Raw genomic sequence first — 57,671 nt, forward strand, 5'->3', positions numbered from 1 at the left:
ACCAGCCCCTTCACCCCCCAAACCACGCCCCCACGACGCCCCCAACCCGCCCCACCGCCCCAACCCGCCTCCCACGCCCCGCAGTTGCCTCACAAGAAAATCCTGTCCGAATCATTGACGCTCCCCCGGCCCCCTCGTACCTTGTGCCAGCAAGCGCTTTCTTGAAACGATTCATGCAGTAGTGACGATGTTGCGGGGAGGGCCCGTCCATGGGGACCAGCAGGAATGTTGAGAGGCGAACGATCCTGAAGGCGGCCGGGGCGACCGCCGCCACGCTCGGCCTGGCGGCCACCACCGGGTGTGGTGGCAACAGCGGCTCCGGGAACGGGACGGTGACGATCCGTTACGCGTGGTGGGGTGCCGAGGAGCGTGCGAAGAAGATCAACCAGAGCATCGCGCTCTTCGAGAAGAAGTACCCGAAGATCAAGGTGAAGACGGACTTCCAGGACTACGTCGCATTCTGGGAGAAGTTCCAGACGCAGGCGGCCGGCGGAAATCCCCCGGACGTTTTCCAGAACGCCGTCGGATTTCTTCGGAAGTACGACAAGAGAGGCATCCTGCTCGACCTCAAGTCCCAGGTCGACGCGGGCAATCTGAGCCTCGACAACTTCCGCGAGGGCGTCACCAAGGTCGGCGAGGTCGACGGCAAGCAGCTCGGCATCCCGGTCGGCTCCAACACCATGGCGCTGGTCATCGACAAGAAGGCGTTCCGGAAGGCGGGCGTCGAGGCCGCTCCGGGGTGGACGTGGGATGACTACTTCAAGGCGCTCAAGACCATCTACGACAAGACGAAGGTGCCCGGCGACACAGGCTACTTCGGCATCATGTACCTGTACGACGTATACCTACGCCAGAACGGCAAGGCGTTCTTCACGGACGACGGACTCGGTTTCGAGCAGGCCGATCTGACGGAGTGGTGGACGGACGCCTACAACCGCGTCAAGGCCGGCATCATCACCTCCCCGAAGATCGTGGAGCAGGACAAGCCCCAGTCCTCGCTCTCGGCCGGGCACGCCGCCTCGGAATTCACCTGGGACAACTTCGCCGTCCGGTACACGGCCGAGGGCGACAGCGACTACGGCCTCGCCCCGATCCCCACCACGGACGGCAAGGACACCGGCCAGTACCTCGCCTCGCTGATGCTCAGCGGCTCCGCGCGCACCTCGCACCCCAAGGAGGTCGCGCAGTTCATCGACTTCATGGTCCATGACGCCGAGGTCGGCAAGATCATGGGCTACGACCGCGGCATCCTCGCCAGCACCGAGCAGTACGACGCGTTCAAGCCGACCGACACGGTCGCCAAGGAGATCGCCCAGTACGAGGAGGACACCGCCAAGGCGGGCGTCCTCGGCACGATCACCCCGCACCCCTCCGGCGCCGACACGGTCGAGGCGGCCTTCCTGCGTATCAGCGGCGACATGGCCCAGGGCAAGAGCAAGGTCTCCGACGCGGTGAAGCAGTTCTTCGACGAGTCCGAGGCCGCTTTCCAAGCCTGACGCCTGATGGGGAACCAACTGTGACGCTCGTCAAGGAATCTCCGCCCGCCACCCGAAAGGCCCGCTCCACCGCCCCCGCCGCAGGGAAGCGGCGGGGCCGCCGGGAGAACCTGGCCGGCTATCTCTTCATGTCCCCGTGGATCGCGGGCTTCCTCCTGCTGACCGCGGGCCCCATGGCCGCCTCGCTCTACTTCGCCTTCACGGACTACAACCTCTTCACCAGCCCCAAGTGGATCGGCTTCGACAACTTCACCCGGATGTTCGACGATCCGCGTTGGCAGAAGTCGGTCGAGGTGACGGCGAAGTACGTGGTCATCGGCACCCCGCTGAAGCTGCTCCTCGCGCTCGGCGTCGCCCTGCTGCTCGCCCAGAGCCGCCGCGGCCAGGCCTTCTACCGGGCCGCCTTCTACGCCCCCTCGCTGATCGGCGCGAGCGTCTCGGTCGCCTTCGTCTGGCGGTCCATGTTCTCCGACGACGCCGTCGTCGACCGTACGATGTCGGTCTTCGGCGTCCACGCCGGCGGCTGGGTCGGCAACCCGGACTGGATTCTCTACTGTCTGGTCGCGCTCACCGTCTGGCAGTTCGGCGCGCCCATGGTCATCTTCCTGGCCGGCCTCAAGCAGGTGCCCCGGGAGCTGTACGAGGCGGCCGAGATGGACGGCGCCGGACCCTTCCGGCGGTTCTGGAACATCACGCTCCCGATGATCTCCCCGGTGCTCTTCTTCAACGTGCTCCTGGAGACCATCCACTCCTTCCAGATCTTCGGCTCCGCCTACGTCGTCTCGAACACCTCCTGCGGACCGGCCGACGCCACGCTCGTCTACACCTGCTACCTCTACCAGCAGGGCTTCAAGAACGCGCAGATGGGCTTCGCCTCCGCGATGGCCTGGATGCTGCTGCTCGGGGTGGCCCTGGTGACGGCCGTCCTCTTCTGGTCGCAGAAGAAGTGGGTGCACTACGACAACGACGCAGAGGACACCCGATGAGCGCCGCCACCAGCCCGACCGCCACCCGCAAGCCGTCCGCCGGCCTCGGCCGCAAGCGCGCCGGCTCCCTCGGCTGGCACGTCGGTGCCCTGCTGATCCTGGCCTTCATCCTCTACCCCGTCCTGTGGGTCATCGGGGCGTCCTTCAAGCCGAGCAAGAACATCATCAACAGCCTCGACCTGTTCCCCACCAGCCCCATCCTCGACAACTTCAGGGGCCTCGCCGACGGCATAGCGGACATCAGCATCTGGACGTTCTTCCAGAACTCCCTCTTCTACGCCCTCGGCTCGGTCGTCGGCATCCTGATCTCCTGCTCGCTGACCGCGTACGCCTTCGCCAGGATCAGGTTCGCCGGCCGGAACCTCCTGTTCTCCCTGATGATCGGCACTCTGCTGCTGCCCTACCACGTGCTGCTCATCCCGCAGTACGTGATGTTCCAGAAGCTGGAGCTGATCAACACCTACGTTCCGCTGCTCATCGGCAAGTACCTCGCCACCGAGGCCTTCTTCGTCTTCCTCATGGTGCAGTTCATGCGCAATCTGCCCCGCGAACTGGACGAGGCCGCCCGCATCGACGGCTGCGGTCACCTGCGGATCTACTGGTCGATCGTGCTGCCGCTGTGCCGTCCGGCCCTCATCACCAGCGCCATCTTCACCTTCATCAACGCCTGGAACGACTTCATGGGCCCGTTGATCTACCTCAACGAGCCCGGTAAGTACACCGTCTCCCTCGGCCTGACGATGTTCCGTGACTCCGACGGCGTCGCCGCCAACTACGGCGGACTGATCGCCATGTCGCTGGTGGCGCTGCTGCCGGTGCTGCTGTTCTTCCTCGCCTTCCAGCGGTACCTCATCGACGGTATGGCGACCTCCGGACTGAAGGGCTGAGGCGGGTTCCTCCATGGCCTACGCGCGCGCAAAAGCCCGTACCCGCAATACGGTTCGCAAGGAGTCCGTCCTCGCCGAACGCTTCGGGGTGTTCGCCGAGTGTCTGCTCACCGGGGTGTGGATCGCGGTGGCCTCGCTCGGCGTGGTCACCTATCCGGCCGCCTTCGCCGCCGGAGCCCGGCACCTCCGCCGCCGTACCGCCCATGAGAGCGGCGGCTGGCGGGAGTTCGTCGCCGACTTCCGGTCCGCCGTGCGCGGCGGCTGGCTCGCCGGGCTCGCCGGGTGGGCGGCGGTGGCCGCGGTCTGGGTGGACGTCCAGGCCGCGCGCGCCGGGATTCCCGGCGGGCCGCTCGTCGGGGCCGTGGGACTGTTCGCGCTGATCGGTCTCGCCGTCGCCGGGCTGCGCGCGGCGGCCGTCTGGGCGCCGGGCGACTCCTGGCGCGGGCTGCTCGCCCGGGCCGGGCGCCGTACGGTGCTCGACCCCGCCGGATCGTTCCTGCTCACCGCCGGGCTGGCCGTCGTGGTCCTGTCCGGCTGGGTGATCGCTCCGCTGGCGGTCCCGGTCCTCGGTGCCGTCGCGGCGGCGGCCGTCGCCGTGGAGGAGCGCTACCGCAACCACTGAGCCCCCACGGGTCGGCGCCCTCGGCGCCGCACCTACCTCTGTCATGCCCCTGATCAGCCAGGCAGGAAAGGAAAGGCCATGTCTCCCATCCCCCGCAGGTCCCTCCTCAAGGCCGCGGCCGTCGCCGGCGCCGCCGCCCAGTTCAGCTGGGCGCTGGGGGCGAAGGACGCGGAGGCCGCGCCCGGAGCCCGGACGGCGGACGCGGAACCGGTGACCCTGGACTGGCTGGAGGACGGCGGCCTCGGCGCCGCCCCCGGCTCCACGCTCGGCGTGCCCTGGCCCATGGGCGCCTACCAGGAGGACCAGACCTTCGCGCTGACGGACGCCGACGGCAAGGCCGTCCCCGTCCAGTCCTGGCCGATCGCCTACTGGCCGGACGGATCGCTCAAGTGGACCGCCCACGCGGTCGGCGAAGGATCCGGGAAGCTCACCCTCGCCGCCGGCGCACCCGCCGCCCCGGCCAGGAAGGTCACGGTCGACAAGAGAGGCGGCACGGTCGACGTCTCCACCGGTGTGATCACGGTGAAGATCGGCAAGGACGGCGCCTCCCTCATCAAGTCGGTCAGACGCGGCTCCACCGAGATCGCCAAGAACGGCCGGCTCGTCCTGATCCGCCAGCCCGAGATCGAGGACGAGGACCAGGGCACGGTCAGGACCGAGCGCTTCGAGGGCGCCATCGGGGACGTCACCGTCGAGCAGGAGGGCCCGGTCCGCGCGGTCGTCCGTATCGACGGCAAGCACCGCAAGGGCAGCCGCAGCTGGCTCCCCTTCTCCATCCGCCTCTACTTCTACGCGGGCGCCGACTCCTTCCGCATGGTCCACACGATCACCTACGACGGGAAACAGGAGCCGGGCAAGGCGAGCGGCGACTTCGTCCGGGGGCTCGGCGTCCGCTTCACCGTCCCGATGCGCGACGAGTCGTACGACCGCCACATCCGTATCGGCGGCGAGGGCACCGGCCTGCTGAGGGAAGCGGTCAAGGGCATCACCGGACTGCGCCGCGACCCGGGCGCCGCCGTCCAGGCCGCCCAGTACGCGGGCCAGAAGCTCCCCGACCCGGCCACCTGGGACCAGCGGGTCACCACCCGCCTCCAGTACATCCCCGAGTGGGGCGACTACACCCTCGCCCAGCTCTCCGCCGACGGCTTCACCCTCCGCAAGCGCACCAAGAAGGGCTACGGCTGGGTCGGCGCCGGCGGCGGCAAGCGGGCCTCCGGCTTCGGGTACGTCGGCGGCGCGAGCGGCGGGTTCTCGTTCGGCCTCAGGGACTTCTGGGAGAAGCACCCGAGCCAGCTCGACATCCGCGACGCCCACACCGACGCCGCCGAGGTCACCCTCTGGCTCTGGTCGCCCGAGGCCCAGCCCATGGACCTGCGCTTCTACCACGACGGCATGGGCCAGGACACCTTCCCCGAGCAGATCGAGGGCCTCAACATCACCTACGAGGACTACGAGCCCGGCTTCGGCACCCCCTACGGGATCGCCCGGACCTCCGAACTCCTCTTCTGGGCCAACGAGTCGACGCCCTCGGCAGAGGCTCTGGCCCGACAGGTCGAGGCCGTCCGCGTGCTGCCGCAGCTCGCCGCCCCGCCCGAGCAGCTCATCAAGGCGAAGGTCTTCGGCCCCGGCCTGTACTCCGAGCCGGACCGCTCCACCCCCGCCAAGGCGAAGATCGAGGACCACCTCGACTTCCTCTTCACCTACTACAAGGACCAGGTGGAGCAGCGCCGCTGGTACGGCTTCTGGGACTACGGCGACATCATGCACACCTACGACACCGTCCGGCACCAGTGGCGGTACGACATCGGCGGCTACGCCTGGGACAACTCCGAACTCTCCCCGGACCTCTGGCTCTGGTTCGCCTATCTGCGCTCCGGCCGCTCGGACATCTTCCGCTTCGCGGAGGCGATGACCCGGCACACCGGCGAGGTCGACGTCTACCACCTCGGCCAGTGGGCGGGCCTGGGCACCCGGCACGGCGTCCAGCACTACGCCGACAGCGCCAAGCAGCAGCGCATCGCCAACACCACCTACCGCCGCTACTACTACTTCCTCACCGCCGACGAACGCGTCGGCGACCTCATGCACGCCAACGTCGACTCCGACGAGACGTTCCTCGCCCTGGACCCGCTGCGCAAGATCCGCACCGAGCCGTACACCCCCGACCGGCACGCCCTGTCGATCGGCTTCGGCACCGACTGGAGCGGCCTGGTCTCGGCCTGGCTCACGGAGTGGGAGCGCAAGGGCCCCAAGTGGGAGAAGGCCAAGGCGCGCGTCCTGTCGACGATGGAGACCATCGCCGCCCAGCCCAACGGCTTCGTGCAGGGCAGCGGCCTGTACGACCTCGACACCGGCAGGTTCGCCGTCGCCGCCGCACCCGTCGTCAGCGTCTCGCACCTCTCCGCCGTCTTCGGCCTCAACGAACTGTGCGCCGAACTCATCCACCTCGTCGACATACCGGCCTTCAACGAGGCGTACTACGACTACTGCCGCTACTTCAACGCCACCAGGGCCGAACAGGCCGCACGCTACGGCTCCCACTTCGGTTCCCTGCTGCTCTTCCAGGGCCACTCGCGCCTCGACGCCTACGCCGCCGTACAGACCGGCGACGAGGCGCTCGCCAAGCGGGCGTGGACGAAGTTCTACAGCTCCGACGGCTACATGGAGTCCTCGCCGTGGAGGACGGAGCCGCTGAGCGGCCCCGCCACCCTGGTCGCGGGCAGCGAGGCCGCCTGGGTGTCCACCAACGACACCGCCCTCTACGGCCTCGCCGCGATCGAGAACCTGGCGCTGCTGGGCGACAGGATGCCCTCCTGAAAAGGGGCGGGATCAGTCCATCCTCCCCAGGACCTCCCGCACCTTCCGGACATCCCGCAGCCGCTGCTCGTACGTCGCCCCGAGTGCGAGCAGCAGCAGTCCGGCGAGGGCGGGCGGCACCCAGCGGGGGAGCAGGTCGGCCACCTGGACGAGATACGGGGCGAGTTCGTGCAGCGCGTCCAGGACCAGCACCGAACCGCCCAGCACCAGCGGTGCCCGGAGCCGGTGCCGGGCGCCCAGCAGGGTGAGCGCCAGCGCCACCGCGCCCAGCAGCAGGGGGCGGGGGAACTCGGCGTCGGCCCAGGCCGCGGCCAGGCTCGGCAGGAGCGTGGCGGTGAGCCCGGGGCCGTACGCGGTCCAGGACGACGCCCGCGGGTCGCGGTGCCGGCGCAGGGCTCCCACGAGCAGCGCCGGGACCGTGACCGGCAGGGTGTACGCCTCCGGGACACCGACCTGCCAGGACGCCAGCCGCACCCACGCCGCCAGCACGAAGAGGACGACGGCCGCGTAGCCCACACCGCGCCGGTCCTGCCGTACGGCCGTGCCCGCGGCGATCACCGCGCACAGCGACAGCACCAGGGCCAGCAGGGGCAGATCCAGGACGGCGAGTCCGATGGCGACGAGGCCCGCGACGGCACCCGTCGACTCCACCGCGAGCGTGGTGGCGGAGTCGGCGATCCGCGGCGCGAGCAGGGCCGCCGCCACCGGGACCAGCAGCACCAGCAGCGCGGTGTGCTCCGGCCGCCACCCGGCCGAGGCACCCATCGCGCACGCCAGCGCCGTCGCGTATCCGAGCGAGGCGGCGGCGGACACCGGCGCGAGCCGCCCGCGCCGGGCGGCCACCGCGAACCCGGCGGTCAGCGACGCGAGTACGGCGAGGGTCGCGGTCTCGGCGGCCAGGGAGAGCAGAGCGAGACTGAGGGAGGTCGCCAGAGCGAGCCCGACCGCCGGCCGAGTACCGAGCCCGAGGAGCGCCGCCACGCTCACCCCGAGCAGCAACAGACCGAAGCCGTACGGCAGTTCGAGCGCGGTCGGGAACACGATCACGGCCGCCCACGCCAGGGCGAGCGCGTGCGGGCGCCACTGCGTGCCGCGAAGCGCGAGGAGCACGGCGACCGCGGCGAGGACCAGCGGAGCGGTGGCCGAGTGCGGCGGCCAGAGCGCGTCGCCGACCGCCGCCGTACGAGCGTCCCCGGGCGCTCCCGCCCACACCCGGCCCAGCCAGGCCGTCGGCCCCAGCAGCGTGACGCCCACGGCCGGCACCGTCCACAGCACCGCGCCCGCCTGTACGACGTCGGAGGCCAGGGCGAGACCCCGGCGCACCGGCTCGATGCCCCGCGCGGCGGGCAGCAGAGCGATTCCGCAGGCCAGACACGCGGGTACGACCCACTCACCGGGTACCGACACACGCAGGACACCGCCGACACCGGCGATCGCGCACAGGGCGCCCGCGAGCGCCGTACCCGTCGCGAACCCGGGCTGGGGGGTGAACCTCGCGGCGGCCAGCGCCATGGCCGCCGCGAGGAACAGGAGCGCCGCCGCACGGGCGGCGGCGCCCGGACCGGAGGCGTCCAGGGAGAGCAGACCGGCCGCCAGCACGCCGTAGCCGCCCGCCCCGAACGCGCACACCACGGCGACAGGCCGCAGGGACACCGCCCGCAGCGCGGTCGTCGCGTCGAACGCCGCCGTCAGCAGCACCCCGGCCGTGACCGCGTACGGGCCGCCACCGGCCGCCACCACCCAGAGCGGCAGGGGCAGTTGGGCGACCAGCAGGGCGGCCGGGCGGGGCAGTCCCAACGCGTCGAGGGCCGTGCCGTACGCCGTCCAGAGCGCGGCCAGGACCGTCGCGCAGGCCGCCAGATAGGTCGTACCGTCCGCCGTCCGGAACGCGGCCTCGTGCAGGGCGTACGCGTCCAGCACGGTGAGCGCGAGCCCGAGGCCCGCGACCGACTCGGCGGTCGAGCGCAGCCCCCGCCGCAGCAGGGCCACGGGAGCGCCGAGCACCGCCAGCGTGACCGCGCCCAGCACCAGGGACCGTCCCGCGATGCCCAGATGGCCCCAGCTGACCAGCGTGAACACCATCGCCGCGATGGTGAGCAGGATCCCGCCGAGCAGCAGCAGGACGTTCTGCACGCCGGGTGCGGACGTCTCCCGCCGGGGCGGCGCGGGCGGGAGTGCGGGCAGGGGCCGTACCGGCTGGAGAGCGGTGACCAGCCAGGCGCGGCGGGCCAGCAACTGGGAGCGGCGGGTGTCCAGTCGGTACAGCTCGGCGTCGAGGAGCCGCAGTTCCTCGGCCGGGGGAGGAGGGGACGTCATGCCTGGAGTGTGGTCCGCGTCACGTCGCAGGGCATGGGTACCGGTACTCAGTACGTACTCAAATGCCGTCCGGTGGGCCCTCGTAGCGGCACACTCTGCCCATGGACTGGACCCGTTACCGCTTCCTCAGCCAGTGGGCCCTGCCCGCGCCGACCGCGGCCGTGTACGACGCGCTGGAGCGCGTCGAGGACTACCCGCGCTGGTGGCGGCAGGTCCGCGAGGTGAACCGCGTCGACGACACCACCGGAGTGATCCGTGTCCGCTCGCTGCTGCCGTACGACCTGACGTTCACCGTGCACGCCGTGCGGCGCGATCCGGTGGACGGGGTGCTGGAGATCCGGATGTCGGGCGACATCGAGGGCTGGGCGCGCTGGACGGTCACCGCCGGCGGCACCGGCACCCTCGCCCGCTACGAACAGGTGGTGGACGTGCGCAAGCCGCTGCTCAGGCGGTTCGCCGTACCGGGATGCCCGCTGTTCCGCGCCAACCACCGGCTGATGATGCGCGCCGGACGGCGCGGCCTGGCCGCACTCCTGCAAGCGGTTTGAAGGAAGCGCGCGGGGACCTGTATTGTTCAGTCCGTTCCCGGGCGATTAGCTCAGTGGAAGAGCGCTTCGTTCACACCGAAGAGGTCACTGGTTCGAACCCAGTATCGCCCACCCGGAGACAGCCGGTCCGCGTCACGCGGACCGGCTTTTTCATGTCCGTTCACTTCCTTCACGCCGCCGCCGACAGTTCCGGGCGCAGCGGCCATGACGTGTCCACCGTCTCCGGGTTGCCGCTGCGCGCGAACCACGCCTGGAGGCCGCGGGCCTGGGCCGCGTGCCACGCCGTCTGCAAGGCGTGCAGGTCGGCGGGGGACAGCCGCTCCAGGCGGGTCGCGAAGCGCCGGGCCAGTGCCCGGACGACCTCCAGTGCGGCCAGCGCGTCCGCCGCCGCGTCGTGCGCGTCGGACAGGGTCACTCCGTAGTGCGCGCACAGGTCGGTGAGCGTGCGCCGGCCCTTGCGGTAGCGGTCCAGGTGCCTGTCCAGGACCCGGGGGTCCAGCACCCGCAGCGGGGCCGGCTCCAGCCAGTGGCCCAGCGGCGAGGCGCGGTGCCGGCGCAGCTCCCGGTCGAGCAGCGTCAGGTCGAACGGCGCGTTCATCACGACCAACGGCCGTCCCGCCGCCGCCTGTTCGGCGAGCAACTCGGCTATCTCGAACATCACAGGCGACGGCCAGCGGCCGTTGCGCTGCAGATGCTCGTCGGTCAGTCCGTGCACCGCCGTCGCCTCGGCGGGCACCGGCACGCCCGGGTTCACCAGCCAGCGGTTCACCCGCGGCCGTACCCCGGGCGCGTCCTGGACGACGAGGGCGGCCGACACTATCCGGTCGGCCTCCACGTCGACGCCCGTCGTCTCCGTGTCGAAAGCGGCCAGAGGGCCCTCGTACCAGTTCGCCATACCTACACAACCCCTCGTTCACCCGCGGCAGCTGACGCACCGTCTTCTGCCCGTTTGGTGATACCCGGGCTGTTTGCGTCGTACGCCGGAAGGACACAACAGGAGTGCGGGTCTTTGCAGTTCAGCGGGCCCGTGGCGGGATTTACTCGACATCCACTCGCCCGGTTCCGGGCATCCCACTTGCTTGGAAGGCTATTGGTCATGGCGATAGCGCAGCCCGAACGGGGCGGGCTGCTGCCCGAACGAACGGGCCCCCTTCGCGGCACACTCGCCACCACCGCCTGCATGGAGACACTGCAGGTGGGCTACTTGCACGCGGTCGCGGCAGCGGCCGGATGCTCGCTGTCCCAGCCGTTCCCGGACAACGGCATCGACTGGCACGTCAGTCACGGCTCGCCCGGGCACACGGTGGACGACGAGGTCACCATCAAGGTCCAGCTCAAGGCCACGTACCAGATCGCGCCCCATCCACCGGGCCGCTCCTTCTCCTTCACGCTCGACAACGACCACCTGCGCAAGCTCGCCCGCACCCCGGTGTCGGTCCACAAGATCCTGGTCGTGATGATCGTCCCCCGCTCGCAGGAGCAGTGGCTGCGCGCCGGGCACGACCGCCTCGACCTGCGGCACTGCTGCTACTGGGTCAATCTCGCCGGCCACCCGATCACCGGGCGGCACCGGACCACCGTGCGGATCCCGACCTCACGCATCTTCGACGACCGGGCGCTGTGCGAGATCATGACGCGGGTCGGGACGGGAGGCAAACCATGACCCACCGCCCCCTCGACGAGCCCCTGCGGCCCGTACGACCGCACCCCGAGGCCCACTGGAACCGTCCGCCCGAGCCCGGCGAGGTCGACCCCGCCGTGCTCGGCGCCCTGCTGCGCCGGCACGGCTGGACCCGCCGCGGCGGCGCCGTCGGACGCTACGGCCGCTGGACCCCACCGGGGCCCGGCACCGGCACGAGCCTGCTCGTACCGGAGAGCCGGGCCTTCCCCGACAGCGACGACCTGCTCGGCGAGGCGCTCCAGGCCCTCGCCCGCAGTGCCGCACCCTCCGCGCGCGAGGTGCTGGTCGGGCTCGCCGTGCCGAGCGACGAGATCCGCTGGTGGCGCGACACCCCGGAGGGGCCCGCGGGCTCCGCGCCCTGGACGGTCGAGGAGCAGTTGCGCGGCGCCGCCCGCCAGATGCTGCTCGCCGGGGCGCTCGCCACGCGTGCGCGTGCCGGCTACTACGGCGCCCGGCACCGCCGCGCGGCCGGTGCGCTGCTCGACCACGTTCTCGTCGGCTCCGCCGCCGGCGGGCGCCGTCTCACCGCCTTCGTGCCGACCGACCCCGGCCGGCCCCTCGCCGTCCGCCTCCACCAGGCCCTCTACGCCGTCCGCGAGGCCATCGACTACCAGCGGGCCACCGGCGGCATGGACGCCTTCGACACGGCCGTGGAGGCCGGCGCCAGCCGTGAGCTCACCGACGCGCTGATCGCCCTCGTACGGGGCACCGAGGGCGCCCGGATCGCCCTCGAGTGGTCACCCGCCGCCGGGGTCCCCGAGGACTGCGCCGCCACCGCCGAGGCCGTCGAGTTCTCGCCCGGCGACCTGCCCGTGCTGCGCGAGGCCGGCGCCCGCTATCTGCGCGAGGAACCCGCCGTGTCCGTACGGGTCACCGGCGCCGTCACCCGACTGCGCAGGTCGGGGCCGCGCGGCGAGGGGAGCGTACGGCTGCGGGTGCTCGGCGGGGCCGACGTCCCGCATGTCCGGGTCGCCCTCGACGAGGAGGACTACCGCATCGCCGGACAGGCCCATCTGCTCGGGCTGCCGGTGCGGGTGCAGGGCCGGCTGGAGAGCAGGGGCGGCTTCCGCCGGCTCACCGGCGCCTTCGGGGTCGTACCCGTGCAGGTGGAGGACGAGGAGCGGGACCAGCTGATGAAGTCCCTCCAGGAGAACCTGGACTTCTTCGAGGAGGCCTGCGGAAGCGACGAAGGCGGGGACTGACTTCGCGGTCGGTGGGTGCGGGTCGGTACGATCCCCTATTGCGCGCGCTCACGGTATGGCGCCGCACCCACCAGCAGTCAGGAGAGACCGGTGTCAGACGTCCGTGTGATCATCCAACGCGATTCCGAGCGGGAAGAGCGCACGGTGACGACGGGCACTACGGCCGCCGACCTCTTCGCCGGCGAGCGCTCGGTCATCGCCGCGCGCGTCGGCGGCGAGCTTCGGGACCTGTCGTACGTGCTCTCCGACGGCGAGGAGGTCGAGGGCGTCGAGATCTCCTCCGAGGACGGCCTGAACATCCTGCGCCACTCCACCGCGCATGTGATGGCCCAGGCCGTGCAGGAGATCTTCCCCGAGGCCAAGCTGGGCATCGGTCCGCCGGTCAAGGACGGCTTCTACTACGACTTCGATGTCGAGAAGCCGTTCACGCCCGAGGATCTCAAGGCCGTCGAGAAGAAGATGCAGGAGATCCAGAAGCGGGGGCAGAAGTTCGCCCGCCGTGTCGTCACCGACGAGGCCGCCCGCGAGGAGCTCGCTTCCGAGCCGTACAAGCTGGAGCTGATCGGCCTCAAGGGCGCCGCGTCCGGTGACGACGGCGCGGATGTCGAGGTCGGCGCCGGCGAGCTGACGATCTACGACAACCTGGACGCCAAGACCGGCGAGCTGTGCTGGAAGGACCTCTGCCGAGGCCCCCACCTGCCCTCCACCCGCCTGATCCCGGCGTTCAAGCTGATGCGCAACGCCGCCGCCTACTGGCGCGGCAGCGAGAAGAACCCCATGCTCCAGCGGATCTACGGCACGGCCTGGCCGTCCAAGGACGAGCTGAAGGGCCACCTCGACTTCCTCGCCGAGGCCGAGAAGCGCGACCACCGCAAGCTGGGCAGCGAGCTCGACCTGTTCTCGATCCCCGAGCAGATCGGCTCCGGCCTCGCCGTCTTCCACCCCAAGGGCGGCGTCGTCCGCCGGGTGATGGAGGACTACTCGCGCCGCCGCCACGAGGAGGAGGGCTACGAGTTCGTCTACACCCCGCACGCGACGAAGGGGAAGCTCTTCGAGACGTCCGGGCACCTGGACTGGTACGCCGACGGCATGTACCCGCCCATGCAGCTCGACGAGGGCGTGGACTACTACCTCAAGCCCATGAACTGCCCGATGCACAACCTGATCTTCGACGCGCGCGGTCGCTCCTACCGTGAACTGCCGCTGCGCCTCTTCGAGTTCGGGACCGTGTACCGGTACGAGAAGTCGGGCGTCGTGCACGGCCTCACGCGTGCGCGTGGCTTCACGCAGGACGACGCGCACATCTACTGCACCCGTGAGCAGATGTCGGAGGAGCTCGACAAGACGCTCACCTTCGTCCTCGGCCTGCTGCGCGACTACGGCCTGACCGACTTCTACCTGGAGCTGTCCACCAAGGACCCGGAGAAGTTCGTCGGCTCGGACGAGGTCTGGGAGGAGGCGACGGAGACCCTTCGCCAGGTCGCCGAGAAGCAGGGGCTTCCGCTCGTGCCCGACCCGGGTGGCGCCGCCTTCTACGGCCCGAAGATCTCCGTCCAGACCAAGGACGCCATCGGCCGCACCTGGCAGATGTCGACCATCCAGCTCGACTTCAACCTGCCCGAGCGCTTCGACCTGGAGTACACCGGTCCGGACGGCGCCAAGCAGCGGCCGGTCATGATCCACCGCGCGCTGTTCGGCTCCATCGAGCGGTTCTTCGCGGTGCTCCTGGAGCACTACGCGGGCGCCTTCCCGGCCTGGCTGGCCCCGGTCCAGGCGATCGGCATCCCGATCGGCGACGGGCATGTCGAGTACCTGGAGAAGTTCGCCGCCGCCGCGAAGAGGCAGGGCCTGCGGGTCGAGGTGGACTCCTCCTCGGACCGCATGCAGAAGAAGATCCGCAACGCCCAGAAGCAGAAGGTGCCCTTCATGGTCATCGCGGGCGACGAGGACATGTCGAACGGCTCGGTGTCCTTCCGCTACCGCGACGGCTCGCAGGAGAACGGCATCCCGTTCGACGAGGCCATCGCGAAGATCGCGAAGGTGGTCGAGGAGCGTTCGCAGGTCTGACGCCGCGCGCTGAAGGGCCCCCGGGGACTCAGCTCCTCGGGGGCTCTTCGCCGTCCGGGGAGCCGCTCTCCCGGGAGAACACCTGGATCAGCCAGGACGAGAACGACCCGGTGACAGCGCCCAGCAGCGCCAGCCCGCACGCCATCAGGCCGACCGCGATCAGTCGGCCCCCTGTCGTGACCGGGACGACATCGCCGTAGCCGACAGTGGTGAGCGTCGTGCACGCCCACCAGAGCGCGTCCCCGAACGTGTGCATGTCGGTGCCTGGCGCCCCGCGTTCCAGGTCGTACACGGCGAGGGCGCATGCGAAGCCGAGCAGCACCGCCGTCACCCCCGAGTACGTGATCACGCGCGCGTGCAGCGACAGCCGGGGCTGTCCGCGCCGGCGCTGTACGGCCTCGTACACCTTGACGACCCGCAGCGGGCGCAGCAGGGGCAGCAGTACGACCACGCTGTCCAGCTTGTGCGTGCGGACGAAGCGCAGCCCCTGTCCGCCGAGCCGCCAGCGCACGCCGTAGTCGACGGCGAACAGCGCCCACGCGGTGGCCATCACCGCCGCGCACAGGTCGCGCCAGGCGGCCGGCAGATCCTGCGCGAGGACCAGGACGGCGTACATGGCGAGGAACACCAGAGAGGCGAGGGCGAGGGGGAGCTCGGTGCGCTGTTCCCATTGGGTCTGACGGCTGACTTCGTGCATCGGCCCAGCTTGGCCCGCGCGGCTTTACCCACAACCCCGGCGACACGCCGCGAACGGGCGACGCAATATGCTGCTTTGCATGACGAGTGAGCCGGAGCAGCAGATCGGAGTGGGGACGCAGGACGCGTTCCAGCGCCTGTGGACGCCCCACCGGATGGCGTACATCCAGGGCGAGAACAAGCCGACCGGTCCGGGGGCCGAGGACGGCTGCCCGTTCTGCTCGATCCCGGCGAAGTCCGACGAGGACGGTCTGATCGTCCGGCGGGGCGAGCATGTGTACGCGGTCCTGAACCTCTACCCGTACAACGGTGGTCATCTGATGACCGTGCCCTACCGGCATGTCGCCGACTACACCGATCTGACCGGCCCGGAGACCGCGGAGCTCGCCGAGCTGACCAAGCAGGCGATGACCGCCCTGCGCACCGCGTCCGGTGCGCACGGCTTCAACATCGGCATGAACCAGGGCACCGTGGCGGGCGCCGGTATCGCCGCCCACCTCCACCAGCACCTCGTGCCCCGCTGGGGCGGCGACACCAACTTCATGCCGGTCGTCGGCCACACGCGCGTACTGCCCCAGCTGCTGGCGGACACGAGGAAGATGCTGGCGGACGCCTGGCCGGCGGCCTGACCCGTACCGCTACGCGTCGTATGTGTCGGCCTTCTTCGGGGACACCTCCTGGACCGCCCCGCTGAGGGCCGACGCCCGCGAGCTGAACTTGTCCACGTCGACGTCATGCTCCCGCAGCACCCGCAGCGCCGCCCTGTGCACCGCGCGCAGCACCGGGGTGGCCGCGCGCAGCGCGTCGTCGGCCATGAAGCGGTGCTTCCAGGGCTGGTCGGCCCAGGCGTGCCGCAGGCCGAAGGGCTCGGGCAGCCCTATGGAGCCGCCGAGCCACTTCAGCACCGGCGGATACCAGCTGACCGTGGCGCGCGCGGCGAGCCGGACGACCTCGTCGGTGGTGACCAGCGGCAGTTTGATCGTCCGGGTCTCCCAGAAGCGGACGGTCTTGGCGACTTCCTTGGTGGGTGCCGCCGGCTTGCCGCTGAACAGTCCGTTGACCGGGCCCAGGGCGTGCCCGGTGACCTCGATGCGCAGGGTCTCCTTCAGCACCGTCACGGTGATCATCAGGGTCAGGATCAGATTGCCGTTCCACAGGTTCGGCCACTGCACGCCCAGGTAGTGGCGGTCGCCGCTGTCGAACTGCTGGCTGTTGCAGATGTCCTCCACGGCCCTGGGCTTGACCTGGTACGCCTCGACGTCGGTCCCCTCGGGCCTGGACACCTCCTTGGCGCCCTCGCCCACATGCGTGACGATCCAGTGCCGTACCTGGGGCTCCGGGAAGCCTCCGGTCTTCAGGCTCTGCCGGTGCAGCACACTCAGCTCGTCGTGGATCGCGCGGACGACGGTCCAGCTGCGGAACTCGTGGATGCCCTTGACGGGGTCGAGCGGCGCCAGCTCCTCCGCGAGGTGCCAGGAGCCCCAGCGGGTGCCCATGCCGAGGATGCCCTTGGGGCCGGCGTAGAAGACCGAGTTGGACTGCTGCTCGGCGCTGAGCCGGGCCAGGGACTGACGCAGCTGCTCGGCCGCGGCCTGGTCGGGACTGGTCGGCACCGCCTCGGGGACCTTCGCGCCGACGCTGCCGCCGGAGAGCAGGCCGCCCCAGGCCTCGCGCAGGTCCCTCGCGGTGGTCTCGCAGACCCGCTTGGCCAGGAACCAGCCGGCCACGGGAGCCACGATGCAGCCACGCGCGTACCACCCCGCGATGCCGCTGAAGGGCATCCGGACCAGGAAGATCACGGCGAGGGCTGCGACGGCGACCAGCAGGCCGGTGCCGAGTCCGGAGATCCGCTTGTTGTCGGTCCTGCCCATGGTGGCGCGGAGCTGGAAGACGAGCAGCCAGACCAGCAGGCCGGGCAGGAAGAGCACGCCGCACAGCAGCATCAGGCCGGTCAGCTTCGTGTCCCGCTCCCGGCGGATGCGAGTTGCCGCGAGGCAGTGCTCGACGACCACCTGGGGCTCACTGCCGAAGGACTGGATGAGCGGTGCGCGGCCGACGCCCAGCATGCGGTCGATCACCGCCTGGGAGTACGCCTCGCCGAAGTTGGGGCGGAAGATCTTCGCCCACTTCCGGCCGTCCTTGACCGCCGACTGGTGCCACTCGTTGTCGGCCTTCTTGATCTCCTCCATCGGGGTGTCCCGATAGGCCGCCGAAGCCAGCGCGAACGTGGGCGCGCCGCCCGCACCGCCCGTCCGGGGCACCTGTGGCCCGAAGAAGTCCTCAAAGGTCATTCCCGCCCCCACTCGCCGCCGTCCCGCTCCTGCGGCCTTCCCGACTTCCGTACTCCGCACACCTGTTGATCAGGTCATCAGGGTATCGCCAGCCACTGACATCCGTCGGCGGACGGCCGAAGCCGCCCGCCGAAGCGGAGGATCATCTTCCACACGGGCCACTTGAGTGCGGCCCGGCCCCAACCGTCACCCGTCCTGAGCCTGTTGGCGGACCTTTTCGGCGACCTGCGCCGGCATCGGCTCGTGCCGGGCGTACGTCCGGTGGAAACGCGCGGTGCCGTGCGAGAGCGACCGAAGGTCGACCGCGTACCGGCCGATCTCGATCTCGGGCACCTCGGCCCGCACGAGGGTGCGCCCGCCGCTGGTCTGCTCGGTGCCGAGGACCCGGCCGCGCCGCCCCGACAGGTCGCTCATCACGGCGCCCACGTAGTCGTCGCCGACCAGCACACTCACCTCGGCCACCGGCTCGAGGAGATGGATCCGCACATCGGCCGCGGCCTCCCGCAGCGCGAGCGCGCCGGCCGTCTGGAACGCGGCGTCGGAGGAGTCCACCGAGTGCGCCTTGCCGTCGAGCAGCGTGATCCGCACGTCGACCAGCGGATGCCCGCCCACGACGCCCCTGGCCGCCTGCGCCCGCACGCCCTTCTCCACGGACGGGATGAACTGCCGGGGCACCGCCCCGCCGACGACCTTGTCCACGAACTCGATGCCCGAACCGCCCGGCAGCGGCTCCACCTCGATCTCGCATATGGCGTACTGCCCGTGCCCGCCGGACTGCTTCACATGCCGTCCGCGCCCGGCCGCCCGGTCCGCGAACGTCTCCCGCAGCGAGACCTTGTGCGGTACGACGTCCACCTGGACGCCGTAGCGGGCGCGCAGCCGCTCCAGGGCGACGTCCGCGTGTGCCTCGCCCAGGCACCAGAGCACGACCTGGTGGGTGTCCTGGTTCTGTTCCAGGCGCATCGTCGGGTCCTCGGCGACCAGCCGGGCCAGGCCCTGGGAGAGCTTGTCCTCGTCGGGCTTGCTGTGCGCCTGGATGGCCAGCGGCAGCAGCGGGTCGGGCATCTGCCAGGGCTCCATCAGCAGCGGGTCGTCCTTGGCGGAGAGCGTGTCGCCGGTCTCCGCGCGGCCGAGTTTCGCCACGCACGCGAGATCGCCCGCGATGCAGTGCGTCAGGGCCCGCTGCTGCTTGCCGAAGGGCGCGGACAGGGCGCCGATCCGCTCGTCGACGTCGTGATCCTCGTGGCCGCGGTCGGCCAGCCCGTGGCCGGAGACATGGACGGTCTCGTCGGGACGCAGGGTGCCGGAGAAGACGCGGACCAGGGAGACCCGGCCGACGTAGGGGTCGGAGGAGGTCTTCACGACCTCGGCGACCAGCGGGCCGGTCGGGTCGCACAGCTTCAGCTCGCGAGGCGCGCCGCCGACCGTGGTCACGAGCGGCGCCTCGCGCTCCAGCGGCGTCGGGAAGCCCCTGGTGATCAGTTCGAGGAGTTCGACCGTGCCCAGCCCCTGACGGGCGCCGTCGGCGGCGGGGGCGCCCGCCAGGACCGGGAAGAACGTGCCGCGCGCGACGGCCCGCTCCAGGTCCTCGATCAGCGTCTTGACGTCGATGGACTCGCCGCCGAGATAGCGGTCCATGAGGGTCTCGTCCTCGCTCTCGGCGATGATCCCCTCGATCAGCCGGTTGCGGGCCTCGTCGAGACCCGGCAGCTGGTCCTCGCCCGGCTCGGACTCCTCGCGCGCGCCGGAGGAGTAGTCGAACAGCTTCTGCGACAGCAGCCCGGTCAGCCCGGTCACGGGCGCGTGCCCGTCGGGCGCCTGCGGACCGTGCAGCGGCAGGTACAGCGGGAGCACCGCGTCGGGGTCGTCGCCGCCGAAGGCGTCGGCGCAGACCCGGGTCATCTCCTCGAAGTCCGCGCGGGCGGCCTCCAGGTGCGTGACGACGATCGCGCGCGGCATGCCGACGGCCGCGCACTCCTCCCACACCATGCGGGTCGAGCCGTCCACGCCGTCCGAGGCCGAGACGACGAAGAGGGCCGCGTCCGCCGCCCGCAGACCGGCCCTCAGCTCCCCGACGAAGTCGGCGTACCCGGGGGTGTCCAGAAGATTGACCTTGATGCCGTCCCATTCGACCGGCACCAGGGACAGCTGTACGGAGCGCTGTTGCCGGTGCTCGATCTCGTCGTAGTCCGAGACGGTGCCGCCGTCCTCCACGCGGCCCGCCCGGTTCACCGCTCCCGCCGTCAGCGCGAGAGCCTCCACCAATGTGGTCTTGCCCGATCCGGAGTGGCCGACCAGCACCACATTCCGTACGGACGCGGGATGGTCGGCCGCCGTAGCTCTGCCGGCGGCTCCGGGGTGTGTGTTCGCCTTGTCGCCCATTTCCTTGCCTCCCGTGCACGGTGAGGTCATTGGGGGCGCGGGCACGACGGCCCCGCGTGCGATGGCGGCTCCGGCGACGCCCGCGGTCCTTCGAGCTTTCCACTCCTGTTACCGCGCGTCCATACGACGGACGCGAAGCACGCCGCCGGAGGGCCGCGATCGGGCCGTGACCGGGCTGCCGTCGTGCTGTGACACGTGGTCCGGGTGCCCAGCCGTCGCACACACGCGCGCGTGACTACGATGGGCCAGCCGGTGGCCACCAGAGGCCGCGCGGCGAAACCGACCGTCGGGAAGGCCATGCTGAACAAGTACGCGCGTGCATTCTTCACGCGTGTCCTCACGCCGTTCGCCTCATTTCTGATCAGGCGGGGCGTCAGCCCCGACACGGTCACGCTCATCGGAACGGCCGGTGTGGTCGCGGGCGCGCTGGTCTTCTACCCCCGGGGCGAGTTCTTCTGGGGCACCATCGTCATCACGCTGTTCGTGTTCTCCGACCTCGTCGACGGCAACATGGCCCGCCAGCTCGGCCGCTCCAGCCGCTGGGGCGCCTTCCTGGACTCCACCCTGGACCGGGTCGCCGACGGCGCGATCTTCGGCGGCTTCGCCCTCTGGTACGCGGGCAACGGCGACGACAACGTCCTGTGCGCCGTCTCGATCTTCTGCCTGGCGAGCGGCCAGGTGGTGTCGTACACCAAGGCGCGCGGCGAGTCGATCGGCCTGCCGGTCGCGGTCAACGGTCTGGTCGAGCGCGCCGAACGCCTGGTGATCTCGCTGGTCGCGGCCGGGCTCGCCGGACTGCACACCTTCGGTGTGCCGGGCATCCAGTACCTGCTGCCGGTCGCCCTGTGGATCGTCGCCGTCGGCAGCCTCGTCACCCTGATCCAGCGGGTCGTCACGGTCCGCAGGGAGTCCGCCGAGGCGGAGGCCGCGGCGGACCCGCAGCAGGCACAGGGGAGTGAGGCGGCGAAGTGAGCCTCCAGGAGCGCCTGACCGACGCCGCGTACGGTATCGGCTGGAGCACCGTCAAGAAGCTCCCCGAGCCCGCCGCCGTACGCCTCGGGCGGTCCATCGCCGACCTCACCTGGAAACGGCGCGGCAAGGGCCTACTACGGCTGGAGAGCAACTACGCGCGCGTGGTGCCCGGTGCGAGCCCCGAGCGGCTCGCCGAGCTCTCGCGCGCGGGCATGCGCTCCTACCTGCGCTACTGGATGGAGTCCTTCCGGCTGCCCGCCTGGAGCGAGGAGCGGATCCGGACCGGTTTCACGCCCAAGGACCTCCACCACCTCACCGACGGCATCGCCTCCGGCCGGGGCGTGATCCTGGCGCTGCCCCACATGGCCAACTGGGACCTCGCCGGCGCCTGGCTCACCACCGAACTGCGCACCCCCTTCACCACGGTCGCCGAACGCCTCAAGCCCGAGACGCTGTACGACCGTTTCGTCGCCTACCGCGAGGGCCTCGGCATGGAGGTCCTGCCGCACAGCGGCGGCACCGCCTTCGGCACCCTCGCCCGGCGGCTGCGCGACGGCGGCCTGGTCTGCCTGGTCGCCGAGCGTGACCTGTCCGCCTCGGGCGTCGAGGTGACGTTCTTCGGCGACACGGCGACGATGCCCGCGGGCCCGGCCCTGCTCGCCCAGCAGACCGACGCCCTCCTGCTCCCCGTCACGCTCTGGTACGACGACTCGCCCGTCATGCAGGGGCGCGTCCATCCCCCGGTCGAGGTACCCCAGTCAGGTACCCGGGCCGAGAAGACGTCTGTCATGACACAGGCGCTGGCGGACGCCTTCGCCTCGGGCATCGCGGACCATCCGGAGGACTGGCACATGCTTCAGCGCTTGTGGCGCGCGGACCTCGACCCCGCGAAGGGGACACCGTGAGGATCGGCATCGTCTGCCCGTACTCCTGGGACGTCCCGGGCGGCGTCCAGTTCCACATCCGGGACCTCGCCGCCTACTTCATCGGGCTCGGCCACGAGGTGTCCGTGCTCGCCCCCGCCGACGACGACACCCCGCTGCCGCCGTACGTCGTCTCCGCCGGCCGCGCGGTCCCGGTGCCGTACAACGGCTCGGTTGCCCGGCTCAACTTCGGCTTCCTGAGCGCCGCGCGGGTGCGCCGCTGGCTGCACGACGGCGCGTTCGACGTCGTCCACATCCACGAGCCGACCTCGCCCTCCCTCGGCCTGCTGACGTGCTGGGCGGCGCAGGGGCCCATCGTGGCGACCTTCCACACCTCCAACCCCCGCTCGCGCGCGATGATCGCCGCGTACTCGATCCTCCAGGCCGCCCTGGAGAAGATCAGCGCCCGGATCGCGGTCAGCGAGTACGCCCGCCGCACGCTGGTGGAGCACCTCGGCGGCGACGCGGTCGTCATCCCCAACGGCGTCGACGTCGACTTCTTCGCCGGGGCCGAGCCCAAGCCCGAGTGGCAGGGGGAGACCATCGGCTTCGTCGGCCGCATCGACGAGCCCCGCAAGGGCCTGCCGGTGCTGGTGAAGGCCCTGCCGCGGATCTTCGCCGAGCGGCCCGACGCCCGGCTGCTGGTCGCCGGACGCGGCGACGCGAAGGAGGCGGTCGAGGGCCTGCCCCGGGAGCTGCGCTCGCGCGTGGAGTTCCTCGGCATGGTCAGCGACGACGAAAAGGCCCGCTTCCTGCGCAGCGTCGACCTGTACGTCGCCCCCAACACCGGCGGGGAGAGCTTCGGCATCATCCTCGTCGAGGCGATGTCCGCGGGCGCCCCCGTCCTCGCCTCCGACCTCGACGCCTTCGCCCAGGTCCTCGACCAGGGTGCGGCGGGCGAACTGTTCGCCAACGAGGACGCGGACGCGCTGGCCGAGGCGGCGGTACGACTCCTGGGGGACCCCGCCCGCCGGGCCGAACTGCGCGAACGCGGCAGCGCCCATGTGCGCCGCTTCGACTGGTCGACGGTGGGCGCGGACATCCTGTCGGTGTACGAGACGGTCACGGCGGGCGCGGCGGCGGTGGCCGCGGCCGACGACGACCGGGGGCCGTCCTGGCTGCGGACGCGGCTGGGCCTGGCCCGTGACTGACGGCCTGCGTCCGCAGACCGCCGGATAGCCTGCTGCTGTGACCCCAACCCTCATCTGGGCCCTCGTCGTCCTCGTCGCGATCGGCCTGTACCTGAGCTGGACGGCGGGCCGCCTCGACCGGCTGCACGCCCGCATCGACGCCGCGCGCGCCGCACTGGACGCCCAGCTGCTGCGCCGGGCGTCCGTGGCCCAGGAACTCGCCACCTCCGGGGTCCTCGACCCGGCTGCCTCGATCGTTTTGTACGAGGCCGCGCACGCCGCCCGGCAGGCCGAGGAGGAGCAGCGCGAGGTCGCCGAGAGCGAGCTCAGCCAGGCCCTGCGGGCGGTCTTCGCGGACACCGCCCAGGTGGACGCCGTCCGCGAGGCACCCGGGGGAGAGGCGGCGACCGGGGAACTCACGGAGGCCGTCCGCCGCGTCCCCATGGCCCGCCGCTTCCACAACGACGCCGTGGGCGCCGTCCGCCGCCTGCGCGAACACCGCAAGGTCCGCTGGTTCCGGCTGGCCGGCCACGCCCCGTTCCCGATGGCCTTCGAGATGGACGACGAGCCCCCGGCGGCCCTTGCCGACCGGGCGTCCTGAGCCACCCGGAGCCGAAAAGGATCCACCGCCTCCGTATTGGCCCTTGCTGTGGACTGGTTGGCTCGCGTTTCCTCGGTGGTTGCAGAAACCCTCTTCCACTCCAGTGAGGTCACCCGTGTCCAGCACCGAGAACCAGGCCCCCGAGATCGGCACCGCGCGCGTGAAGCGCGGGATGGCCGAGCAGCTCAAGGGTGGCGTGATCATGGACGTCGTCACGCCGGAGCAGGCGAAGATCGCCGAGGACGCGGGCGCCGTCGCCGTCATGGCGCTGGAGCGGGTCCCGGCCGACATCCGCAAGGACGGCGGCGTGGCCCGCATGTCCGACCCGGACATGATCGAGGGCATCATCGAGGCCGTGTCCATCCCGGTGATGGCCAAGTCGCGGATCGGGCACTTCGTCGAGGCGCAGGTGCTCCAGTCCCTGGGCGTCGACTACATCGACGAGTCCGAGGTCCTCACCCCGGCCGACGAGGTCAACCACTCCGACAAGTGGGCCTTCACCACCCCCTTCGTGTGCGGCGCCACCAACCTGGGCGAGGCCCTGCGCCGGATCGCCGAGGGTGCCGCGATGATCCGCTCCAAGGGCGAGGCCGGCACCGGCAACGTCGTCGAGGCCGTCCGTCACCTGCGCCAGATCAAGAACGAGATCGCCCGTCTGCGCGGCTACGACAACAACGAGCTGTACGCCGCCGCCAAGGACCTGCGCGCCCCGTACGAGCTGGTCAAGGAGGTCGCCGAGCTCGGCAAGCTCCCGGTGGTGCTGTTCTCCGCCGGCGGCGTCGCCACCCCGGCCGACGCCGCGCTGATGCGCCAGCTCGGCGCCGAGGGCGTCTTCGTCGGCTCCGGAATCTTCAAGTCCGGCGACCCGGCCAAGCGCGCCGCCGCCATCGTGAAGGCCACCACCTTCTACGACGACCCGAAGATCATCGCGGACGCCTCCCGCAACCTGGGCGAGGCCATGGTCGGCATCAACTGCGACACCCTCCCCGAGACCGAGCGCTACGCCAACCGCGGCTGGTAACCACTGATGAGCAGTCCTGTCATAGGCGTACTGGCCCTCCAGGGCGACGTACGGGAACACCAGATCGCCCTGGCCGCGGCCGACGCCGTGGCCAGGCCGGTGCGGCGCCCCGAGGAACTCGCCGAGGTCGACGGCCTGGTCATCCCCGGCGGCGAGTCCACGACCATCTCCAAACTCGCCGTCCTCTTCGGCATGATGGAACCCCTGCGCGCACGCGTGCGTGACGGCCTGCCCGTCTACGGCACCTGCGCCGGCCTGATCATGCTCGCCGACAAGATCCTCGACCCGCGCTCGGGCCAGGAGACCGTCGGCGGCATCGACATGATCGTGCGCCGTAACGCCTTCGGGCGGCAGAACGAGTCCTTCGAAGCGGCGGTGGACGTCAAGGGCGTCCAGGGCCATCCTGTGGAGGGCGTGTTCATCCGCGCCCCCTGGGTGGAGTCCGTGGGCGCCGCGGCCGAGGTGCTCGCCGAGCACGAGGGACACATCGTCGCGGTCCGCCAGGGCAACGCGCTCGCCACGTCGTTCCATCCGGAGCTGACCGGCGACCACCGCGTGCACTCCCTCTTTGTCGACATGGTGCGCGCGAACCTGGCTCCGGGGTCCTAGTAGGATCTCTGGGGTTCGTAAAGGGTTGGGTTACGCGAAGGAGACAGGCAGATGTCCGGCCACTCTAAATGGGCTACGACGAAGCACAAGAAGGCCGTGATCGACGCCAAGCGCGGCAAGCTCTTCGCGAAGATGATCAAGAACATCGAGGTCGCGGCCCGTACCGGCGGTGCCGACCCGGCCGGTAACCCGACGCTCTTCGACGCCATCCAGAAGGCCAAGAAGAGCTCGGTCCCGAACAAGAACATCGACTCCGCGGTCAAGCGCGGCGCCGGTCTCGAAGCCGGCGGCGCCGACTACGAGACGATCATGTACGAGGGCTACGGCCCGAACGGCGTCGCGGTGCTCATCGAGTGCCTCACGGACAACCGCAACCGCGCCGCCTCCGACGTCCGCGTCGCCATGACCCGCAACGGCGGCAACATGGCCGACCCCGGCTCGGTGTCGTACCTCTTCCACCGCAAGGGCGTCGTCATCGTCCCCAAGGGCGAGCTGGGCGAGGACGACGTGCTCGGTGCCGTCCTGGACGCCGGTGCCGAGGAGGTCAACGACCTGGGCGAGTCCTTCGAGGTGCTCAGCGAGGCCACCGACCTGGTCGCGGTCCGCACCGCCCTCCAGGACGCCGGCATCGACTACGACTCCGCCGAGGCCAACTTCGTCCCGACCATGCAGGTCGAGCTGGACGAGGAGGGCGCCAAGAAGATCTTCAAGCTGATCGACGCGCTCGAGGACAGCGACGACGTGCAGAACGTCTTCGCCAACTTCGACGTCAGCGACGAGGTCATGGAGAAGGTCGACGCGTAACGCTGCCGCGCGCTGAGCCGATTTCGCCGGGCCGGTGGGACACGTCCCACCGGCCCGCCGCCGTTGTCAGTGCCGGCGACTAGCCTGGCGTCATCCGTGGTTCATCATCCACGGACAACAACCATCAATTGAGCAACCACGACGGTGCTCAGCCCCCTCCGCGAGAGCGGCGGCGGCTCAGCCGCAAAGGGGGGTGGGCGCGTGCGGGTACTCGGGGTCGACCCCGGACTGACGCGATGCGGTGTCGGTGTCGTCGAGGGCGTCGCCGGCCGGCCGCTGACCATGGTCGGCGTCGGCGTCGTACGGACGCCCGCGGACGCGGAGTTGGGCCACCGTCTCGTCGCCATCGAGCAGGGCATCGAGGCATGGCTGGACGAGCACCGGCCCGAATACGTCGCCGTGGAGCGCGTGTTCAGCCAGCACAACGTACGGACCGTCATGGGCACCGCCCAGGCCAGCGCCGTCGCCATGCTCTGTGCCGCCCGCCGCGGCATCCCCGTGGCCCTGCACACCCCCAGCGAGGTCAAGGCCGCCGTCACCGGCAGCGGTCGCGCCGACAAGGCCCAGGTCGGCGCGATGGTCACGCGCCTGCTGCGGCTCGACGCGCCCCCCAAACCGGCCGACGCCGCCGACGCCCTCGCCCTCGCCATCTGCCACATCTGGCGCGCCCCCGCGCAGAACCGCCTCCAACAGGCCGTCGCCGCGCACCGCGGCAAGACACCGATCGCATCGAAAGGCCGTACGGCATGATCGCCTTCGTCAGCGGTCCCGTCGCCGCCCTCGCCCCGGACTCCGCCGTGGTGGAGGTGGGCGGGATCGGCATCGCCGTCCAGTGCACGCCCAACACCCTCTCCGGGCTGCGCATGGGCCGGCCGGCCAGACTCGCCACCTCCCTGGTCGTCCGCGAGGACTCCCTCACCCTGTACGGCTTCGTGGACGACGACGAGCGCCAGGTCTTCGAGCTGCTCCAGACCGCGAGCGGCGTCGGCCCGCGCCTCGCCCAGGCCATGCTCGCCGTGCACTCGCCGGACGCACTGCGCCGCGCGGTGGCGACCGGTGACGAAAAGGCCCTGATCGCCGTCCCCGGCATCGGCAAGAAGGGCGCCCAGAAGCTCCTCCTTGACCTCAAGGACCGGCTCGGCGAACCGCTCGGCGCCCCCGCGATCGGCGCCCCGGTCACCCAGGGCTGGCGCGACCAGCTGCACGCGGCCCTGATCGGCCTCGGCTACGCGACCCGCGAGGCCGACGAGGCCGTGGCCGCCGTGACCCCGCAGGCGGAGGCCACCGAGGGCACCCCGCAGGTCGGGCAGCTCCTCAAGGCCGCCCTCCAGTCCCTGAACCGCGCCCGCTGACCCCGCCACCCACTTCTGACCACCTCTGAGGCACACCAATGCTGTGTCATCCCGGGGGACAACCCCCGGACCCCCGGCCGACCCACCGGACCGGCGCGCCACCGCGAGGAGAGCTGCAGTGAACTGGGACGACACGACCGACGCCGACGCCGCCACCGAGCGGCTGGTGGGCTCTGTCGCCGACGGTGAGGACCAGGCCGTCGAGGCCGCCCTGCGCCCCAAGGACCTCGGCGAGTTCATCGGCCAGGAGAAGGTCCGCGAACAGCTCGACCTCGTCCTGCGCGCCGCACGCGCGCGTGGCGCCACCGCCGACCACGTACTGCTCTCCGGCGCCCCCGGCCTCGGCAAGACCACCCTCTCGATGATCATCGCCGCCGAGATGGGCGCCCCGATCCGCATCACCTCCGGGCCCGCCATCCAGCACGCCGGCGACCTCGCCGCGATCCTCTCCTCCCTCCAGGAGGGCGAGGTCCTCTTCCTGGACGAGATCCACCGCATGTCCCGGCCCGCCGAGGAGATGCTCTACATGGCCATGGAGGACTTCCGCGTCGACGTCATCGTCGGCAAGGGCCCCGGCGCCACCGCCATCCCGCTGGAACTGCCGCCCTTCACCCTGGTCGGCGCCACCACGCGCGCGGGACTGCTGCCGCCCCCGCTGCGCGACCGCTTCGGCTTCACCGGGCACATGGAGTTCTACGAGCCCACCGAGCTCGAGCGCGTCGTCCACCGCTCCGCCCATCTCCTCGACGTCGAGATCGACACCGCCGGCGCCGCCGAGATCGCCGGCCGCTCCCGCGGCACCCCCCGCATCGCCAACCGTCTGCTGCGCCGCGTGCGCGACTACGCGCAGGTCAAGGCGGACGGCATCGTCACGCGCGACATCGCCGCCGCCGCCCTCGCCGTCTACGAGGTCGACGCCCGCGGCCTCGACCGCCTCGACCGCGCGGTCCTGAAGGCCCTGCTGAAGCTGTTCGGCGGCGGCCCGGTCGGCCTGTCCACGCTCGCCGTCGCGGTGGGGGAGGAGCGCGAGACCGTCGAGGAGGTCGCCGAACCCTTCCTGGTCAGGGAAGGGCTACTGGCCCGTACACCGCGCGGAAGGGTGGCCACCCCGGCCGCCTGGGCGCATCTCGGGCTCACCCCGCCGCGCGCCTCGGCCGGCGGATTCGGCCAGCCGGATCTGTTCGACACCTGAGCCGGAGGGGCACCCGGACGGACGACGGCGAAGGCATTCGCGGGGCCAGGAACCCAGGTGCCGCGCCGAACGTTGTTCCTTGCGCGCGGACTCGCTTAGACTCCGCCGATGCCGCCCTTGTAGGCAGCACACAGCCAATCCCCATCCAATCAGGCCGCTCAACCGTCGCGGTCGCGTGAAGGAAGTACCGACCCGTGAGTATCGTGACCCTCCTCCCGTTCATCGTGCTCATCGGGGCCATGTTCCTGATGACCCGGTCGGCCAAGAAGAAGCAGCAACAGGCCGCCAGCATGCGCAACGACCTGCAGCCCGGCAGTGGTGTCCGCACCATCGGGGGCATGTACGCGACGGTCAAGGAGGTCAATGAGGACACGATCCTCCTCGACGCCGGCCCGGGTGTGGAACTGCTCTTCGCGAAGAACGCGATCGGCGCCGTCCTGACCGACGACGAGTACAACCGCATCGTCCACGGCATCGAGCACGACCTGAAGTCCGACTCCGACATCGTCCCCGACGACGCCTCCTCCCTCACCGACTCCGCCGACGCCGACGAGCCCGCCGACGAAGCTGCCGCCGCCTCCGACGACAAGTCCGTCGACCTCGGCAAGAAGGACGCGCCCGAAAAGGCGCAGGAGAAGGCCGCCGAGCCCGAGGCCGGGCAGGCCGAGGCCGACCAGGAGCCGGAGAAGACCGACGGCGAATCCGACGTGAAGAAGTAGTCACTGCCCCGGGAGGCATGGGCCACAGCCCGTGCGTCCCGGGGTGTGCGCATCTCGCGGGGGATCCCGACTACACGTCATGGCCGCCACCCGCGCCGACCCGGCGCGAGGCGGCCCGAGAGGGAGTACGAGAAGGTGGCAGCACCTAAGAAGGGCCGGAGCGCGAATGCCCAGAGCAAGCCAGGGCGCTCGCTGGCCCTGATCCTGATCGCCATCGTGGGGCTCACCGGAGGCATGTTCGCCGCCGGACACACCACCCCGCGACTCGGCATCGACCTCGCCGGCGGTACCAGCATCACGCTGAAGGCGAAGGCCGACCAGGGGTCCGCGATCAACAAGGCCAACATGGACACCGCGGTCGACATCATGAACCGCCGTGTCAACGGCCTGGGCGTCTCCGAGGCGGAGGTGCAGACCCAGGGCAACGACAACATCATCGTGAACATCCCCAAGGGCACCAACTCCAAGGAAGCCCGGGACCAGGTCGGCACCACCGCCAAGCTGTACTTCCGTCCCGTCCTGGCCCAGGAGGCCAGCGTGCCCGCCGGCACCGCCTCCCCGAGCACGTCCGCCAGCGGCTCCTCCAGCGCCTCGCCGAGCCCCACGGCGACCGCGAGCGGGTCCGGCGAGAAGGCGTCCTCCTCGGCGTCCCCGACGGCCACCGCCACCTCCCAGGGCCGGGCCGTCACCGACGCGCTGAAGGCCGACTCCACGCCGTCGCCGTCCGCGACCGGCAGCGCCGACGCCTCCGCCAGCCCCTCGGCGAGCGCCAGCGGCGGCACCGACGCCGACACCGCCGCGCTCCAGGCCAAGTACACGGCGCTGGACTGCTCCAAGAAGGCCCAGCGCGCCGCGGCCGGCGACGGCGTCAAGCCCACCGACGCGACCGTCGCCTGCGGCGACATCGACGGCGCCTGGTACAAGTACCTGCTCGGCCCGGCCGCCGTCGACGGCACCGAGGTCGACAAGGCCCAGGCGGTCTTCGACACGCAGGGTGCCGCCGGCTGGCAGGTCACCATGGACTTCAGCAAGTCGGGTTCCAAGAAGTTCGCCGACATCACGGCCCAGCTCGCGCAGAACTCCCAGCCGCAGAACGAGTTCGGCATCGTCCTCGACGGCGATGTCGTCTCCAGCCCGTTCGTGAACTCCTCGATCACCGGTGGCAACGCCCAGATCTCCGGCAGCTTCACCCAGGACGAGGCCCAGAACCTCGCCAACATGCTGTCGTACGGCGCGCTCCCGCTCTCCTTCGAGGAGCAGAGCGTGACCACCGTGACCGCCGCCCTGGGCGGTGACCAGCTGCACGCCGGTCTGCTCGCCGGTGCCATCGGCCTCGCGCTGGTCGTGATCTACCTGGTGGCCTACTACCGGGGCCTGGCGCTCATCGCGCTCGCCTCGCTGCTGGTCTCCGCGGCCCTCACCTACGTGCTCATGTCGCTGCTCGGCCCGGCCATCGGCTTCGCGCTGAACCTGCCGGCCGTCTGCGGTGCCATCGTGGCCATCGGTATCACCGCGGACTCGTTCATCGTGTACTTCGAACGCGTCCGGGACGAGATCCGCGAGGGCCGCACGCTGCGCCCCGCCGTCGAGCGGGCCTGGCCGCGCGCCCGGCGCACCATCCTGGTCTCGGACTTCGTGTCCTTCCTCGCCGCCGCGGTGCTGTTCATCGTCACCGTCGGCAAGGTCCAGGGCTTCGCGTTCACGCTGGGTCTGACCACCGTCCTCGACGTCGTCGTGGTCTTCTTCTTCACCAAGCCCCTGATGACCCTCATCGCACGCCGGAAGTTCTTCTCCGACGGCCACAAGTGGTCCGGGCTCGACCCCAAGGGCCTGGGAGCCCAGCCGCCGCTGCGCCGCACCCGCCGTACCTCCGCCCCCGTCGAGACGAAGGAGGCGTGAGATGTCGAAACTCGGCAACATCGGCGCCCGACTGCACCGTGGCGAGATCAGCTACGACTTCATCGGCCACCGCAAGCTCTGGTACAGCATCTCGATCCTGATCACCATCACGGCCATCGTCGGCCTGGCGGTGCGCGGCCTGAACATGGGCATCGACTTCCAGGGCGGTGCCGTCTTCACCACCCCGAAGCACACCAGCGTCTCCGTCTCGCAGGCCGAGGACGCCGCGAAGGCCGCGTCCGGCCATGACGCGGTCGTGCAGAAGCTCGGCGACGGCACACTGCGCATCCAGATCGCCGGTATGGACACCAAGCAGTCCGACCAGATCAAGGACGACCTCGCCAAGGACTTCAAGCTCAACCCGGAGTCCATCGCCGCCGACCTCGTCGGTCCCAGCTGGGGCGAGCAGATCGCCAACAAGGCCTGGCAGGGTCTGGCGATCTTCATGGTGCTGGTCGTGATCTACCTGGCGATCGCCTTCGAGTGGCGCATGGCCATCGCGGCGCTCGTCGCACTGATCCACGACATCACCATCACCGTCGGCATCTACGCCCTCGTCGGCTTCGAGGTCACGCCCGGCACGGTGATCGGTCTGCTGACCATCCTCGGTTACTCGCTGTACGACACGGTCGTGGTCTTCGACTCCCTCAAGGAACAGACGAAGGACCTCACCAAGCAGACCCGCTTCACCTACAGCGAGATCGCCAACCGCTCGATCAACGGCACCCTGGTCCGCTCCATCAACACCACGGTGGTCGCGCTGCTGCCGGTGGCGGGCCTGCTGTTCATCGGCGGCGGCGTCCTCGGCGCGGGCACGCTCAACGACATCTCGCTGTCGCTGTTCGTCGGCCTCGCGGCCGGTGCCTACTCCTCGATCTTCATCGCCACGCCGCTCGTCGCCGACCTCAAGGAGCGCGAGCCGCAGATCAAGGCCCTCAAGAAGCGCATCCTGGCCAAGCGGGCCCAGGTAGCCGCCGAGGAGGAGCTGGCCGAGGCACGGGGCGGCCTCGCGGACGCCCCCGGCGACCACGACGCCACCCCGGCCGTCGTCGGACCGCGCGACCAGTCCGGACCGCGCGGCAACCGGCGCCGGCCGTCGGGGAAGCGCCGATGACCGACATCAAAGAGCTGCTGCTCAGCCGCATCCGCGATGTGGCCGACTACCCGGAGCCGGGCGTGATGTTCAAGGACATCACCCCGCTCCTGGCCGACCCGGCCGCCTTCACCGCGCTCACCGACGCCTTCGCCGAGATCGCCGAGCGCACCGGCGCGACCAAGGTCGTCGGCCTGGAGGCGAGGGGCTTCATCCTGGGCGCCCCGGTCGCCGTCCGCGCCGGCCTCGGCTTCATCCCCGTCCGCAAGGCCGGCAAGCTCCCCGGAGCCACCCTCAGCCAGGCCTACGACCTGGAGTACGGCTCGGCGGAGATCGAGGTGCACGCGGAGGATCTCAGCGCCGAGGACCGGATCCTGATCGTCGACGACGTGCTCGCCACCGGCGGCACCGCGGAGGCGTCGATCCAGCTCATCCACCGTGCGGGCGCCGAGATCGCGGGCGTCGCCGTCCTGATGGAGCTCGCATTCCTGAACGGGCGCCCCCGTCTGGAGGCCGCTCTTGACGGCGCCCCGCTGGAGGCACTGCTGACCGTCTGAGGACCGTACTGAAACCGAGCGGGCGGGCCCGGAGGAATCCGGTGCCCGCCCCTTGTGTTTCCCGGGTGGACGGCTCTCACATCGGCCTGAAGGCGATGCCGGAGCCCAGGATCGCTACGATGGGTCCTCCGGAGCCTGACCGGGGACCCGGATCGCGCACGAGGAGCCCTCTTGCCAGACGAGGCCCAGCACCTGACCGCCGCCGAGCCCGAGTCCGCCTCGGCGCCCGCGGCCAAGCCCGCGCCGCCCGCGTCGCAAGCGCAGAGCGACGGCCGCGGGCCGGTCGAGCATGACCGCGCCACGCCCGTCGAGCAGCCGGCCGAGCAGTCCCGCCCCAAGCCGGCCTCCCCGGCCGAGCGCCCGGTCACGGCCCAGCCCGCCGCGCGCTCCGGCTCCTCCAACCGCGTCCGTGCCCGCCTCGCCCGCCTCGGCGTGCAGCGGGCGAACCCGTACAACCCGGTCCTGGAACCGCTGCTGCGGATAGTGCGCAGCAACGACCCCAAGACCGAAACGGCGACTTTGCGCCAGATCGAGAAGGCCTACCAGGTCGCCGAGCGCTGGCACCGCGGCCAGAAGCGCAAGAGCGGCGATCCGTACATCACCCACCCGCTCGCGGTGACCACGATCCTCGCCGAGCTCGGCATGGACCCGGCCACCCTCATGGCGGGCCTGCTGCACGACACCGTCGAGGACACCGAGTACGGCCTGGACGACCTGCGCCGCGACTTCGGTGACGTGGTCGCCCTGCTCGTCGACGGCGTCACCAAGCTGGACAAGGTCAAGTTCGGCGAGGCCGCGCAGGCCGAGACCGTGCGCAAGATGGTCGTCGCCATGGCCAAGGACCCGCGCGTCCTGGTCATCAAGCTCGCCGACCGCCTGCACAACATGCGCACCATGCGCTACCTCAAGCGCGAGAAGCAGGAGAAGAAGGCGCGCGAGACCCTCGAGATCTACGCGCCGCTCGCCCACCGTCTCGGCATGAACACCATCAAGTGGGAGCTGGAGGACCTCGCCTTCGCGATCCTCTACCCCAAGATGTACGACGAGATCGTACGGCTGGTGGCCGAGAGGGCACCGAAGCGTGACGAGTACCTGGCCATAGTGACCGACGAGGTCCAGTCCGACCTGCGCGCCGCCCGCATCAAGGCGACCGTCACCGGCCGCCCCAAGCACTACTACAGCGTCTACCAGAAGATGATCGTCCGTGGCCGCGACTTCGCGGAGATCTACGACCTGGTGGGCATCCGCGTCCTGGTGGACACCGTCCGCGACTGCTACGCGGCCCTGGGCACCGTCCACGCCCGCTGGAACCCGGTTCCGGGGCGGTTCAAGGACTACATCGCGATGCCCAAGTTCAACATGTACCAGTCGCTGCACACGACGGTCATCGGGCCCAACGGCAAGCCGGTCGAACTCCAGATCCGTACGTTCGACATGCACCGCCGCGCCGAGTACGGCATCGCCGCGCACTGGAAGTACAAGCAGGAGGCCGTCGCCGGCGCCTCCAAGGTCCGCACCGACGTGCCCAAGGCCGGCAAGGGCAAGGACGACCACCTCAACGACATGGCGTGGCTGCGCCAGCTGCTCGACTGGCAGAAGGAGACCGAGGACCCCAGCGAGTTCCTGGAGTCCCTGCGCTTCGACCTGTCCCGCAACGAGGTCTTCGTCTTCACCCCGAAGGGTGATGTCATCGCGCTCCCGGCCGGGGCCACCCCGGTTGACTTCGCGTACGCGGTCCACACCGAGGTCGGCCACCGCACCATAGGAGCGAGGGTCAACGGCAGGCTCGTACCGCTGGAGTCGACGCTGGACAACGGCGACCTGGTGGAGGTCTTCACCTCCAAGGCGACCGGCGCCGGACCCTCCCGCGACTGGCTGGGCTTCGTCAAGTCGCCGCGGGCGCGCAACAAGATCCGGGCCTGGTTCTCCAAGGAGCGCCGCGACGAGGCGATCGAGCAGGGCAAGGACGCCATCGCGCGCGCCATGCGCAAGCAGAACCTGCCGATCCAGCGCATCCTCACGGGAGACTCGCTGGTCACGCTCGCGCACGAGATGCGCTACCCGGACATCTCCTCGCTCTACGCGGCGATCGGCGAGGGCCATGTGGCCGCGCAGAACGTCGTACAGAAGCTGGTGCAGGCCCTCGGCGGCGAGGAGGCGGCCACCGAGGAGATGGACGAGGCGGTCCCGCCGTCGCACGGCCGCAGCCGCAAGCGGCGCAGCAACAACGACCCCGGTGTGGTCGTCAAGGGCGTCGACGACGTGTGGGTCAAGCTGGCCCGCTGCTGTACGCCCGTCCCCGGCGACCCGATCATCGGCTTCGTCACCCGGGGTAGCGGCGTATCGGTTCACCGCAGCGACTGCGTCAACGTGGAGTCACTGTCCCGGGAGCCCGAGCGCATCCTGGAGGTCGAGTGGGCGCCCACCCAGTCCTCGGTCTTCCTCGTCGCCATCCAGGTCGAGGCCCTGGACCGCTCCAGGCTGCTGTCGGACGTCACGCGCGTGCTGTCCGACCAGCACGTCAACATCCTCTCCGCGGCCGTCCAGACCTCCCGCGACCGCGTCGCCACCTCCCGCTTCACCTTCGAGATGGGCGACCCGAAGCACCTCGGCCACGTCCTGAAGGCCGTACGGGGCGTGGAGGGCGTGTACGACGTGTACCGCGTGACGTCGGCGCGTCGCCCGTAGGTAGCCCCCGCATACGACGAGAGGCCCCCGTACGCGATGTACGGGGGCCTCTCGGCACGGGACCTGGGGTCGGGTCAGCCGCCGAACTCCTGGAGACCCTTCAGGGCCTGGTCCAGCAGGGCCTGGCGGCCGTCCAGCTCGCGCTGCAGCTTGTCGGCGCGGGCCGAGTTGCCCTGGGCGCGGGCCTGGTCGATCTGGGTCCGCAGCTTGTCCACCGCGGCCTGGAGCTGGCCGGTCAGACCCTCGGCACGCGCGCGTGCCTCCGGGTTGGTGCGGCGCCACTCGGCCTCCTCGGCCTCCTGGATCGCCCGCTCCACGGCGTGCATCCGGCCCTCGACCTTCGGCCGGGAGTCCCGCGGCACATGGCCGATGGCCTCCCAGCGCTCGTTGACCGAGCGGAACGCGGCACGCGCCGCCTTCAGATCCGTCACCGGGAGGATCTTCTCGGCCTCGCCGGCCAGCTCCTCCTTCAGCTTCAGGTTCTCGGTCTGCTCCGCGTCCCGCTCGGCGAACACCGAGCTGCGCGCGGCGAAGAAGACGTCCTGGGCGCCGCGGAAGCGGTTCCACAGATCGTCCTCGTGCTCACGCTGGGCGCGGCCCGCGGCCTTCCAGTCGGCCATCAGCTCGCGGTAGCGCGCGGCCGTCGGACCCCAGTCCGTCGAACCCGACAGCGACTCGGCCTCGGCGACCAGCCGTTCCTTCACCCGGCGGGCGTCCTCGCGCTGCGAGTCCAGCTGCGCGAAGTGCGCCTTGCGGCGCTTGGAGAACGCCGAGCGCGCGTGCGAGAACCGGTGCCACAGCTCGTCGTCCGACTTGCGGTCCAGGCGCGGCAGACCCTTCCAGATGTCCACCAGGGCCCGCAGCCGCTCACCGGCCGCCCGCCACTGGTCGGACTGCGCCAGCTGCTCCGCCTCGACGACCAGGTCCTCCTTGGCCTTGCGGGCCTCGTCGGACTGCTTGGCACGCTGCTGCTTGCGCTCCTCGCGGCGCGACTCGACGGTCTGCACCAGCTTGTCCAGCCGGACCCGCAGCGCCGCCAGATCACCGACCGCGTGGTGCGCGTCCACCTGGCCACGGATGTGGTCGATGGCGACCTGCGCGTCCTTCGCGGAAAGGTCGGTGGTCTGTACTCGCTTCTCGAGGAGGCCGATCTCGACAACCAGGCCCTCGTACTTGCGCTCGAAGTAGGCCAGGGCTTCCTCGGGGGAACCCGCCTGCCAGGAACCGACCACCTGCTCGCCGTCGGCCGTACGCACGTACACGGTGCCCGTCTCGTCGACGCGGCCCCACGGGTCGCTGCTCACAGCGCCTCCTCCACATGATGCCTCCGAGGGGCTACGGCGCCCCTGGGCATCGTCCACAGTTTCGTCACGGCCAACATAGGCGACCGGCGGTGCGCCTGTCCGCATCCAGCGCGACCGAAATTACGCTGTTGGCCGCCCCTGTGTCGTCAGGACTTCGTGACCGTCGCCTTGTTGATCACGACGGTCGCGTTGGGGGCACCGTCACCGGCGCCCGTGTTCTCGCCCGCCGCGGCGATCTTCTTCAGGACCTTCATGGCCTCGGCCGACAACGTACCGAACGGGGTGTAGCTGGGCGGGAGCTGACTGTCCTGGTAGACGAGGAAGAACTGGCTGCCGCCGGTGTGTGCCTGTCCGGTGTTGGCCATCGCGACCGTGCCCGCCGGGTAGACGTTGTCCTTGAGGCTCTTGTCCTTCAGGTTCTCGTCCGGGATGGTGTAGCCCGGTCCGCCGCTGCCGCTGCCCGTCGGGTCGCCACACTGCAGCACGTAGATGCCGTTCGTGGTCAGCCGGTGGCACTTCGTGTGGTCGAAGAAGCCCTTGTTGGCGAGGAAGTCGAACGAGTTGACCGTGTGCGGGGCCGCAGCCGTCTTGAGAGCTATGTCGATCTCACCGCACGTCGTCGCCAGCTTCAGCGTGTAGTCGGCCGACTTGTCGATGGTGACCGCCGGCTCCTTCTTCCACGACAGCTTCTTGACCGAGCCCGCGGCGGCCTTCTCGCACGGGTCCTTCGCGGCGCTGGGCGACGCGGACGGGGAGGCTTCCGAACTCGCGTTCGCCTTGTCGTCCTTGTCGTCCTTGAGGACGCCCGTCGTGTAGAGCGTGAGGCTGCCCACCAGGATCACGCCGAGGACCGACGCGATCACCGCGTTGCGCGCCCGTGCCTTGCGTCGCGCGGCCGTGCGGCGCTGCTGCTGCCGCAAGAACTTCTCCCGGGCGAGCTGACGCTTGCGCTGTTCCTGGGTGACCACCGGGTTCTCTCCTCATGCGTCTCGTGATGCCGACCGGTACACGCGCGTCCGGTGAGCCGACCGCCTGCGTGTGCCCCGTACCGTATATGGGTTCGCTGAGGAAACGGCAGCGCCGGTAGGCTCTGACAGCGGCTGTTGCCGTTTGTAAGCCGCCCGTATCGACACAACGAGGGACGATCGTGCTCATTGCCGGGTTCCCCGCCGGGGCCTGGGGGACGAACTGTTATCTCGTCGCCCCCGCCGCCGGTGAGGAGTGCGTGATCATCGACCCGGGCCACCAGGCGGCCCCAGGAGTCGAGGAAGCGCTGAAGAAGCATCGGCTCAAGCCCGTCGCCGTCGTCCTCACCCACGGCCACATCGACCATGTGGCCTCGGTCGTCCCGGTGTGCGGCGCGCACGACGTACCGGCCTGGATCCACCCCGAGGACCGGTTCATGATGAGCGACCCCGAGAAGGCCCTCGGCCGCTCCATCGGGATGCCGCTGATGGGCGAGCTGACGGTGGGGGAGCCGGACGAGGTCCGTGAACTGGCCGACGGTGTGAAGCTGGACCTGGCCGGTCTGGAGTTCTCCGTCGCGCACGCGCCCGGCCATACCAAGGGGTCGGTGACCTTCCGGATGCCCGAGACGACCGAGATCCCCTCGGTCTTCTTCTCCGGGGATCTGCTCTTCGCCGGCTCCATCGGACGCACCGACCTGCCCGGCGGTGACATGGCCGAGATGTTCGACTCGCTGGCCCGCGTGTGCCTGCCGCTCGACGACTCGACCGTGGTGCTGTCCGGCCACGGCCCCCAGACGACCATCGGCCAGGAGCGCGCCACCAATCCGTATCTGCGGCAGGTGGCGGACGCCGGCCAGGGAGCGGGCCCGACGGCCCCTCCCCGACGAGGAATGTGACGAGACTTCCGTGAGCACGTTTCAGGCCCCCAAGGGCACGTACGACCTTCTGCCGCCCGACTCCGCGAAGTACCTGGCCGTCCGTGAGGCGATCGCCGCGCCGCTGCGCAACTCCGGTTACGGCTACATCGAGACACCAGGCTTCGAGAGCGTCGAGCTCTTCGCGCGCGGGGTCGGCGAATCCACCGACATCGTGAGCAAGGAGATGTACGCCTTCGAGACGAAGGGCGGCACCAAGCTCGCCCTGCGCCCCGAGGGCACCGCTTCCGTTCTGCGCGCCGCCCTGGAGGCCAACCTCCACAAGGTGGGCAACCTCCCGGTCAAGCTCTGGTACTCCGGCTCGTACTACCGCTACGAGCGCCCCCAGAAGGGCCGCTACCGGCACTTCTCGCAGGTCGGTGCCGAGGCGATCGGCGCGGAGGACCCGGCGCTCGACGCCGAGCTGATCATCCTGGCCGACCAGGCGTACCGCACGCTGGGGCTCAGGAACTTCCGGATCCTGCTCAACAGCCTGGGCGACAAGGAGTGCCGTCCTGTCTACCGGGCCGCCCTCCAGGACTTCCTGCGCGGGCTCGACCTCGACGAGGACACGCTCCGCCGCGCGGAGATCAACCCCCTCCGTGTCCTGGACGACAAGCGCGAGTCGGTCCAGAAGCAGCTCGGGGACGCCCCGTTGCTGCGGGACTACCTCTGCGACGCCTGCAAGGCGTACCACGAGGAGGTCCGTGAGCTGATCACCGCGGCAAGCGTCGCCTTCGAGGACGACCCGAAGCTGGTCCGCGGCCTCGACTACTACACCCGTACGACCTTCGAGTTCGTCCACGACGGTCTGGGCTCCCAGTCCGCGGTGGGCGGCGGCGGCCGTTACGACGGCCTCTCCGAGATGATCGGCGGTCCCGCGCTGCCGTCCGTGGGCTGGGCGCTGGGCGTCGACCGTACGGTGCTCGCGCTGGAGGCGGAGGGCGTGGAGCTGGAGTTGCCCGCCGCCACCTCCGTGTACGCCGTCCCGCTGGGGGACGAGGCCCGGCGGGTGCTGTTCGCCAAGGTCACCGAGTTGCGCAAGCTCGGGGTCGCGGCGGACTTCTCCTACGGCGCCAAGGGGCTCAAGGGCGCGATGAAGAACGCCAACCGGAGTGGGGCGCGGTACGCGGTCGTCGCCGGTGAGCGTGACCTCGCGGAGGGGGTCGTCCAGCTCAAGGACATGGTGTCCGGTGAGCAGACGGCGATCGGGGTGAACGAGATCGTGGCGGAACTGGAGTCGAGGCTGGGCTGAGCCCGGCGGGCGGCGGGGTTCACCGCCCCCGCCGCCCCTGCCCCTTCCCGTCCCCTGGGGGCGGAGCTCCCTGGGGCGGTTACTCCAGGAGGCCGTGGCGCATCGCGCTGGTTACCGCTGCTGTGCGGTCGTCCACTCCCAACTTGCCGAACGCCCGCAGCAGATGCGTCTTCACCGTCGACTCCCCGATGAACAACCGCCGCCCGATCTCCGCGTTCGTGCACCCCTCGGCCACCAGTCGCAGCACCGCCGTCTCCCGTGCCGACAGACGGGGGATCTCCGGTCGCGTCCGGAGCCGGTCGACCAGGCGGGCCGCCACCGACGGCGCCAACACCGTCTCGCCGCTCGCCGCGGCCCGTACGGCGTCCGCGAGTTCGCCCCGGGGGAGGTCCTTGAGCAGGTAGCCCGCCGCGCCCGCCTCCACGGCCCGCAGGATGTCTCGGTCCGTCTCGTACGTCGTCAGGACCAGTACCCGGCAGGGCAGTCCGGCCTCCGTCATCCGGGCGATCGACTCCACGCCCCCGCCGCCGGGCATCCGCAGGTCCATCAGCACGATGTCGGGCCGCAGTTCGGCCGCCAGCGCCTCCGCCCGCGGCCCGCTCTCCGCGTCGGCGACGACCTCCAGATCCGGCTCGGCGCTGAGCATCGCCCGCAGTCCCTCCCGTACGACGGGATGGTCGTCAGCCAGGATGATCCGGATCACGGTCTCGGTCACGGGGCCTCACTCTCACTCCTCACGCCGGCGGACACCGGCAGCCGGACGGTCACCGTCGTGCCCGTGCCGGGGGCGCTGTCCACCCGGGCCTTACCGCCGACCTCCGCGGCGCGCGCCCGCAGGCCCGCCAGACCATAGCCGTCGGCGACGGAGGGGTCGAAGCCGCAGCCGTCGTCCTGGACGGAGACGGTCAGACCCTCCTCGTCGTACCGCACGCGGATCGTCACCTGTGCCGAACTGCCCGCGTGGCGGCGGGCGTTGGTCAGCGCCTCCTGACAGGCGCGCAGGGCCACCACCTCCCGCCCGGCCGGCAGCGCCCGTACCGGGCCGCAGAGGTCCAGCGCCGCCCCGTGCCGGTCGGCCAGCCGGCCCAGCGCGTCCGGCAACGACGTTCCCGCGAGGTCGGCCGGCGCTCCCCCGGCCACCAGCGCACGCGCCTCGGCCAGGTTCTGGCGGGCGGTCTCGTCCATCAGACGCAGATGGCGACGGGCCTCGGCGACGTCCGTGGCCAGCTCCGCCTCCACCGCCTGGGTCAGCATCAGCAGGCTGGTGAAGCCCTGCGCCAGGGTGTCGTGGATCTCGCGGGCCATCCGCTCCCGCTCCGCGAGCGCGCCGTGCGCCGCCGAGAGCCGTGCCACCTCGCTGCGGCTGGCGTCCAGCTCGGCGATCAGGTCCGCCCGCTCCCTGCTCTGCTCGATGATCTGGATGACCCAGCTGCCGACGGCCGCCGAGAAGACCAGGCTGACGACGGCGAACAGGGAGTTGAAGAAGACCTCCCGGCCGCTGGGCCACCACAGCAGGACCCAGCCCACCACCGGCGCGATGTTGATCACCGCGACCGCGATCAGCGCCCGGGGCACTCTCATCGTCATGAAGCACTGCGGGACCAGGGCGAACGTCATCAGCCGGGTCTCGCCGACCAGCACCGCCGACGGCAGGAACAGCGCCATCTCACCGATGAGATAGCGCAGCGCCCTGGGGTCGTCGGGCACCGGTTCGCCCACCAGCAGAGGGCGCCCCACCGCGACGTACCACGGCGCCAGCAGCACCAGCAGTCCGGCCGCGACCGCGCGGACCGGCCATCCGGGGCGGTCCGTGCCGAGCACGGTCACCAGGGTGGCCAGCCAGACCAGCGCGAAGTACACGTCCCAGAGCCGGAAGGAGCCGTCCCAGATGTGCGGGCCTGCCCCGGTCCGTGCGGTCATCCATCGCGCCGGTTCTTCCACCGGAAGGTCAGCAGACACAGCACCAATCCTCCGACGCACCACGCCGCCAGGACCAGGGCCACGCGCCCCGACTCCCAGCTTCCCGCCTGCTCCAGGACCCGTGCCGAGTCCGGCAGGAACACCCCGCGCAGACCCTGGCACATCCATTTCAGCGGGAACAGGGCACCGATGTTCAGCATCCAGTCCGGGATGGTGTCGATCGAGATGTACACCCCGGAGATGAACTGCAGGACCAGGAAGGGGAGTACGACCACCGAGGTCGCGCTGCGCCCGGACTTCGGGACCGAGCTGATCGCGATGCCCAGCAGCGCACAGGCCGTGAGGCCCAGGACGAAGATCCACGCGAAGTCGAACCAGTGGGCCGCCGAGGACGGCAGGTCGACGTCGTACAGGGTGGTGCCCACCAGGAGCAGTACGGCCGTCTCCACCGCGCCGGTGACCAGAACCAGCCAGATCTTGCCGAGGAAATAGGCCGCCGGGGGCATCGGGGTGCCGCGCAGCCGCCGCAGCACCTTCTCGTCGCGTTCGATCGCGATGGAGATGCCCAGGGACTGGAAGCTCGTCGACATGATGCCGGCGGCCATCATCGCCGGGACGTAGAGCTGCGAGGCCGTGATGCCCGCGCCCTCGACGTCGTCGCGGAAGATCGACGCGAACAGGAACAGGAACACCACCGGGAAGGCGAAGGTGAACACCACCTGGTCGCGCTGGCGGAAGAACTGCTTCAGTTCGAGGGCGCCCCGGTGCAGGCCCAGTGTCCAGGCCCCCGGCAGGCGCGCGGACGTGGCCCCCGCGGTGGTCCGTGCCGTCGGAGTCGTCGGGGCAGTCGTCATCGCGCGTCCTCCTGGCCGGTCAGGCGGAGATAGACGTCCTCCAGGGTGGGGCGGGTCACCGTGAGCCCCGGGATCTCACCGTCGAAGCGCTGCGTCAGCTCGGCGACCGTGCGCGTGGGGGTGTCGGTGTGCGTGGTGCGCGCGGTGCCGTCGGGTTCCGTCCAGGCGACCGTCGCGCCGGTGCCGTACCGCTCCCGCAGGGCGGCCGGCTCGCCCTCGGCGACCACCCGGCCGCGGGCGATCACCGCGAGCCGGTCGGCGAGCGCCTCCGCCTCCTCCAGGTAGTGCGTGGTGAGCAGGATGGTCGTGCCCTCCTGGGCGAGCGTGCGGATCAGGTCCCAGAACTGGCGCCGGGCCGCCGGGTCGAAACCGGTCGTCGGCTCGTCGAGGAGCAGCAGGTCCGGGTCGCCGATCACGCCCAGGGCCACGTCCAGCCGGCGGCGCTGGCCGCCGGAGAGCGTCTTCGTACGGCTGTCCGCCTTCGCCTCCAGACCCACCAGCCCGATCACGTCCTCGGGGTCGCGCGGCCTCGGGTAGTAGCGCGCGAAATGCCGCACGGTCTCGCGGACCGTCAACTCGGCGGGCGCGGATTCGTCCTGCCAGACGATTCCGACACGTGAACGCCACGCACGCGTGCCCGTCGCGGGATCCGCGCCCAGCACCCGGACCTCGCCCCCGTCCCGGTCGCGGTGCCCCTGGAGGATCTCCACCGTGGTGCTCTTGCCGGCGCCGTTCGGGCCGAGCAGCCCGAACACCTCGCCCGCGCGGATCCCCAGGTCGACGCCGTCCACCGCGGTCACGTCCCCGTACCGCTTGCGCAGCCCCCGAACGTCCACCGCGAGTTCGTTCGCGTGTGTTGTCATGAGTCAGAGGGTCGGCCGGAACCGAACGCACCGGGACGACCGGGCGTACCTCCTTATGTCCACCGAACGGTGGACAGCCGTCTCGGTGCGGCAGAATGGCCCCTGCCCGAAGACGGTCCAACTCTCAAACGACGGAATTGGCGTGATGAGCAAGACGACAGTCAAAGACGTCTCCACGGAGTCCGAGGAGCCCGAGAGCGTCGCCACAGCCGAGCCCCGGACGGCGGGCGCCAGCCGTGCGTTCGCGATCCTGCTGCTGATCACCGGCGCGGCCGGTCTGCTCGCCGCCTGGGTCATCACGATCGACAAGTTCAAACTGCTCGAGGCCAAGGTCGCGGGCACGACCTTCACCCCCGGCTGCAGCCTGAACCCCGTCGTCTCCTGCGGCAGCGTGATGGAGTCCAAGCAGGCCGCCGCCTTCGGCTTCCCCAACCCGATGCTCGGCCTGGTCTGCTACGGCATCGTCATCTGCGTCGGCATGAGCCTGCTGGCCCGCGCCCGCTTCCCGCGCTGGTACTGGCTCACCTTCAACTTCGGCACGCTCTTCGGCGTCGGATTCTGCACCTGGCTGCAGTTCCAGTCGCTGTACCGGATCAACGCCCTGTGCCTGTGGTGCTCGCTGGCCTGGGTCGCCACGATCATCATGTTCTGGTACGTGACCTCCTTCAACATCCGTAACAACTTCCTGCCCGCCCCGGGCTGGCTGAAGAGCTTCTTCGGCGAGTTCACCTGGGTCCTGCCGGTGCTGCACATCGGGATCATCGGCATGCTGGTGCTGACCCGCTGGTGGGAGTTCTGGACCAGCTGACGCCCTTGAGGGGATTGTCAGCGGTGTGACTTAGGGTTTCGGTGTGGAGCCCGACCTGTTCACCGCCGCGGCGGAAGACCGCCAGGAGAAGGACCCCGCAGGGAGCCCCCTGGCGGTCCGGATGCGCCCGCGCACCCTCGACGAGGTGGCGGGCCAGCAGCACCTGCTGAAACCCGGCTCCCCCCTGCGCCGCCTGGTCGGCGAGGGCGCCAAGGGCCCGGCCGGACCCTCCTCGGTGATCCTCTGGGGCCCGCCCGGCACCGGCAAGACCACCCTGGCGTACGTCGTCTCGAAGGCGACGAACAAGCGGTTCGTGGAGCTCTCCGCGATCACCGCCGGCGTCAAGGAGGTCCGCGCGGTCATCGACGGCGCCCGCCGCGCCACCGGTGGCTACGGCAAGGAGACCGTCCTCTTCCTCGACGAGATCCACCGCTTCAGCAAGGCCCAGCAGGACTCCCTGCTGCCCGCCGTCGAGAACCGCTGGGTGACCCTGATCGCGGCGACCACGGAGAACCCGTACTTCTCCGTCATCTCCCCCCTGCTCTCCCGCTCCCTCCTGCTCACCCTCGAACCCCTCACCGACGACGACCTGCGCGGTCTGCTCCACCGGGCCCTCACCGACGACCGCGGCCTCAAGGGCTCCGTCACCCTCCCCGAGGACACCGAGGCCCACCTCCTGCGCATCTCCGGCGGCGACGCCCGCCGCGCCCTGACCGCCCTGGAGGCCGCCGCCGGGGCCGCCCTCGACCAGGAAGAGGGCGAGATCAGCCTCCAGACCCTGGAGCAGACCGTCGACCGCGCGGCGGTCAAGTACGACCGCGACGGCGACCAGCACTACGACGTCGCCAGCGCCCTCATCAAGTCCATCCGGGGATCGGATGTGGACGCCGCGCTGCACTACCTGGCCCGCATGATCGAGGCCGGCGAGGACCCCCGGTTCATCGCCCGCCGGCTGATGATCTCCGCCAGCGAGGACATCGGCCTGGCCGATCCGCACGCCCTGCCGACAGCCGTCGCCGCCGCCCAGGCCGTCGCCATGATCGGCTTCCCCGAGGCCGCGCTGACCCTCAGTCACGTGACCATCGCCCTCGCCCTGGCCCCCAAGTCCAACGCCGCGACCACCGCGATCGGCGCCGCCCTGGACGACGTACGGAAGGGGCTGGCCGGGCCCGTGCCGCCGCATCTGCGCGACGGGCACTACAAGGGCGCCGCCAAGCTCGGCCACGCGCAGGGGTACACATACCCGCACGACCTGCCGGAGGGCATCGCCGAGCAGCAGTACGCACCCGACGCGATCAAGGACCGTGAGTACTACACCCCCACCCGGCACGGCGCGGAGGCGCGGTACGCGGACGCGGTGGAGTGGACCAGGAAGCACCTCGGTCGAAAGCGGTCCTGACCACCCTGTAGAATCCGTCGGAGTGCTGAGTCCCGCGCAGTCAGAGCGGGACAGCCAGCCGGAGATCCGGTCCCTCGTGGACCGGCTCCAGGAGCGTCGCGCACCGTCGACCGGTGTCGCGGGCAGCCCACCACCACCCGGAGTTCCGGGAGGGGCGGTGGGCCACTCGCGTGCTGCACATATGTGCCCAGACCAGGGGAACGGCTGCCCACCAGGCCCGGCAACGGGACCGGCGGGAATCCCCGGCTGCGGATTGCGACCTCCCTCAACCCTGACAAGCCGGAATCAAGGAAATGAGATAGGACAGTGGCGAACCAGTCCCGCCCCAAGGTCAAGAAGTCGCGTGCCCTCGGCATCGCGCTGACCCCGAAGGCCGTCAAGTACTTCGAGGCCCGCCCCTACCCGCCGGGTGAGCACGGCCGTGGCCGCAAGCAGAACTCGGACTACAAGGTCCGTCTGCTGGAGAAGCAGCGTCTGCGCGCGCAGTACGACCTCTCCGAGCGCCAGCTCGTCCGCGCCTACGAGCGTGCCTCCAAGGTGCAGGGCAAGACCGGTGAGGCCCTGATCGTCGAGCTCGAGCGCCGTCTCGACGCCCTGGTCCTGCGTTCGGGCATCGCCCGCACCATCTACCAGGCCCGTCAGATGGTCGTGCACGGCCACATCGAGGTCAACGGCCAGAAGGTCGACAAGCCGTCGTTCCGCGTCCGTCCCGACGACGTCGTGATGGTCCGCGAGCGCAGCCGCGAGAAGACCCTCTTCACCATCGCCCGTGAGGGCGGCTTCGCCCCCGACGGCGAGACCCCGCGCTACCTGCAGGTGAACCTCCGCGCCCTGGCGTTCCGCCTGGACCGCGAGCCGAACCGCAAGGAAGTCCCGGTCATCTGCGACGAGCAGCTGGTCGTCGAGTACTACGCCCGCTGATCCTTCGGCGGCCGCGGTACTTCCGCGCCTCGGCCCGTCGTCCACTCGCCCTTCGGGGCGGGAGGGCGGCGGGCTTTCGCACACCCGAAATGCGGTACGGAGCGCTGTGTCCGGCGCGATAGGCTCAGCGTCAGAAATAGGTGACATCACTGCAATGAGAGGTGCCAGGTGTCCGGAGGAGAGGTAGCCGGGATCCTGGTGGCCGTCTTCTGGGCGATCCTGGTCTCCTTCCTCGCCGTCGCGCTGGCGAGGCTGGCCCAGACGCTCAGGGCGACCACCAAGCTGGTCGCGGACGTGACCGACCAGGCCGTCCCGCTGCTCGCCGACGCCTCCGCGGCGGTGCGTTCCGCGCAGACCCAGATCGACCGGGTCGACGCGATCGCCTCCGACGTCCAGGAGGTCACGTCGAACGCCTCCGCGCTCTCGACGACCGTCGCCTCCACCTTCGGCGGCCCCCTGGTGAAGGTCGCGGCCTTCGGCTACGGCGTCCGCCGCGCCCTCGGCCGCAAGGACGACGCGCCCGCCAGGGAGCCCCGGCGTACCGTCATCGTGGGCCGCACGGTCTCCCGGCGGGAGAAGCGGAAAGCCCGTGGAAAGAGGGACTGAGAGCCAGCCATGTTCCGCCGTACCTTCTGGTTCACCACAGGCGTCGCCGCCGGAGTGTGGGCCACCACCAAGGTCAACCGCAAGCTGAAGCAGCTGACCCCCGAGAACCTCGCCGCGACCGCGGCCAACAAGGCGCTCGAGACGGGAGCCCGCCTCAAGGACCGCGCGGTCGGCTTCGCCCTCGACGTCCGCGACAACATGGAGCGGCGGGAGGCGGAACTCGAGGACGCGCTCGGCATCCAGGAGGACCCCGAACTCCCCGCGCCCCGGCGGTTCGCCGCCATCGAGAACAGCACGCCCACGAGGTACGAGCGGACCACGACGTACCCGTACGACCGGAATGAGGACCACTGATGGAGTCGGCCGAGATTCGCCGCCGCTGGCTGAGCTTCTACGAGGAGCGCGGGCACACCGTCGTCCCTTCGGCGTCGCTCATCGCGGACGACCCGACTCTGCTCCTTGTCCCGGCCGGAATGGTCCCCTTCAAGCCGTACTTCCTCGGTGAGGTCAAGCCGCCGTGGTCGCGCGCCACCAGCGTGCAGAAGTGCGTCCGCACGCCCGACATCGAAGAGGTCGGCAAGACCACCCGCCACGGCACGTTCTTCCAGATGTGCGGCAACTTCTCCTTCGGCGACTACTTCAAGGAAGGCGCCATCAAGTACGCCTGGGAGCTGCTCACCAGCCCCCAGGACAAGGGTGGTTACGGCCTGGATCCGGAGCGGCTCTGGATCACCGTCTACCTGGACGACGACGAGGCCGAGCGCATCTGGCACGACGTCGTCGGCGTGCCCAAGGAGCGCATCCAGCGCCTCGGCATGAAGGACAACTACTGGTCCATGGGTGTCCCCGGACCCTGCGGCCCCTGTTCCGAGATCAACTACGACCGCGGCCCCGAGTTCGGCGTCGAGGGCGGCCCCGCCGTCAACGACGAGCGGTACGTGGAGATCTGGAACCTCGTCTTCATGCAGTACGAGCGCGGCGAGGGCATCGGCAAGGACAACTTCGAGATCCTCGGCGACCTGCCGAGCAAGAACATCGACACGGGCCTGGGCATGGAGCGCCTCGCCATGATTCTGCAGGGTGTGCAGAACATGTACGAGATCGACACCTCCATGGCCGTCATCGACAAGGCCACCGAGCTGACCGGTGTGGCCTACGGCGACGCCCACGACTCGGACGTCTCCCTGCGCGTGGTCACCGACCACATGCGGACGTCGGTGATGCTCATCGGCGACGGCGTAACCCCCGGCAACGAGGGCCGCGGCTACGTCCTGCGCCGCATCATGCGCCGCGCCATCCGCAACATGCGCCTCCTCGGCGCCACCGGACCGGTCGTCAAGGACCTCATCGACACCGTCATCGCCATGATGGGCCAGCAGTACCCCGAGCTGGTCACCGACCGCGAGCGCATCGAGAAGGTCGCCGTCGCCGAGGAGAACGCCTTCCTCAAGACGCTGCGGGCCGGCACCAACATCCTCGACACCGCCGTCACCGAGACCAAGCAGTCCGGCGGCACGGTCCTCGCCGGCGACAAGGCCTTCCTGCTCCACGACACCTGGGGCTTCCCGATCGACCTCACCCTGGAGATGGCCGCCGAGCAGGGGCTGTCCGTGGACGAGGACGGCTTCCGGCGGCTGATGAAGGAACAGCGGGAGCGCGCCAAGGCCGACGCCCAGGCCAAGAAGACCGGCCACGCCGGCACCGGCGCCTACCGCGAGATCGCCGACAAGGCCGGCGAGACCGAGTTCATCGGCTACGGGGACACCGAGGGCGAGTCCACGGTCGTCGGCATCCTCGTCGACGGTGTCTCCTCGCCGGCCGCCACCGAGGGCGACGAGGTCGAGATCGTCCTCGACCGCACCCCGTTCTACGCCGAGGGCGGCGGCCAGATCGGCGACACCGGCCGGATCAAGGTGGGCTCCGGCGCCGTCGTCGAGATCCGCGACACCCAGAAGCCGGTCCCGGGCGTCTACGTCCACAAGGGCGTCGTCCAGGTCGGCGAGGTGACCGTCGGCGACCTGGTCCACGCCACGATCGACTCCCGTCGCCGCACGGCCATCGCCCGCGCCCACTCCGCCACCCACCTCACCCACCAGGCCCTGCGCGACGCCCTCGGCCCGACGGCCGCCCAGGCCGGTTCCGAGAACCAGCCCGGCCGCTTCCGCTTCGACTTCGGCTCCCCGTCCGCCGTTCCGACGGCCGTGATGACCGACGTCGAGCAGAAGATCAACGAGGTGCTCGCCCGCGACCTCGACGTGCGCGCCGATGTCATGGGTATCGACGAGGCCAAGAAGCAGGGCGCCATCGCCGAGTTCGGCGAGAAGTACGGCGAGCGGGTCCGCGTGGTGACCATCGGCGACTTCTCCAAGGAGCTGTGCGGCGGCACGCACGTGCACAACACCTCCCAGCTGGGCCTGGTGAAGCTGCTCGGCGAGTCGTCGATCGGCTCCGGTGTGCGCCGTATCGAGGCCCTGGTCGGCGTCGACGCCTACAACTTCCTCGCCCGTGAGCACACGGTCGTCGCCCAGCTCCAGGAGCTGATCAAGGGCCGTCCGGAGGAGCTCCCGGAGAAGGTTTCCACCATGCTCGGCAAGCTGAAGGACGCCGAGAAGGAGATCGAGAAGTTCCGCGCCGAGAAGGTCCTTCAGGCCGCCGCCGGGCTCGCCGCGTCCGCCCAGGACGTCCGGGGCATCGCCCTGGTCACCGGGCAGGTTCCGGACGGCACCACCGCCGACGACCTGCGCAAGCTGGTCCTCGACGTGCGTGGCCGTATCCAGGGCGGCCGGGCCGTCGTCGTCGCTCTCTTCACGACGGTGAACGGCAAGCCGCTGACGGTGATCGCCACCAACGAGGCCGCCCGCGAGCGCGGTCTCAAGGCCGGTGACCTGGTCCGCACGGCCGCCAAGACCCTCGGCGGCGGCGGTGGCGGCAAGCCGGACGTCGCCCAGGGCGGCGGCCAGGACCCGGCCGCCATCGGCGAGGCCGTCGGCGCCGTCGAACGGCTCGTGGCGGAAACGGCCAAGTGAGCGCCGGCATGAGGCGCGGCAGGCGGCTCGCGATCGACGTCGGGGACGCCCGGATCGGGGTCGCCTCGTGCGACCCCGACGGGATCCTCGCCACCCCGGTCGAGACGGTCCCCGGCCGGGACATCCCGGCCGCTCACCGCAGGCTGCGGCAACTGGTCGAGGAGTACGAGCCGATCGAGGTCGTCGTCGGTCTCCCTCGCTCCCTCAAGGGGGGCGAGGGCCCGGCCGCGGTCAAGGTCCGCGCCTTCGCCCAGGAGCTGGCCAAGGGCATCGCGCCCGTTTCCGTACGGCTGATCGACGAGCGGATGACGACCGTGACGGCCAGTCAGGGCCTGCGTGCGGCGGGGGTGAACGCGAAGAAGGGCCGGTCGGTGGTCGACCAGGCAGCCGCTGTGATCATCCTTCAGCAGGCCCTCGAATCCGAACGGGTGTCAGGTACAGCACCGGGCGAGGGCGTCGAAGTGGTCATCTGATCGCGATACGGTAACGTTCCGCGCGATGCGGCGGTGTTCGAACAGCCGCCGCACAGAGAGAGGCGGAACGGTGACGGACCTGGGAAGGCCGCGTGATCGCCGCCTCGCGGCTCTAGGGGATCGATGACTGAGTATGGCCGGGGCCCAGGCTCCGAACCGTGGCATCCGGAGGACCCGTTGTACGGGGAGCCCGGATGGGACGGGCAGCAGGCCCACCAGGGCCAGCCTGCCTACGGCGGCCAGCCGCAGCACCACCACTACCCGCAGCAGTCGCAGCAGCAGGAGTACGGCGACTGGACCGACGGACAGGCGCAGCAGTACGACCCGCAGCAGTATGACCAGCAGCAGTACCACCAGCAGCAGTACGGTCACCAGTACGAGCAACAGCAGTACGAGCAACAGCAGTACGACCCGCAGCAGTACGACCAGCGGTACGCCCAACAGGGGCAGCAGGGCTACCACGAGGGCGGCTGGGACGGGACCGGAACGGCCGCGCACGTTCCGTACGCCGCCGACCCTGGTGACCCCTACGGGCAGCAGGCCGCCGCGTACGGCGCGCAGCAGCCGGACTTCTACGGCACCCCGGACGCCTATCCGCCGCCTGAGCCGCCCGCCCGGCGGCGCGCCGAACCGGAGTCGGAGACGCTGCCGGAGCCGGAGTCGGAGTCCGAGCAGAAGCCCGACGAGAGGATCGACTGGGATCCCGGCCCCGAACAACAGGACGAGCACCCCTTTTTCGCGGACGGCGGAGGCGGGAGCCCGGACGACGGGTCGGACGAGGACGACGACGATCCCGAGGGGCGCGGCGGCCGACGGGGCCGGGGCGGCAGGGGCGGTGTCGAAGGCGGCAAGACCGCCAAGGGCAAGAAGAAGAGCCGCAACGGCTGCGCCTGCCTGATAGTCGCACTGGTGTTCGTCAGCGGTATCGGTGGAGTCGGGTATGTCGGCTACCACTTCTACCAGAATCGTTACAGCACGGCTCCGGACTACTCGGGCGGCGGCACCAGCACCGTGAGCGTCGAGATCCCCAAGGGCGCGGGTGGCGCCGCCATCGGGCGAGAGCTGAAGAAGGCCGGGGTGGTCAAGAGCGTCGACGCGTTCGTGTCCGCGTTCACGAGCAACTCCCGGGCGGGCAGCATCCAGGCGGGCGCCTATGTCCTCAAGAAGGAGATGTCCGCGAAAAGCGCGGTCGATATGATGCTCGACCCGACCAGCCAGGCGAACGTGGTGGTCGCGGAAGGCCAGCGCAATGTGGAGGTCTACAAGCGCATCGACGCGAAACTCGGCCTTTCCGCCGGTGCCACCCGGAAAATCGCCGAGAAGGACTACAAGAACCTCGGGCTGCCGGACTGGGCGAACGACAACAAGGAGATCAAGGACCCGCTGGAGGGTTTCCTCTTCCCGGGCACCTATCCCGCGGCCAAGGGCATGAAGCCCGAGTCCATCCTGAAGGCGATGGTCGCGCGCGCCGATACCGCGTACAAGAAGTACGACCTCGAGGGCAAGGCCGAGAATTTCAAACTCGACAACCCGCTGCAGCTCCTCACGGTCGCGAGCCTCGTCCAGGCCGAGGGCAAGACGGAGGACGACTACCGCAAGATGGCCGAGGTCGTCTACAACCGCCTGGATCTCGCGAATCCCCAGACCTATGGATTCCTGCAGTTCGACTCGACCTTCAATTACCTGCAGGGCGAGAGCAAGATCAATATCAGCGAGGCCGAGATCACCAGCAACAAGGATCCGTACAACACGTACACGAACAAGGGTCTGCCGCCCGGTCCGATCGGAAACCCGGGCGATGTGGCGATCAAGGCGACACTGGATCCGACCGACGACGGCTGGTACTACTTCGTGGCGACCGACGGCGTGAGCAAGACCGAATTCGCCAAGACGCACGAGCAGTTCCAGAAGCTCAAGGACAAATTCAATGAGAGTTCGGGCAACTGACGTCCGCCGGGCCGCCGTGCTCGGTTCGCCCATCGCCCACTCCCTCTCCCCGGCGCTGCACCGCGCCGCGTACGAGGCGCTGGGGCTCACCGGGTGGACGTACGACCGCTTCGAGGTCGACGAGGCCGGCCTGCCCGGGTTCTTCGCGGAACTCGGGCCGGAGTGGGCGGGGTTGTCCCTCACCATGCCGCTCAAGCGCGCGGTCGTCCCGCTGCTCGACGAGATCAGCGAGACGGCCGCCTCCGTCGAGGCGGTCAACACGGTCGTGTTCACCGAGGACGGCCGCAAGGTCGGCGACAACACCGACGTCCCCGGGATGGTCGCCGCCCTGCGCGAGCACGGCGTCGAACAGGTCGGCTCGGCCGCCATCCTCGGCGCCGGCGCCACCGCGTCCTCCGCGCTGGCCGCCGTGGCCCGGATCTGCACCGGCGACATCGTCGCGTACGTCCGCAGCGCGGTCCGCGCCGCCGAGCTGCGGGAGTGGGGCGAGCGGCTCGACGTCGACGTCCGGATCGCCGACTGGGCCGAGGCCGCCGACGCCCTGCGCTTCCCGCTCGTCGTCGCGACCACCCCGGCCGGGGCGACCGACGCCCTCGCCGCCTCGGTGCCGGAGCGGCCCGCGACTCTCTTCGACGTCCTCTACGACCCGTGGCCGACCGAGCTGGCCGCCCGCTGGTCCATGTTCGGCGGCGCCGTAGTCAGCGGGCTGGACCTGCTGGTGCACCAGGCGGTGCTCCAGGTCGAACAGATGACCGGTAGCGCCCCGGCCCCCCTGGAGGCGATGCGCAAGGCGGGCGAACACGCCCTCTCCACCCGTTAGACGGGACTCGCGTACGGCGCTGTCCCGTCCGGCTGGTGGACCGGCGGCCGGGGGCGGTGGGCGGACGTGGGAGGATCGAAGGTGGCTGGCCGGAGCCGCGCACCCGGTCCGCCGACGACGTACGCGAGGACGCGCGTAGGCAGTACCAGGGCGCGAGCACTGAGGAGCATCGTTGAGCAGGCTGCGTTGGCTGACCGCGGGGGAGTCCCACGGTCCCGCACTTGTCGCGACGCTGGAGGGCCTTCCCGCCGGCGTGCCGATCACCACGGAGATGGTGGCCGACCACCTCGCGCGACGCCGGCTCGGCTACGGACGCGGCGCGCGGATGAAGTTCGAGCGTGACGAGGTGACCTTCCTCGGCGGTGTCCGGCACGGTCTGACGCTCGGTTCTCCGGTGGCGGTCATGGTGGGCAACACCGAGTGGCCGAAGTGGGAGCAGGTCATGGCCGCCGACCCGGTCGACCCGGAGGTTCTGGCGGGGCTGGCCCGCAACGCCCCGCTGACCCGGCCGCGTCCCGGCCACGCCGATCTGGCCGGTATGCAGAAGTACGGCTTCGACGAGGCCCGTCCGATCCTGGAGCGTGCCTCCGCCCGCGAGACGGCCGCCCGGGTGGCGCTGGGTGCGGTGGCGAGGTCGTTCCTGAAGGAGACGGCCGGTATCGAGATCGTCTCGCACGTGGTCGAGCTGGCCGGGGCGAAGGCGCCCTACGGCGTGTACCCGGCCCCCGCCGATGTCGAGAAGCTCGACGCGGATCCGGTGCGCTGCCTGGACGCGGACGCGTCGAAGGCGATGGTCGCGGAGATCGACCAGGCCCACAAGGACGGCGACACCCTCGGCGGGGTCGTCGAGGTGCTCGCCTACGACGTTCCGGTCGGCCTCGGTTCGCATGTGCACTGGGACCGCCGGCTGGACGCCCGGCTGGCCGCCGCCCTGATGGGCATCCAGGCGATCAAGGGCGTCGAGGTCGGCGACGGCTTCGGCCTCGCGCGCGTGCCGGGCTCCAGGGCGCACGACGAGATCGTCACCACACCCGAGGGCATCCGCCGCTCCACCGGCCGCTCCGGCGGCACCGAGGGCGGACTGACCACCGGCGAGCTGCTGCGCGTACGGGCGGCGATGAAGCCGATCGCGACCGTGCCGCGCGCCCTGCGGACCGTGGACGTGTCCACCGGCGAGGCCACCCAGGCGCACCACCAGCGCTCGGACGTGTGCGCGGTGCCGGCGGCCGGCATCGTCGCCGAGGCGATGGTGGCCCTCGTCCTGGCGGACGCGGTGGCGGAGAAGTTCGGTGGCGACAGCGTCCCCGAGACCCGCCGCAACGTCCGGTCGTACCTCGACAACCTCAGCATCCGATGAGCGGGCCACTGGTCGTCCTGGTCGGCCCGATGGGCGTGGGCAAGTCCACCGTCGGGCGGCTGCTGGCCGAGCGGCTGGGCGTGGGCTACCGCGACACCGACGAGGACATCGTCGCCGGGCAGGGCCGCAGCATCGCGGAGATCTTCGTCGACGAGGGCGAGGAGACGTTCCGCGCGGTCGAGAAGCGGGCGGTGGAGCGCGCGCTCGCCGAGCACACGGGCGTCCTTGCCCTCGGCGGCGGTTCCGTCCTCGACGCGGGGACACGCGACCTGCTGACCGGACGGCGTGTGGTCTATCTCTCGATGGACGTCGACGAGGCCGTCAAGCGCACCGGCCTCAACGCGGCCCGCCCCCTCCTCGCGGTCAACCCGCGCAAGCAGTGGCGCGAGCTGATGGAGGCCCGCCGCCATCTGTACGAGGGCATCGCCACCGCAGTCGTACCGACCGACGGCCGTACGCCCGAAGAGGTCACCCGGGCCGCCCTGGACGCACTGGAGTTGAAGGAAGCATGAGCAGCGAGTCAGTGACCCGGATCAGGGTCGGCGGCAGCGCGGGCAGCGAGCCGTACGAGGTCCTGATCGGACGTCGGCTGCTGTCCGAACTCGCCGGTCTCATCGGCGAGAAGGCCAAGCGGGTCGCCGTGATCCACCCCGAGGCGCTCGCCGAGACCGGGGACGCGCTCCGCGCCGACCTGGCCGGGCAGGGCTACGAGGCGGTCGCCATCCAGGTGCCCAACGCGGAGGAGGCCAAGACCGCCGAGGTCGCCGCGTACTGCTGGAAGGCGCTGGGCCAGTCCGGTTTCACCCGCACCGACGTCGTGGTGGGCGTGGGCGGCGGCGCGACCACCGACCTCGCCGGCTTCGTCGCGGCGACCTGGCTGCGCGGGGTGCGCTGGATCGCCGTACCGACGACCGTGCTCGCCATGGTCGACGCGGCCGTGGGCGGCAAGACCGGCATCAACACCGCCGAGGGCAAGAACCTCGTCGGCGCCTTCCACCCGCCGGCCGGCGTCCTGTGCGACCTGGCCGCGCTGGACTCCCTCCCGGTCAACGACTACGTCTCCGGACTCGCCGAGGTCATCAAGGCGGGCTTCATCGCCGACCCCGTCATCCTCGACCTGATCGAGGCCGACCCCGAGGCCGCCCGCACCCCGGCGGGCCCGCACACCGCCGAACTCATCGAGCGCTCCATCAGGGTCAAGGCGGACGTCGTCTCCTCGGACCTGAAGGAGTCGGGCCTGCGGGAGATCCTCAACTACGGCCACACCCTCGCGCACGCCATCGAGAAGAACGAGCGCTACAAGTGGCGCCACGGCGCCGCCGTATCCGTCGGCATGCACTTCGCCGCCGAACTGGGCCGTCTGGCCGGCCGGCTGGACGACGCGACCGCCGACCGCCACCGCACGGTCCTCGAATCGGTCGGACTTCCCCTCCACTACCGCCACGACCAGTGGCCCAAGCTCCTCGAGGCCATGAAGGTGGACAAGAAGTCGCGGGGAAACCTGCTGCGCTTCATCGTCCTGGACGGCCTCGCCAAGCCGACCGTCCTGGAGGGCCCCGACCCGGCCGTTCTGCTCGCCGCGTACGGCGAAGTGGGCCAGTAGGTCCGAGACGCTCCCTTCCGCCCGATTCGCCTTCCACAGCGGGCACTTCGGACCGCCCCGGGCCGTTCACCAAACGACGGTCAGGGGCGGTACCGTTCAGTAGCGAAAGAAGGGGATCACGCCCCGACCACCCAGCGCCCATCGCCTGTACGAGACGGAGTGGCACCGGATGCAGCACGCAGTGGGTTCTCCGCTGCCGCCGCCCCACCAGGGGCACGGTCCGGCCGACGGCTGGTCGCCGGCCGCGCGACACCCGGGCCCTTACCAGCCGGGCAGCGCGCCCCAGCAGCGGCCGGGCTACCTCGGCGCCCCCTCGGGCCCGGTCCCGCCCGCTCCGCAGCCGCCGGTCCCGCCCGTGCCGCCGCCCCCGGCCCCGCAGCACGCTCCGGCCCAGCCCGCCACCGATGCCACCGGACATGTCCCGCTGCCACCCGGCGGCCCCGTCGCGATGCCGCCCGTCCCGCCGGCCCAGGCCGCGCCCGATCCGACGACCACCACCCTCGCGGTCCTCCTCATCGGCCCCGCAGGCGCCGGAAAGACCAGCGTCGCCAAGTTCTGGGCCGAGCACCGCCGGGTGCCCACCGCCCACATAAGCCTCGACGACGTACGCGAATGGGTCCGCTCGGGCTTCGCCGACCCCCAGCGCGGCTGGAACGACCACTCCGAGGCGCAGTACCGCCTGGCCCGCCGCACCTGCGGCTTCGCCGCCCGCAACTTCCTGGCCAACGGCATCTCCTGCATCCTCGACGACGCGATCTTCCCGGACCGCCCGGTCGTCGGCCTCGGCGGCTGGAAACGGCACGTGGGTCCCGGCCTCCTCCCGGTCGTCCTCCTCCCCGGCCTGGAAGTCGTCCTGGAACGCAACGCCGAACGCTCGGGCAACCGCCGCCTCACCGACGAGGAGGTCGCCCGCATCCACGGCCGCATGGCCGGCTGGTACGGCTCGGGCCTCCCGATCATCGACAACTCGGCCCTGGACGTCCCGTCCACGGCCAGGATCCTGGACGACGTCCTGGCCAGGGCGATCACGAGCCCGCCGAAGTGGTAACGGGGGCGGACAACCCCACTCGGCCCCTCCCAAC

General features: G+C 70.6%; 51 protein-coding genes and 1 tRNA gene. 41 read left to right on the forward strand and 11 right to left on the reverse strand.

Annotated elements, in window-relative coordinates:
- Positions 1-209: 209 nt before the first annotated feature.
- The 5 genes from ACFPIH_RS34235 (at position 210) to ACFPIH_RS34255 (ending at position 6,808) form a co-directional block, all read left to right on the forward strand.
- Complete coding sequence (locus ACFPIH_RS34235; RefSeq protein WP_381181498.1) at positions 210-1,496, forward strand: ABC transporter substrate-binding protein; 1,287 nt, start codon at positions 210-212, stop codon at positions 1,494-1,496.
- A gap of 20 nt (positions 1,497-1,516) precedes the next feature.
- A complete protein-coding gene (locus tag ACFPIH_RS34240; RefSeq protein WP_381181496.1) occupies positions 1,517-2,482 on the forward strand; it encodes a carbohydrate ABC transporter permease in 966 nt (321 codons plus the stop codon).
- Complete coding sequence (locus tag ACFPIH_RS34245; protein ID WP_381181494.1) at positions 2,479-3,369, forward strand: carbohydrate ABC transporter permease; 891 nt, start codon at positions 2,479-2,481, stop codon at positions 3,367-3,369. The genes ACFPIH_RS34240 and ACFPIH_RS34245 overlap by 4 nt, the downstream gene beginning before the upstream one ends.
- Before the next feature lie 13 nt (positions 3,370-3,382).
- A complete protein-coding gene (locus ACFPIH_RS34250; RefSeq protein WP_381181492.1) occupies positions 3,383-3,991 on the forward strand; it encodes a hypothetical protein in 609 nt (202 codons plus the stop codon).
- Between the two features lie 78 nt (positions 3,992-4,069).
- Complete coding sequence (locus ACFPIH_RS34255) at positions 4,070-6,808, forward strand: exo-rhamnogalacturonan lyase family protein (RefSeq protein ID WP_381181491.1); 2,739 nt, start codon at positions 4,070-4,072, stop codon at positions 6,806-6,808.
- A gap of 12 nt (positions 6,809-6,820) precedes the next feature.
- Here the strand turns inward: ACFPIH_RS34255 and ACFPIH_RS34260 are convergent, their stop codons facing one another.
- Positions 6,821-9,124 (reverse strand): SCO7613 C-terminal domain-containing membrane protein, encoded by a 2,304-nt coding sequence (locus tag ACFPIH_RS34260; protein ID WP_381181489.1) that lies wholly within the window; start codon positions 9,122-9,124, stop codon positions 6,821-6,823.
- Between the two features lie 101 nt (positions 9,125-9,225).
- On the opposite strand from ACFPIH_RS34260, the gene ACFPIH_RS34265 reads away from it, so the two are divergent.
- Positions 9,226-9,672, forward strand: a complete 447-nt coding sequence (locus ACFPIH_RS34265; protein WP_381181487.1) for an SRPBCC family protein — start codon at positions 9,226-9,228, stop codon at positions 9,670-9,672.
- Positions 9,673-9,711: 39 nt separating this feature from the next.
- A tRNA-Val gene (locus ACFPIH_RS34270) sits at positions 9,712-9,783 on the forward strand.
- 58 nt (positions 9,784-9,841) lie between these two features.
- On the opposite strand, the gene ACFPIH_RS34275 is transcribed toward ACFPIH_RS34270, so the two are convergent.
- Positions 9,842-10,567, reverse strand: a complete 726-nt coding sequence (locus ACFPIH_RS34275; RefSeq protein ID WP_381181486.1) for a 3'-5' exonuclease — start codon at positions 10,565-10,567, stop codon at positions 9,842-9,844.
- Positions 10,568-10,768: 201 nt separating this feature from the next.
- Between ACFPIH_RS34275 and ACFPIH_RS34280 the strand changes: the two genes are divergently transcribed.
- The 3 genes from ACFPIH_RS34280 (at position 10,769) to thrS (ending at position 14,622) form a co-directional block, all read left to right on the forward strand.
- Positions 10,769-11,335 (forward strand): DUF4365 domain-containing protein, encoded by a 567-nt coding sequence (locus ACFPIH_RS34280; protein WP_381181484.1) that lies wholly within the window; start codon positions 10,769-10,771, stop codon positions 11,333-11,335.
- The gene (locus ACFPIH_RS34285) at positions 11,332-12,555 is read left to right on the forward strand and encodes a hypothetical protein (RefSeq protein WP_381181483.1); all 1,224 of its coding nucleotides are present in this window, start codon (positions 11,332-11,334) and stop codon (positions 12,553-12,555) included. Before ACFPIH_RS34280 ends, ACFPIH_RS34285 begins: the two co-directional genes overlap by 4 nt.
- 90 nt (positions 12,556-12,645) lie before the next feature.
- Positions 12,646-14,622, forward strand: coding sequence for a threonine--tRNA ligase (gene thrS, locus ACFPIH_RS34290; protein ID WP_381181481.1), 1,977 nt, complete (start codon positions 12,646-12,648; stop codon positions 14,620-14,622).
- Between the two features lie 28 nt (positions 14,623-14,650).
- Here thrS and ACFPIH_RS34295 read toward each other — a convergent pair whose 3' ends face one another.
- Positions 14,651-15,319, reverse strand: coding sequence for a potassium channel family protein (locus tag ACFPIH_RS34295; protein ID WP_381181479.1), 669 nt, complete (start codon positions 15,317-15,319; stop codon positions 14,651-14,653).
- Positions 15,320-15,386: 67 nt separating this feature from the next.
- On the opposite strand from ACFPIH_RS34295, the gene ACFPIH_RS34300 reads away from it, so the two are divergent.
- The gene (locus tag ACFPIH_RS34300; protein ID WP_381181478.1) at positions 15,387-15,947 is read left to right on the forward strand and encodes an HIT family protein; all 561 of its coding nucleotides are present in this window, start codon (positions 15,387-15,389) and stop codon (positions 15,945-15,947) included.
- Between the two features lie 9 nt (positions 15,948-15,956).
- Here the strand turns inward: ACFPIH_RS34300 and ACFPIH_RS34305 are convergent, their stop codons facing one another.
- Both ACFPIH_RS34305 and ACFPIH_RS34310 read right to left on the reverse strand, forming a co-directional pair.
- Positions 15,957-17,609, reverse strand: a complete 1,653-nt coding sequence (locus ACFPIH_RS34305) for a hypothetical protein (protein ID WP_381181476.1) — start codon at positions 17,607-17,609, stop codon at positions 15,957-15,959.
- A 186-nt stretch (positions 17,610-17,795) separates the two neighbouring features.
- Entirely contained in the window at positions 17,796-19,991 is a 2,196-nt protein-coding gene (locus tag ACFPIH_RS34310; protein WP_381181474.1) for an elongation factor G-like protein EF-G2, read from the reverse strand.
- A gap of 240 nt (positions 19,992-20,231) precedes the next feature.
- On the opposite strand from ACFPIH_RS34310, the gene pgsA reads away from it, so the two are divergent.
- The 15 genes from pgsA (at position 20,232) to ACFPIH_RS34385 (ending at position 35,551) form a co-directional block, all read left to right on the forward strand.
- Complete coding sequence (pgsA, locus tag ACFPIH_RS34315; protein WP_381181512.1) at positions 20,232-20,963, forward strand: phosphatidylinositol phosphate synthase; 732 nt, start codon at positions 20,232-20,234, stop codon at positions 20,961-20,963.
- On the forward strand, positions 20,960-21,868 hold the full coding sequence (locus tag ACFPIH_RS34320) for a phosphatidylinositol mannoside acyltransferase (RefSeq protein WP_381181472.1): 909 nt from the start codon (positions 20,960-20,962) through the stop codon (positions 21,866-21,868). Before pgsA ends, ACFPIH_RS34320 begins: the two co-directional genes overlap by 4 nt.
- On the forward strand, positions 21,865-23,037 hold the full coding sequence (locus ACFPIH_RS34325) for a glycosyltransferase family 4 protein (RefSeq protein ID WP_381181470.1): 1,173 nt from the start codon (positions 21,865-21,867) through the stop codon (positions 23,035-23,037). The genes ACFPIH_RS34320 and ACFPIH_RS34325 overlap by 4 nt, the downstream gene beginning before the upstream one ends.
- A 37-nt stretch (positions 23,038-23,074) precedes the next feature.
- A complete protein-coding gene (locus ACFPIH_RS34330; protein ID WP_381181468.1) occupies positions 23,075-23,617 on the forward strand; it encodes a LemA family protein in 543 nt (180 codons plus the stop codon).
- Positions 23,618-23,732: 115 nt separating this feature from the next.
- Entirely contained in the window at positions 23,733-24,638 is a 906-nt protein-coding gene (pdxS, locus tag ACFPIH_RS34335) for a pyridoxal 5'-phosphate synthase lyase subunit PdxS (protein ID WP_381181466.1), read from the forward strand.
- 6 nt (positions 24,639-24,644) lie between these two features.
- Positions 24,645-25,247, forward strand: coding sequence for a pyridoxal 5'-phosphate synthase glutaminase subunit PdxT (pdxT, locus tag ACFPIH_RS34340; RefSeq protein WP_381181464.1), 603 nt, complete (start codon positions 24,645-24,647; stop codon positions 25,245-25,247).
- A 51-nt stretch (positions 25,248-25,298) separates the two neighbouring features.
- A complete protein-coding gene (locus tag ACFPIH_RS34345; protein ID WP_381181462.1) occupies positions 25,299-26,051 on the forward strand; it encodes a YebC/PmpR family DNA-binding transcriptional regulator in 753 nt (250 codons plus the stop codon).
- A 201-nt stretch (positions 26,052-26,252) separates the two neighbouring features.
- On the forward strand, positions 26,253-26,801 hold the full coding sequence (ruvC, locus tag ACFPIH_RS34350; protein ID WP_381181460.1) for a crossover junction endodeoxyribonuclease RuvC: 549 nt from the start codon (positions 26,253-26,255) through the stop codon (positions 26,799-26,801).
- The gene (ruvA, locus tag ACFPIH_RS34355) at positions 26,798-27,403 is read left to right on the forward strand and encodes a Holliday junction branch migration protein RuvA (protein WP_381181458.1); all 606 of its coding nucleotides are present in this window, start codon (positions 26,798-26,800) and stop codon (positions 27,401-27,403) included. The genes ruvC and ruvA overlap by 4 nt, the downstream gene beginning before the upstream one ends.
- 118 nt (positions 27,404-27,521) lie before the next feature.
- On the forward strand, positions 27,522-28,595 hold the full coding sequence (gene ruvB / locus ACFPIH_RS34360; RefSeq protein ID WP_381181456.1) for a Holliday junction branch migration DNA helicase RuvB: 1,074 nt from the start codon (positions 27,522-27,524) through the stop codon (positions 28,593-28,595).
- 194 nt (positions 28,596-28,789) lie between these two features.
- On the forward strand, positions 28,790-29,314 hold the full coding sequence (yajC, locus tag ACFPIH_RS34365; protein ID WP_381181454.1) for a preprotein translocase subunit YajC: 525 nt from the start codon (positions 28,790-28,792) through the stop codon (positions 29,312-29,314).
- A 135-nt stretch (positions 29,315-29,449) separates the two neighbouring features.
- Positions 29,450-31,213, forward strand: coding sequence for a protein translocase subunit SecD (secD, locus tag ACFPIH_RS34370; protein WP_381181452.1), 1,764 nt, complete (start codon positions 29,450-29,452; stop codon positions 31,211-31,213).
- A gap of 1 nt (position 31,214) precedes the next feature.
- Positions 31,215-32,327, forward strand: a complete 1,113-nt coding sequence (secF, locus tag ACFPIH_RS34375) for a protein translocase subunit SecF (protein WP_381181450.1) — start codon at positions 31,215-31,217, stop codon at positions 32,325-32,327.
- Positions 32,324-32,863, forward strand: a complete 540-nt coding sequence (locus tag ACFPIH_RS34380; protein WP_381181448.1) for an adenine phosphoribosyltransferase — start codon at positions 32,324-32,326, stop codon at positions 32,861-32,863. Before secF ends, ACFPIH_RS34380 begins: the two co-directional genes overlap by 4 nt.
- A gap of 171 nt (positions 32,864-33,034) precedes the next feature.
- The gene (locus ACFPIH_RS34385; RefSeq protein WP_381181446.1) at positions 33,035-35,551 is read left to right on the forward strand and encodes a RelA/SpoT family protein; all 2,517 of its coding nucleotides are present in this window, start codon (positions 33,035-33,037) and stop codon (positions 35,549-35,551) included.
- Between the two features lie 74 nt (positions 35,552-35,625).
- On the opposite strand, the gene ACFPIH_RS34390 is transcribed toward ACFPIH_RS34385, so the two are convergent.
- On the reverse strand, positions 35,626-36,855 hold the full coding sequence (locus ACFPIH_RS34390; protein WP_381181444.1) for a DUF349 domain-containing protein: 1,230 nt from the start codon (positions 36,853-36,855) through the stop codon (positions 35,626-35,628).
- 146 nt (positions 36,856-37,001) lie between these two features.
- Positions 37,002-37,823: a peptidylprolyl isomerase gene (locus ACFPIH_RS34395; RefSeq protein ID WP_381181442.1), complete on the reverse strand. Its 822-nt coding sequence runs from the start codon at positions 37,821-37,823 to the stop codon at positions 37,002-37,004.
- A gap of 179 nt (positions 37,824-38,002) precedes the next feature.
- Here ACFPIH_RS34395 and ACFPIH_RS34400 point away from each other — a divergent pair, with 179 nt between their 5' ends.
- Positions 38,003-38,719, forward strand: a complete 717-nt coding sequence (locus tag ACFPIH_RS34400; RefSeq protein WP_381181440.1) for an MBL fold metallo-hydrolase — start codon at positions 38,003-38,005, stop codon at positions 38,717-38,719.
- A 10-nt stretch (positions 38,720-38,729) separates the two neighbouring features.
- Positions 38,730-39,992, forward strand: a complete 1,263-nt coding sequence (gene hisS, locus ACFPIH_RS34405; protein WP_381181438.1) for a histidine--tRNA ligase — start codon at positions 38,730-38,732, stop codon at positions 39,990-39,992.
- Between the two features lie 79 nt (positions 39,993-40,071).
- On the opposite strand, the gene ACFPIH_RS34410 is transcribed toward hisS, so the two are convergent.
- From ACFPIH_RS34410 to ACFPIH_RS34425, 4 genes are read right to left on the reverse strand one after another with little or no spacing between them, the layout of a single operon-like run.
- Positions 40,072-40,695, reverse strand: coding sequence for a response regulator (locus ACFPIH_RS34410; protein WP_381181510.1), 624 nt, complete (start codon positions 40,693-40,695; stop codon positions 40,072-40,074).
- Between the two features lie 8 nt (positions 40,696-40,703).
- A complete protein-coding gene (locus tag ACFPIH_RS34415; protein ID WP_381181436.1) occupies positions 40,704-41,912 on the reverse strand; it encodes a sensor histidine kinase in 1,209 nt (402 codons plus the stop codon).
- A complete protein-coding gene (locus ACFPIH_RS34420; RefSeq protein ID WP_381181434.1) occupies positions 41,909-42,766 on the reverse strand; it encodes an ABC transporter permease in 858 nt (285 codons plus the stop codon). The genes ACFPIH_RS34415 and ACFPIH_RS34420 overlap by 4 nt, the downstream gene beginning before the upstream one ends.
- The gene (locus tag ACFPIH_RS34425; RefSeq protein ID WP_381181432.1) at positions 42,763-43,629 is read right to left on the reverse strand and encodes an ABC transporter ATP-binding protein; all 867 of its coding nucleotides are present in this window, start codon (positions 43,627-43,629) and stop codon (positions 42,763-42,765) included. The genes ACFPIH_RS34420 and ACFPIH_RS34425 overlap by 4 nt, the downstream gene beginning before the upstream one ends.
- 145 nt (positions 43,630-43,774) lie before the next feature.
- Between ACFPIH_RS34425 and ACFPIH_RS34430 the strand changes: the two genes are divergently transcribed.
- From ACFPIH_RS34430 to ACFPIH_RS34490, 13 genes are all read left to right on the forward strand, one after another.
- Entirely contained in the window at positions 43,775-44,437 is a 663-nt protein-coding gene (locus ACFPIH_RS34430) for a vitamin K epoxide reductase family protein (protein ID WP_381181430.1), read from the forward strand.
- A gap of 43 nt (positions 44,438-44,480) precedes the next feature.
- The gene (locus ACFPIH_RS34435; protein ID WP_381181429.1) at positions 44,481-45,836 is read left to right on the forward strand and encodes a replication-associated recombination protein A; all 1,356 of its coding nucleotides are present in this window, start codon (positions 44,481-44,483) and stop codon (positions 45,834-45,836) included.
- Between the two features lie 306 nt (positions 45,837-46,142).
- On the forward strand, positions 46,143-46,757 hold the full coding sequence (gene rpsD, locus ACFPIH_RS34440) for a 30S ribosomal protein S4 (protein WP_381181427.1): 615 nt from the start codon (positions 46,143-46,145) through the stop codon (positions 46,755-46,757).
- A 168-nt stretch (positions 46,758-46,925) separates the two neighbouring features.
- On the forward strand, positions 46,926-47,363 hold the full coding sequence (locus tag ACFPIH_RS34445; RefSeq protein WP_381181425.1) for a DUF948 domain-containing protein: 438 nt from the start codon (positions 46,926-46,928) through the stop codon (positions 47,361-47,363).
- A gap of 9 nt (positions 47,364-47,372) precedes the next feature.
- Entirely contained in the window at positions 47,373-47,717 is a 345-nt protein-coding gene (locus ACFPIH_RS34450; protein WP_381181423.1) for a hypothetical protein, read from the forward strand.
- Positions 47,717-50,389 (forward strand): alanine--tRNA ligase, encoded by a 2,673-nt coding sequence (gene alaS / locus ACFPIH_RS34455; RefSeq protein ID WP_381181421.1) that lies wholly within the window; start codon positions 47,717-47,719, stop codon positions 50,387-50,389. The genes ACFPIH_RS34450 and alaS overlap by 1 nt, the downstream gene beginning before the upstream one ends.
- A gap of 8 nt (positions 50,390-50,397) precedes the next feature.
- The gene (ruvX, locus tag ACFPIH_RS34460; protein ID WP_381181419.1) at positions 50,398-50,862 is read left to right on the forward strand and encodes a Holliday junction resolvase RuvX; all 465 of its coding nucleotides are present in this window, start codon (positions 50,398-50,400) and stop codon (positions 50,860-50,862) included.
- A gap of 123 nt (positions 50,863-50,985) precedes the next feature.
- Positions 50,986-52,809, forward strand: coding sequence for an endolytic transglycosylase MltG (gene mltG, locus ACFPIH_RS34465; protein ID WP_381181417.1), 1,824 nt, complete (start codon positions 50,986-50,988; stop codon positions 52,807-52,809).
- Entirely contained in the window at positions 52,790-53,629 is an 840-nt protein-coding gene (locus ACFPIH_RS34470) for a shikimate dehydrogenase (RefSeq protein WP_381181415.1), read from the forward strand. Before mltG ends, ACFPIH_RS34470 begins: the two co-directional genes overlap by 20 nt.
- Before the next feature lie 172 nt (positions 53,630-53,801).
- Entirely contained in the window at positions 53,802-54,986 is a 1,185-nt protein-coding gene (gene aroC, locus ACFPIH_RS34475) for a chorismate synthase (protein ID WP_381181413.1), read from the forward strand.
- Complete coding sequence (locus tag ACFPIH_RS34480) at positions 54,983-55,498, forward strand: shikimate kinase (protein WP_381181411.1); 516 nt, start codon at positions 54,983-54,985, stop codon at positions 55,496-55,498. The genes aroC and ACFPIH_RS34480 overlap by 4 nt, the downstream gene beginning before the upstream one ends.
- Positions 55,495-56,589, forward strand: a complete 1,095-nt coding sequence (gene aroB / locus ACFPIH_RS34485; RefSeq protein WP_381181409.1) for a 3-dehydroquinate synthase — start codon at positions 55,495-55,497, stop codon at positions 56,587-56,589. Before ACFPIH_RS34480 ends, aroB begins: the two co-directional genes overlap by 4 nt.
- Positions 56,590-56,758: 169 nt before the next feature.
- Complete coding sequence (locus ACFPIH_RS34490) at positions 56,759-57,637, forward strand: Pro-rich N-terminal domain-containing protein (RefSeq protein WP_381181407.1); 879 nt, start codon at positions 56,759-56,761, stop codon at positions 57,635-57,637.
- Positions 57,638-57,671 lie beyond the last annotated feature (34 nt).

This window comes from Streptomyces vulcanius, from assembly GCF_042653945.1.
In the GTDB taxonomy this organism is placed as follows: domain Bacteria; phylum Actinomycetota; class Actinomycetes; order Streptomycetales; family Streptomycetaceae; genus Streptomyces; species Streptomyces mangrovi.

Excerpts from the sequence above, each read along its gene's own strand:
- ACFPIH_RS34235 (WP_381181498.1), top strand. The coding sequence starts at position 210 with ATGGGGACCAGCAGGAATGTTGAGAGGCGAACGATCCTGAAGGCGGCC.
- ACFPIH_RS34245 (WP_381181494.1), top strand. The coding sequence starts at position 2,479 with ATGAGCGCCGCCACCAGCCCGACCGCCACCCGCAAGCCGTCCGCCGGC.
- ACFPIH_RS34250 (WP_381181492.1), top strand. The coding sequence starts at position 3,383 with ATGGCCTACGCGCGCGCAAAAGCCCGTACCCGCAATACGGTTCGCAAG.
- ACFPIH_RS34255 (WP_381181491.1), top strand. The coding sequence starts at position 4,070 with ATGTCTCCCATCCCCCGCAGGTCCCTCCTCAAGGCCGCGGCCGTCGCC.
- ACFPIH_RS34260 (WP_381181489.1), bottom strand. The coding sequence starts at position 9,124 with ATGACGTCCCCTCCTCCCCCGGCCGAGGAACTGCGGCTCCTCGACGCC.
- ACFPIH_RS34265 (WP_381181487.1), top strand. The coding sequence starts at position 9,226 with ATGGACTGGACCCGTTACCGCTTCCTCAGCCAGTGGGCCCTGCCCGCG.
- ACFPIH_RS34275 (WP_381181486.1), bottom strand. The coding sequence starts at position 10,567 with ATGGCGAACTGGTACGAGGGCCCTCTGGCCGCTTTCGACACGGAGACG.
- ACFPIH_RS34280 (WP_381181484.1), top strand. The coding sequence starts at position 10,769 with ATGGCGATAGCGCAGCCCGAACGGGGCGGGCTGCTGCCCGAACGAACG.
- ACFPIH_RS34285 (WP_381181483.1), top strand. The coding sequence starts at position 11,332 with ATGACCCACCGCCCCCTCGACGAGCCCCTGCGGCCCGTACGACCGCAC.
- ACFPIH_RS34295 (WP_381181479.1), bottom strand. The coding sequence starts at position 15,319 with ATGCACGAAGTCAGCCGTCAGACCCAATGGGAACAGCGCACCGAGCTC.
- ACFPIH_RS34300 (WP_381181478.1), top strand. The coding sequence starts at position 15,387 with ATGCTGCTTTGCATGACGAGTGAGCCGGAGCAGCAGATCGGAGTGGGG.
- ACFPIH_RS34305 (WP_381181476.1), bottom strand. The coding sequence starts at position 17,609 with ATGACCTTTGAGGACTTCTTCGGGCCACAGGTGCCCCGGACGGGCGGT.
- ACFPIH_RS34310 (WP_381181474.1), bottom strand. The coding sequence starts at position 19,991 with ATGGGCGACAAGGCGAACACACACCCCGGAGCCGCCGGCAGAGCTACG.
- pgsA (WP_381181512.1), top strand. The coding sequence starts at position 20,232 with ATGGGCCAGCCGGTGGCCACCAGAGGCCGCGCGGCGAAACCGACCGTC.
- pdxT (WP_381181464.1), top strand. The coding sequence starts at position 24,645 with ATGAGCAGTCCTGTCATAGGCGTACTGGCCCTCCAGGGCGACGTACGG.
- ACFPIH_RS34345 (WP_381181462.1), top strand. The coding sequence starts at position 25,299 with ATGTCCGGCCACTCTAAATGGGCTACGACGAAGCACAAGAAGGCCGTG.
- ruvA (WP_381181458.1), top strand. The coding sequence starts at position 26,798 with ATGATCGCCTTCGTCAGCGGTCCCGTCGCCGCCCTCGCCCCGGACTCC.
- secF (WP_381181450.1), top strand. The coding sequence starts at position 31,215 with ATGTCGAAACTCGGCAACATCGGCGCCCGACTGCACCGTGGCGAGATC.
- ACFPIH_RS34380 (WP_381181448.1), top strand. The coding sequence starts at position 32,324 with ATGACCGACATCAAAGAGCTGCTGCTCAGCCGCATCCGCGATGTGGCC.
- ACFPIH_RS34415 (WP_381181436.1), bottom strand. The coding sequence starts at position 41,912 with ATGACCGCACGGACCGGGGCAGGCCCGCACATCTGGGACGGCTCCTTC.
- ACFPIH_RS34420 (WP_381181434.1), bottom strand. The coding sequence starts at position 42,766 with ATGACGACTGCCCCGACGACTCCGACGGCACGGACCACCGCGGGGGCC.
- ACFPIH_RS34425 (WP_381181432.1), bottom strand. The coding sequence starts at position 43,629 with ATGACAACACACGCGAACGAACTCGCGGTGGACGTTCGGGGGCTGCGC.
- ACFPIH_RS34430 (WP_381181430.1), top strand. The coding sequence starts at position 43,775 with ATGAGCAAGACGACAGTCAAAGACGTCTCCACGGAGTCCGAGGAGCCC.
- ACFPIH_RS34450 (WP_381181423.1), top strand. The coding sequence starts at position 47,373 with ATGTTCCGCCGTACCTTCTGGTTCACCACAGGCGTCGCCGCCGGAGTG.
- alaS (WP_381181421.1), top strand. The coding sequence starts at position 47,717 with ATGGAGTCGGCCGAGATTCGCCGCCGCTGGCTGAGCTTCTACGAGGAG.
- ruvX (WP_381181419.1), top strand. The coding sequence starts at position 50,398 with ATGAGGCGCGGCAGGCGGCTCGCGATCGACGTCGGGGACGCCCGGATC.
- mltG (WP_381181417.1), top strand. The coding sequence starts at position 50,986 with ATGACTGAGTATGGCCGGGGCCCAGGCTCCGAACCGTGGCATCCGGAG.
- ACFPIH_RS34470 (WP_381181415.1), top strand. The coding sequence starts at position 52,790 with ATGAGAGTTCGGGCAACTGACGTCCGCCGGGCCGCCGTGCTCGGTTCG.
- ACFPIH_RS34480 (WP_381181411.1), top strand. The coding sequence starts at position 54,983 with ATGAGCGGGCCACTGGTCGTCCTGGTCGGCCCGATGGGCGTGGGCAAG.
- aroB (WP_381181409.1), top strand. The coding sequence starts at position 55,495 with ATGAGCAGCGAGTCAGTGACCCGGATCAGGGTCGGCGGCAGCGCGGGC.
- ACFPIH_RS34490 (WP_381181407.1), top strand. The coding sequence starts at position 56,759 with ATGCAGCACGCAGTGGGTTCTCCGCTGCCGCCGCCCCACCAGGGGCAC.